The following is a 56,709-nucleotide window of genomic DNA, read 5'->3' as shown; positions in this document are numbered from 1 at the left end:
CCTTGGCTAGCGAGCCAAGGGGGCTTGTCGTCGCGGCGGGCCAGGGGCGGGCCGGTGCGCGTGCGGATGCCCGGATGCAGGCCGCTCCGCTTAAGTCGGATAATGGATCAGCGTGTAATAGACGATCTTCGCATCGGTCGCGTTCTCGTACGAATGGGGCTGGTCGGCGTTGAAGTGCAGCGCGTCGCCCGCCTTCAGCTCGTAGACGTCGTCCTGGACGGTCAGCCGCAGCACTCCCCGCACCATGAGAATATACTCTTCGACGCCCTCGTAGTGGGCTTCCGAGGCGTGCATGCAGCCCGGCTCCAGCTCGACGGTGTAGATCTCGAATTTCTTGCCCTGCTCGAACGGAATGAGCGGATAGGAGCGGTAGTTGCCGTCCTCCTCGGAGAACGGCTCGAGATCCGCGAACCGGATGTAGTTGACGCTTGCTTTCGTTTCTTCGATGAGCGAGGTGAAGGAGATATGCAGGCCGTTTACGATCTTCCAGATGATCGAGATCGTCGGGTTGGAGTCGCCGCGCTCGATCTGGCCGAGCATCGCCTTGCTGACGCCGGTCAAATCGGCGGTCTGGTCGAGGCTGAGCCCTCTCGCTTTGCGGATGGCTTGAAGGTTTTTACCGATTTTTTTATGGATTTGTTCCTGCTCCATAGGGCCTCCTCTTGATGGGTGCTGTTCCTCATTATAACGAAAAACGCGGCGGCGGACAGCCCGTTAGAAAAAAATGGTGTACATTATCGCATACGTATGTATAATATAGCATATACAAGATAGCGCACAAATGGATTATATCTTATACGCGGGTGGGATGGAGCTTGGCGGCGACGATGATGGGATTAGTGAAGGAAACGCGGGCGGCGGGCGCGGTCCTGCGGGAGGTGCCCGTTCCGGTCTGCGGTCCGGACGAGGTGCTCGTTCGGGTGATGGCGTCCTCGATTTGCGGGACGGACGTGCATATTTACAAATGGGACGCCTGGGCGGAAAGCGCCGTCGTGACGCCGAACGTGTTCGGCCACGAATTCGCCGGCATCGTCGAGCAGGTCGGCCGCGATGTGAAGGACGTCCGCGTCGGCGACCACGTGTCGGCGGAAGGGCATATCGTCTGCGGACGCTGCAAGGCGTGCCGGACCGGCAACGCGCATGTCTGCCCGAACACGGTCAGCTTCGGTATCTCGGCTCCCGGCTGCTTCGCGGATTACGCGCTGGTCAAGGCGTCCAACGTCATTCACAATCCCGCGGACATGCCGTTCGAGCTCGCCTGTCTGCAGGATCCGCTCGGCAACGCGGTGCAGACGGTGCTGTCCGGCGATATCGTCGGCAAGTCCGTCGCGATCGTCGGGATGGGGCCGATCGGGCTGATGGCCGTTGCCGTCGCGAAGGCGTGCGGGGCCGGATCCGTCATTGCGATCGACGTCAATCCATACCGGCTCGAGCTGGCGAAGCGGATGGGCGCGGAAGTCATCGTCAACAACCGGGACGCGTCGATGGTTGAGGCGATTATGGCCCATACCGGCGGCGAAGGCGCCGAGGTCGTGCTCGAAATGTCCGGCCATCCCGATGCGATCCGCGCGGGCTTCGAAGCGGCGGCGCCGGCGGCGCGCGTGTCGCTGCTCGGCATACCGTCGCGCGAGGTGTCGCTTGATTTGTCCCGCCATCTGATCTTCAAAGGGCTGCGCGTCGAAGGGATCACCGGGCGCCGCATGTACCAGACCTGGTACCAGCTCAAGGGGCTGCTCGAACGGAAGCGCATCGACTTAAGCCCGCTCATCACCCATCGTTTCGCGCTGCGGGATTACGAGGAAGCGTTCGGGCTGATGATGGCGGGGCAATGCGGCAAAATCGTGTTTTCGCAGGATGCGGCTGCATCCGAGCTGACGAATAAGGAGCGTGCCGATCGTGGCGAAGTGGGAAACGGCGTTAGGTGAAGAATTGCGGCAGTTGAAGCGGGAAGGGCGCTATCGCCCGCTGAACGTATGGACCGGGGGATCGGGCACGCGCATGGAGCTGAACGGGCGCTCGCTCCTTCAGATGTCGTCGAACAATTATCTCGGCTTGACGGATCATCCGGCGCTGATCCGGGCGGCCGTCGAAGCGACGGAGCGGTACGGCGCCGGCAGCGGCTCGGTGCGGACGATTACCGGCACGCTCGACATCCACGACCGGCTCGAGCGCGAGCTGGCGCGGTTCAAGGGGACGGAGGCGGCGCTCGTCTTCCAGTCCGGCTTCACGACGAACCAGGGCGTCCTGTCCTCGATTCTGGGACCGGACGACGTCGTGATCAGCGACGAGCTGAACCATGCCAGCATCATCGACGGCATCCGGCTGACGAAGGCGCACCGCAAGATATACGCCCATAAGGACATGGCGCAGCTGGAAGCGGCGCTTCAGGAAAGCGCGGGCCACGCCAAACGGGTCGTCGTGACGGACGGTGTGTTCAGCATGGACGGGGACATCGCGCCGCTGCCGGCCATCGTGGAGCTGGCGGAACGGTACGACGCGTTCGTGTACGTGGACGACGCCCATGCGAGCGGGGTGCTGGGCAAGAACGGCAAAGGCACGACGGACCATTTCGGCCTGCACGGCCGCGTCCATATCCAAGTCGGGACGCTGTCCAAGGCAGTCGGCGTCGTCGGCGGTTACGTGGCCTGCGATCAGCTGCTGAAGGATTACCTGATCCACAAGGCGCGTCCGTTTCTGTTCAGCACGTCGCAGACGCCGGCCGTCGCGGCTTCGTGCCTGGCGGCGATCGAGGTGCTCGAGCAGAGCGGGGAGCTGATCGCGAAGCTGTGGGAGAACGCGGCGTATTTCCGTTCGCGGGTGCAGGCGCTCGGCTTCGATACCGGCGCGAGCGAGACGCCGATCGTGCCGGTCATCGTGGGCAGCCCGGCCGAGACGATGCGCTTCTCCGATCTGCTGCTGGCGGAAGGCGTGTTCGCGCAGGGCATCGTCTATCCGACCGTCGCGATGGACAAAGGCCGCGTGCGGTTCATCGTGACCGCCCGCCACACGCGCGAGGAGCTGGACTACACGGTGGAGGCGCTGCGCAAGTGCCGCGACGCCATCTAAGCTGAACGGCGCCCGGCTTGAACGGATAATCGCATCGATATACGAGAAGGCCGGGTTCCTCGATGGGAACCCGGCCTTCTGCTGTCTGTGGATTAGTAGACGTTCGGCACGTCTACGATCGGATCGACATCCGCTTCGTAGTCGACGCCTTCGGTTTCGAAGCCGAACAGCTGGAAGAACTCCTTGCGGTAGCCTTCCAGGTCAGTCAGCTGCGCGATGCTGTCGGTGGTAACTTCGTCCCACAGCCGCGCGACCTCGTCCTGCACGTCCGCGCGCATCTCCCAATCGTCGATGCGGATGCGGCCTTCCTCGTCGACCGGCACTTCGCCGCCGGCATAGAGGCGCTCCGCGAATAGGCGGTACGTCTGTTCGATGCAGCCCTCGTGGATGCCTTTCTCCTTCATCACCTTATAGAGCGCGGAGATGTAGAGCGGCACGACGGGAATCGCGGAGCTGGACTGCGTGACCAGCGCTTTGCTGACCGTGACGAACGCACGGCCGCCGGTTGCGCCGAGCTGCCCGTGCAGGCGCTTCGCCGTCGCCTCGAGGTGGTCCTTCGCCTGGCCGATCGTGCCTTCGCGGTAGATCGGCTGCGTGATGCACGAGCCGATATACGAGTAGGCGAACGTCGTCGCGTTGTCGGCGAGGACGCCGCCCGCGCGCAGCGCGTCGATCCATAGCTGCCAGTCGTCGCCGCCCATGACGGCGACCGTCTCCTTCACTTCCTGCTCTGTGCCGGGCTCGAGCGTGACCATGCTCACTTCGCCGGTGTGGAAGTTGACCGTCTTGTTCGTGTACGTGCCGCCGAGCGGCTTCAGGACGGAGTTGTACGTCTCGCCCGTCTCGGGATCCGTCCGGCGCGCCGACGCGACGCTGTAGACGACGAGATCGACTTGGCCGAGCTCGCGGCGGATCGTCTCGACGGCCTTGGCTTTCGTCTCGGCCGAGAAGGCGTCGCCCGTCACGCTGAACGATTTCAGGCCGGCCGCCTGGGCCGCGCGTTCGAACGCGGCGGAGTTGTACCAGCCCGCGGAGGCGGTACGGCTTGGTTTGCCTTCGCTCGGCCGGTACACGCCGACCGTGTTCGCGTTCGCGCCGAACGCGGCCATAATGCGGGCGGCGAGCCCGTAGCCGGCGGACGCGCCGATGACGAGCACGTTGCGCGGGCCTTGGACGGCCGGGCGCGCCTGTATGTAGTCGATTTGTTCCTGCACCTGTGCGGCGCAGCCGATCGGATGCGCGGTCGTGCAGATGAAGCCGCGCGTTCTTGGTTTAATGATCATAGCGATTCATTCCATTCCTCTCATTGGGGGAATCGGGGTCTAGCCCCATTCGTTTCAATGTTACGATAGTACCCCGAATGAACGCAAGCCGCAACCGGAACGCGCAAAAAGCCCGCGATCTCGCGGGCTTGCGGATGTACCGGCGTACGATGCGCGTTCGCCGGTACCGGCGGCTAGCGGAACCGCCAGGCGTTACGGCCGTTCCAGCTGAAAGACGCCGCCGAGCGTGGCGTAGCTCGTGCCGGCCAGCCGGCTGACGGGCTTCAGCGCGGCGGGGTCGATATGGCCGCCCTCGTACACGTCATCGCGGAAGTGGTAGCGGACGATCCGGCCGATCAAGAGATCGCAGGCCGGCGACAGCTCCGTGCCGCCGAGCGGAACGATGCGCTCGAGGCGGCATTCCAGCCGCACGGCGGCCTCCGCGATCCCGGGGACGCGGACCGCTTCGCTCGGTACCGCCGTCAAGCCGGCGGCGGCGAGCTCGCTCTCCTCGGGACCGAGCGTCGCGGCGGTCCGGTTCATCGCCTCGACGTTCCGCTCGTCCGGGATGTGAACGACGAACTCGCCGAGCGCCGCCGCGTTGCGGGACGTGTCCTTCCTCTCGCCGCCGCGGCGGCCGACGGAGATCGAGACAAGCGGCGGATTCGCCGTCACGATGTTGAAGTAGCTGAACGGCGCGGCGTTGACGGTGCCGGACGGGGTCAGCGTCGTCACCCAGGCGATCGGCCGGGGGATGATGCTCCCGATCATTAACTTGTAATTGTCGTGTTCGCTCAGCGCGTCCGGATCGATGGTTATCATAGGTCGAAGCCTCCCGCCAGGATTAGGATGGAAACGCCGCCTCGAACCACGCGGCGGCCTGCCGCACTTCGGTTCCCGACAGCCGGTGCCCGTTGTTCTCCCAATGCACCGTCACGCCGGCACCGGCGCTCTTCAGCAGCCCCGTCAGTTCCTCCGTCTCGGAGGCGGAGCAGATCGGATCGTTCGTGCCGGCGCCGATGAAGACCGGCACGCCCGTCAGATCCGGGAGCGCCATGCCGCGCAGCGGCACCATCGGATGATGGAGCACCGCGCCCTTCAGGGCGTCGGCGTAGTGAAAGAGCAGGCTGCCCGCGATGTTGGCGCCGTTGGAGTAGCCGACCGCGACGACCGCGTCGCGGCGGAAGCCGTAGCGCTCGGCCGCTTCGTTCAGGAAATCGGCGAGCTCCTTCGTGCGGAAGCGCAGGTCTTCCTCGTCGAACACGCCTTCGGCGAGCCGGCGGAAGAAACGGGGCATGCCGTTCTCCGAGACGTTCCCCCGCACGCTCAGTACGGACGAGGAAGGGGAGAGCTGCTCCGCGAGCGGGAGCAGGTCATGCTCCGTGCCGCCCGTCCCGTGCAGCAGCAGCAGCACGGGCGCGTTCGGATCGGTGCCGGGTTGAAAGAGATGCCTCATCGTCCGTTCGCCTCCACTTCGCGCACTTGGATCGGGAACAGATTTTGCTCGATGAGACCGCGTTTCGGCTCGTACCACGAAGGCAGCATAAGCTTCTCGCCGAGCGATTCATACGGCTCGTCGCGCTCGAAGCCCGGCGCGTCGGTCGCGATTTCGAACAGGATGCCGCCGGCTTCGCGGTAATAGATCGCGTTGAAGTATTGGCGGTCGATGATGTCCGTCGCGTGGAAGCCGTTCGCGATGACGTGGTCGCGCCACTTCGCGTGGTCTTCGTAGCTTGCCGCGCGCCAAGCGATATGATGCACGGTGCCGGCGCCGGGATCGCCCCAAGGCATCGGCTCGGCGTTGATGTCGATGACGTTGCCGATATCGCCCCCTGCCCGGTAGCGGACGAGGCCGTTCTCTTCGGCGACCTGCGTGAGGCCCATCACGTTCGCGAGCGTATCCCGCGTGTGATCCGGACGGACGCTGTACAGAATCGCGCCGCCGAAGCCTTTGATTGCCTTGTCGGCCGGAATGCCGCCGAACGACCATTTGCTCGGCGCGCCTTCTTCGCGTTCGACGAGCTCAAGCTGCAGGCCGTCGCCGTCCTTGAATTGCAGGTACGTTTCCCCGAAGCGTGATGTCCGCTCGAAGGCGATGCCGAACCGGGTCAGGCGATCCGCCCAGAACGGCAGCGCTCCTGCCGGAACGGCGAAGGTCGTATAGCCGACCTGGCCGCCCCCGACCTTGCCGAGGCGCGCGCCTTCCGAAGGGAAGAACGTCATGACCGTGCCCGGTCCGCCGACTTCGTTGCCGAAATAGAGATGGTACACGTCCGGCGCGTCGAAGTTGATCGTTTTTTTCACGAGACGCAGGCCGAGAAGCCCGGCGTAAAAATCAACGTTGTCCTGCGGGTGGCGTACGAAAGACGTAATATGGTGAATACCGGCGGTTTGTTGATTCATGAGAAATCCCTCCTGAATGGATGTTCCCGGTCGTACCGGGGAATCGTTGAGTATGAACGTGATAGGGCCATTTAGATCATTAGGGGCTAAGGCGCTTAACCGATCGCGTATTCGCCAGCTCCGACGAGAGCGACGCCGATGACGACGACAAGGATGACGAGCGGATATTCATAGCCGTTGGCGGTGGACCATACGCCGTTCTTGCCGTGCACCTTCGCGATGGCGCCGAGCATGGTGAGGGCGATCAGCACTGCGCCGACGGTCGTCAGCAGGCCGGCCCCGAACAAGAGGCCCCCGGCCAGTTCCATCAGGCCGGATACAACCGCCATCGCGACGCCGGGCCGAATGCCGACGGATTCCATCCAGCCGCCCGTGCCTTTCGGTCCATAGCCCCCGAACCAGCCGAACAGCTTCTGCGCCCCGTGCCCGACGAACAGCAGTCCGATGACGACGCGAATCAACAACAATCCCAAATCCATCATGCGTATCATTCTCCTTTAATTATAATTTTAATTTAATAATCTTTAATTTAAGATATTGGAGCTAAAAAAAGGGGATAAGCGAGACAATAAATCAGCAAGCAAGCCGAACTTGACGGGCGCGATTCGTGCCTTGCGCGACCGGGCCGTGTTCTACATGACACCGCACCTCCAATTGGAATTCGATGAACGACATCTTTAAATCGATAATCTTAAATTTAAGATAATAATACCCGGCGTTCGGCCGTTTGTCAACACCGTCCGCAAAAGTTGTTTCCGGGCATGCGAAACGGCCGCCCCTCGGCCTGGAGGGGCGGCCGTTCTGATTCGCTAAAGCCGCGGCGGAAGCGCCCGCGGAGCCGCTTTATTTCTTCTGTACGACCGGCATCATCATGCCGTTGTCCATGCCCATCATGCTGACGCTGCCGTCCGACTCCGCGCCTTCGTACAAATACACTTCCGTCCCGAACGCGGGCTCCGCGTACGGCAGATGCGTGTTGCCGCGGGCCAGAATCTGGCGGTAATTGCCGGAATCGCCTTCATAGCCGTCGTGATCCCACGGCACCCAGGAGCGGGCGTTGCAGTAATGGCAGACGTACGAGCGGCGGAACCGGTCCGCGGTCTTGTTCGGGAATGACCGGTGGAACAGGTGGGAGTGGAAGAACAGCACGTCGCCAGGCTGGAGCGGCACGGAGATCGGCGGCGGGTACTTGGCGACCATGCGGGACAGCGTGTTCACCTCGTCGTCGAGATGGCTGACGTTGCTGACGCCGTTTAAGTCGGCGAAGGCGTCGAGCGCGTGCACGTTGCCGCCGCCGATCTCGGCCGGCGGATAGACCGGCTCGTGGTTGGAGCCCGGCACGACCCAGAGGCAGCCGTTCTCCTCGTCGGCCTGCTCGAGCGCGATCCAGGCGCCGATCAGCGTATCCGGATGCGTCTTGATGTAGCAGGAATCCTGGTGCCAGCCTTGGCCGCCGCGGCCCGGCGGGTTCAGGAACATCATCGACTGCAGGGCGTAGACGTCGGGCCCGATGAGCGCTTCCGTGACGTCGAGGATGCGGGGGTGCAGCATGCCGCGCTCCGCGGCGGGCTCGACGCGGGACAACATATGAATGCGGGTGGCCGCCTTGAATTCTTCCTTTAAGGGATCGCGCTCGCTCGGCTTGTACGACTGATCGGGCTTCTCCGATTTCAGCCGCGTTTGCTCCGCGAGCTCGTACAGCTCGGCGATGTCTTCTTTTGACAGCAGGCCTTTGACGATCAGATAGCCGTTGCGCTGATAGTGCACATAGTCTTCGACGCTGACGAGGCAGCGGTCTTCCCGGGCCCGGGACTTGGGCGTATAGTGGGTTGCCATATGAAATCAAGCCTCCATTGACGTGTCGTGATACTCTTATTTTCGCGGATCGGCGACAGCGGTTTCAATGGATGGAAGACGATAATCGATGTCTTTATTTGATCTCGGGATTGACGAGGATATGCCGGTTGGCGAAGGTGCGTCCCGGGTCCACGGCGATGGCGGCGTAGCGGAAGACCGGCTCCTTGCACCGTTCCATGTATTCGGTGGCGGTGATGCCGCGGATGCGCTTGTATATTTTTGAGAAATGATGCTCGTCCCCGAAGCCGCACTGGAAGGCGATCTGTTTCACCGTGCTCCCGCCCATCAGCATCAGCTCCTCGGCCAGATTGATGCGGCGTTCGAGCAGCATCCGCTTCGGCGAGATGCCGACGGCGGCGACGAACATGCGCGTGAAATGCTCGTGCGACCAGCCGGACTGCCGGGCGATCTGCTCGATCGTGATCGGCTCCGTCAGATGCTCCTCGATGTAGGCGATGCCCCGCGAGATCTGGACGGGGTAGCTCGCGGACGCGAATTCGGGCGTGTTCGCGGCATACGCGGCGAGCTCCTCCAGCGCGGCGGCCACGAGCGCGGAGAGGCGGCGCTTCCAATGATGCGCCTGGTAGCCGGCGGCGACGATGATCTGCTGCATGATGCCGGCGACGAGGCTGACGTGCCGGGCCGGCACGACGTGGAAGCCGGGCTGCAGCATGCCGGCGAACCGCTCGTCGCGGCCGCGCAGCGCGCCGTAGTCGAAGTGGACGAACAAGTGGCGGGTCGTCCGCTCGCGGTCGAACAGATAGCGGTGGCTTTCGCCGGGCCGCGTGAAGACGAAGCACGGATAGCCCAGCTCGTGCGGCGTGCCTTCCCATTCGTAGACGGTGCCCGTCGCCTCGGGAAAATAGACGAGCTCGTAGTCGTGGATGCCGCGAGGGCCGAGCGTGGTTCCTTTGCCGACGATAATGTCCCCGACGACGTGCACGTACGGCCAGCCGTTACGTTCCTCGTTCATGGCGGCTCCTCCTTTTCGCAATGCTGCCTGCGCGGGCGTCTTTGCCGCGCCGCTGCCTGAACCCATTATAGCCCGCGGATTGAAGGCGCTTCAATTTTGTCTTGATAATGCTGCGGGGGCGAGCTATAGTTAAGTCAGCAGGTTTAATATATTGAAGTTGGTTTATTATACAAAACCGACGTAAACGGGGTGACGGCATGCCGGAGGGACGCAAGTATTGGGTTCCCGCGCTGGAGAAAGCCGACAACGTGCTTGCGATGCTTGCGTCAGAGCCGTCCCGGCACAAGCTGATCGATTTGTCCAAGCGGCTCGGCATCAACAAGAGCTCGATGTTTTCGCTGCTGACGACGATGGAAGCGCTGCAGTGGGTGAAGCGGAGCGAGGGCGATACGTACGCGCTCGGCAGCGCGTTCGCCGCATACGGCTCCGCGTACGCGAAGAATTACGATCTGAACCGGTCGTTCCAGGCGGAGGCGGCGGCCGCGCGGGACCGGCTGCAGGAGACGATCCAGCTGGCCAGGCTGGAGGGCAATCAGGTGCTGTACCTGGGCAAGGCGGAAGCGGTCTCGCCGGTCCGGCTGCAGTCCGAGCCTGGCATGCTGCTGCCCGCGCACGCGACGGCGCTCGGCAAGGCGATGCTCGCACAGCTCGGCGAGGGCGAGCTGCTGCGGCTGTTCCCAGAGCCGGCGCTGCCGGCGCTGACGCCGCATACGTTCACGGACCGCGAGGCGCTGTTCCGGCAGCTCCGCGAGATCCGGGAGCGGGGCTGCGCCATCGACGACCAGGAGTCCGTCATGGGCTTCCGGTGCGTCGCCGCCGTCATTCCGGGCGGGGCCGGGCAGGCGCCGGCCGCGGTCAGCTGTTCCATGCTGCTGCATCAGTGGGAGACGAAAGCCGAAGACGCGCGAGCGGAGATCACGGCGCTGGCCCGCCGGCTGTCCGAAGCGCGTTCATAACGAGGAGGAGTAAGCGATGCGGTTGAAAGACAAAGTCATTCTCATAACGGGCTCGGGATCCGGCATCGGCAAGAGCACCGCGCTGCTGTTCGCGAGCGAAGGGGCGAAGGTGGTCGTCAACGATCTGTCCGAGCCGAACGGCACCGAGACGGTGCGCGAAATCGAAGCGGCGGGCGGGGAAGGGGTTTTCATCCGTGCGGACGTCACGAATCCGGCGGAGGTGTCCGCGATGGTCGACGCGATCATCGCCAAGTACGGCGTCATCGACGTCCTGTTCAACAACGCCGGCATCAGCGGCGTCGGCGTCCTGCACGAAATCGAGCCGGAGGCGTGGGACCGCGTCATCAACGTCAATATCCGCGGCGTCTTCCTGCCGAGCAAGTACGTCATTCCGCATATGATGGAACGCCGCAAGGGCTCCATTATCAACATGTCGTCGTGCATCGCGGAGGTGGGTCTCGCCCGCCGCGCGTCCTACGCCGCGACGAAGGGTGCCGTGCTGGCGCTGACGAAGTCGATGCAGGTCGATTACGCGCCGTACCGGATCCGCGTCAACGCGCTGCTGCCGGGCACGATCATGACGCCGTTCGTGGAGAACTACCTGAAGACGTCGTACGACAATCCGGAAGAAGCGGTCGCCGGCCTCAAGAAGCGCCAGCTGAGCGAAGAGCTCGGCCTGCCCGAGGACGTGGCGAAAGCCGCGTTGTTCCTTGCGTCCGACGAATCCACGTTCGTCATGGGCGCTCCGCTGTATGTGGACGGCGGCGTCGCAGCCGGCAAGAACGCCTAATGCGGCCAGCCGGAATCCCGGCTTCGATCGCCCAAGTGCATGATGCCATTATAAGGCTTACATTTATCCGGGAGGGATTATCGACATGAAATTGATCAGCATATCGAAGCAGGGACGCAGCGCGCTGGGCGTCGTCACGGATCGCGGCATTATCGACGTCGAGCTCGCGCTGGCGGCCGAGGGCTCGCGGGCGGGCGCGGATCTTCCGACCGACGTCATGGCGGTCATTAACGGCGGCGCCGGCGCGCTCTCCACGCTCCGCGGCTTCATCGAATCGCTGCCCGCGACGGGCGGCGACGCGTACGTCCGCAGCGAGGAGGAGATCGACTGGGGACCGTGCGTGACGGCGCCGAACAAGATCATCTGCGTCGGCCTCAACTACCGCAAGCACGCGGAGGAGACGAACGCGCCGATACCGCAGTTCCCGATTCTGTTCAATAAGTTCAACAACACGCTTACGGGCCATTTGAAGGACATCGCCGTACCCAAGGTAACGTCCAAGCTCGATTACGAGGCCGAGCTCGTCATCGTCATCGGCAAGGAAGCCAAATACGTCTCGATAGAAGACGCCCTCGGTCACGTCTTCGGCTACTGCGCGGTCAACGACCTGTCGGCCCGCGACCTGCAGATGCGCACGCAGCAATGGCTGCTCGGCAAGTCATGCGACGGCTTCAGCCCGCTCGGCCCGTACCTCGTGACGGCGGACGAAGTCGGCGACCCGAACGATCTGGCGGTCAAAGCCGTCGTGAACGGCGAAGTGCGCCAGAACTCGAACACATCCGACATGATCTTCCGCTGCGACGAGATCGTCAGCTATGTCTCGCAGCACATGACGCTCGTGCCGGGGGACATCATTCTGACCGGCACGCCGGAAGGCGTCGTGCTCGGACTGCCCGAAGCGGAGCAGGTGTACCTGAAGCCGGGCGACGAAGTGACGATCGAGATCGAGAAGCTGGGCAAGCTGACGAATCGCTTCGTAGCCGAGACGGTCTAGCCGAGGCTCGCTTGCCGACGCGCCCGCCCGCCGCTGCCGATGTTGGCCGGCGGCGGGCTTTTTCTTTAATTTGATCAGAACGAGGTGCCGATTATGAGCCGAATTATCGATGCCCATCAACATTATTGGGCACTGGACCGCGGCGATTACGGCTGGCTGACGCCGGAGGCGGGACCGGTGCTGTACCGGAATTACGGGCCGGCGGACCTGGAGCCGGAGCTGGCGCGCGCGGGCGTGAGCCAGACGATCCTCGTGCAGGCGGCGCAGACGCATGCGGAGACCGCCTACATGCTGGAGCTCGCGGAGCGGAGTCCGTCGATCGCGGGCGTCGTGGGCTGGCTGGATTTCCACGATTCGAACTGGCGGGACGTGCTGAGCATCTTTCGGGCGCACCCGAAGTTCGTCGGCATCCGCGTCATGCTGCAGGAGATGAAGGACGCCTCCGAGGCGCTCGAGCCGCACAGCCTGCGGGCGCTGCGGTACCTAGCCGAGATCGGGCTGCCCGTCGATCTGCTGATGCTGGAGCACCAGCTGCCGGAGACGATCGAGCTGCTGAAGCGGGTGCCGGAACTGCATGCCGTCATCGACCATATCGCGAAGCCGCGGATCGGCGCGGGCGTCTTTGAGCCATGGGCAGGCCGGATGCGGGCGATTGCCGAAGACCATCCCGGCGTGTACTGCAAACTGTCGGGCATGCTGACGGAAGCGGACCACGGGGCGTGGCGGCTGGAGCAGTTCACCGCGTACGTGCGGCATGTCGTCGAATGCTTCGGCGCGGAGCGCGTCCTCTTCGGCAGCGACTGGCCGGTGTGCCTGCTGGCCGGAAGCTACGCCGACGTGCGAAGCGTGCTCGCGTCGGCGCTCCCGGACGGCCTGACGGACGAGCAGCTGGCGGCTGTGTACGCCGGTAACGCCGCGGCGTTTTACCGATTGAAGGCGTAACCGGGCGCATGCGCCCGCTACCTGCCGGGGCGCGTTTCGGGGCCGCTGGCGATCCAGATGCGCAGGTGTGCCGGCCGGCCGATCTGTACCGGCACCACATGAAGCTTCCGCCGCGCGGCGGAAGCTTTTTTGCGCGCTACATAATCGGACGGATGAACGCGAACCCTGTTTACGGTTACGTCTCCAGACCGATGACAGGGGTCATTCCATTCCGTATAGTCGAACTTGACTATGCGATGCCGATATCGTTTCGAAGGAGCCCGGATCCGATGGCCAAACGAAGAGTGAACAACATGCTGGCGCTTGCCGTCCTATCGCTGCTTCACGAGAAACCGATGCATCCGTACGAGATCTCCGCGACGATGAGGCGGCGGGGCATCCCCGACGTAATCAAGCTGAACAACGGCTCGTTGTACTCCGTCGTGGAGGGGCTGCTGAAGCAAGGGTGGATCGTGCCGCTCGAGACGCAACGCGAAGGGCGGCATCCGGAACGGACGATCTACTCGCCGACCGGCGAGGGCAGGGCGGGCTTCCGCGACTGGCTTCGCGAGCTCGTGCGCGAGCCGGCGAGGGAGTATCCGCGCTTCCCGGCGGCTTTGGCGTTCGTCGGGCATATCCCGCCGCTCGAGACCTCCGAGCTCGTCGAACGGCGCATCGGCTTCATCCGTCAGCTGGCCGCTGAACGGCGCGCGGGGATTGAGCTCGCCAGGTCGCAGGGGCTTTCGCGCATATTCGTCGTGGAATCTGAATTCGTCGTCCACCAGCTGGAAGCCGAGCTGCAGTGGCTGCTGGCCTTCAAGGACGACATTCGCGGCGGGGTCCTGACCGAACAGCTGGATGGCGAGACGCGGTGGCACATGACGGTGCCTGAAGGCGAAGAGCTGCAGCTGGATTAAAACAAGACAAGGTGGAGGGAAAACGCACAATGAGCGCACAACGCAAAAACGTGGGCATCGTCGTCGCCGGCTTGCTGCTCGGCATTCTGATGGCGTCGATGGACAACACGATCGTCGCCACGGCGATGGGCACGATTGTCGGGGAGCTTGGCGGCCTCGACAAATTCATCTGGGTGACGTCGGCTTACATGGTCGCCGAGATGGCGGGCATGCCGATCTTCGGCAAGCTGTCCGACATGTACGGACGGAAGAAGTTTTTCATTTTCGGGCTATTGGTTTTCATGCTGGGGTCGATCCTGTGCGGGACCGCGGATTCGATCGTGCAGCTGAGCATTTACCGCGCGATTCAGGGCATCGGGGGCGGGGCGCTTGTGCCGATCGCCTTCACGATCATGTTCGACGCCGTGCCGCCGGAGAGCCGGGGCAAGCTCGGCGGCTTGTTCGGCGCCGTCTTCGGCATGTCGAGCATTTTCGGGCCGCTGCTCGGCGCCTACATTACCGATTACATCCAATGGGAGTGGGTATTCTACATTAATTTGCCGCTCGGCCTGATCGCCTTCGTCATGATCGCGTTCTTCTATAAAGAGTCCGTGCAGCACAGCAAGCAGCGCATCGACTGGGGCGGCGCGGTCACGCTCGTCGGCGGGGTCGTCTGCCTCATGTTCGCACTCGAGCTCGGCGGCAAGGAGTATGCGTGGGATTCCGCGGTGATTCTCGGTCTGTTCGCCGGCTTCGCGGTGCTGCTCGTCGCGTTCGTCTTCCTCGAGCGGACCGCGCAGGAGCCGATCATCAAGTTCAGCATGTTCCGCAACCGGCTCTACTGGAGCAGCAACGCGATCGCGATGTTCAGCGGGGCGGCGTTCGTCACGGCGTCGGTCTACATTCCGATCTACATCCAAGGCGTGTTCGGGGGCAAATCCACCGATTCCGGCCTCGTGCTGCTGCCCATGATGCTCGGCTCTGTCGTCACGGCTTCCTTCGGCGGGGCGCTCATGATGAAGACGACGTTCCGTTCGCTCATGATCCCGACGCTTGCGCTGCTGACGGTCGGCAACATTTTGCTGACGACGCTCGGCGTGGAATCGCACCGGTATACGGTCGTCATCTTCATGATTCTGATCGGTCTCGGTATCGGCGCTTCGTTCTCCGTGCTGAGCAACGCCGCCATCTTCTCCTTCTCGCCGCAGGAGCGCGGGACGGCCAGCGCGACGCTGAACTTCCTCCGGTCGCTCGGCATGACGATCGGGATCACGGTTTTCGGCATCATCCAAAGCCATGCGATGATGAACAAATTCGCGTCGCTCTTCACCCCCGAGGAGACCGGCCAATTGCCGCAGGGCGTGAATCTGAGCGATCCGCGCGCGATTCTGGCGCCCGAGCTGCGGAAGCACATTCCGGCGGACGTCCTTGATAAGATCACAGCCGGCTTGTCCGATTCCATCACTCACACGTTCGCGTGGGCGGTCATTCCTTCCGCGCTCGCGCTGCTCTTCGCCTTCTTCATGGGCCGCTCCAAGCTGAGCGAGATGGAGCACGCGGACTATACGCCGTCGTCGCATTAACCGTCCGAAGGCTCCGCACCCGATTTGGGACCTGCGAGCAGTGAGGAGTAAGCCTGGTGACCCAAGCGAAGTGCTTGGCACCGGGCTTTTTTTGTGCTTTTGGACCTGTGTTCGAGGTGACGGAAGCGGTACGGTTCCGGCTGCGAGGCGGTGGGGATCGGGAGCATTTCGGAGACGGAAATGGGCAAAATCGCTCGTTTTATAGCCAGATACCGGTACGGAAGTCCGTTGCGTCAATGGAACTTACGACTCTAATACGCGCGTCTTATCGCCTGATTTCGCAATTATTCAGATGACGCTGCTCTATCAGTCTAGTAATATGGCTATTTTTAACAATCTCTCCATAATAGATTGACGGCCGCTTAACAATTCTTGGTATTCGATTAACGGCCGTTTAACAATGCCTTCCTATAATCAGTCTTGTACATAAAGACGAAGGCCAAAACCTATTCCAGAAGGGTGATCCAGTCAATGTCTATGAAAAAAACGATTTTGATTTCCGCGCTTGCAGCCGCGATCAGCACGTCCGCCATCGGCGTCGCTTCCGCGGCAACGACGCAGGTGACCGCACCGGCATCGTTTAGCGTAACGGTGAACGACGCATCGATCATGATTCGCTCGATTCAAGTAAACGGCGCGACGCTGGTATCGCTGCGCGACCTCGGTACGGCCGCGGGCGCACGGTTCATCGTCAACGTGAAAGCCGGCGTAACGGCGTACGTCCAAGGCCGAGCGGTCGAGCTGCATGCCGGTTCGAAAACGGCAACGGTCGACGGCCAGCCGGTCGAGCTGGAGCAGGCGGTCGTGAACGTCAACGGATCTTACTATATTTCGGTCGAAGACTTCGTCAATCTCTTCAGCGTCGATGCCGAGCAAGACGACTCCGGCCAGTTCCACATCGACGCCGTTCAGAAGATTCACGCGGACAGCATCGTCTGGATCAACGCGAGCCAGCTCCTGGCCTCGTCGCTTACCGAAGAAGGCCGCACCGACTACATCGTCGACGCCGCGACGGGCGCGTTCAAGCAAGTGCTGAGCTCCGACACAGCCTCCGAGCTGACGGTTTCCCCGGACGGCACGAAAGCAGCTTACACGAATGAAGACGGCTCCGTGTATGTGATCGACCTGACGAGCGCGACGTTCGCGAGCAAGCAGGTGTCCGCGGACAGCAACATCAAGCCGGAGCTCGTCTGGTCGGCTGACGGCAGCGCGATCTACTTCCTGCAAGGCGACAAAGGCTCGGTCATCCAAAAGCTGAACGTTGCGGACGGCACGATTACGAAGGTGCTCGACGACAAAGTCGACTACAAAGCGGACCTGAGCGTCTCCAAAGACGGCACGAAGTTCTACTACACCGTGACGAAGCCGGGCGCCGTGACGGCTCCGGACAAGCCGGTCGATGAGGACGACGTGGCGATCGACACGACGGGCACGGAACCGCAAGTGTACTTCTTCGACGCATCCGTGAAGGACGCGGCACCGGTGAAGCTGACGACCTCGACGGACGACAAGATCTTCGTCGGCGCGGCGGAGGACGGCTACAAGGCATTCTACATCAGCATCGCGGACGGCCAGCCTTCTTCGCTGGTATCGGTCGCGAAGGACAAAACCGTCGCGAAAGTCATCGGCGACAAAGACGTGCTCGCGGCTACGATCGCGGGCGGCAATATCTACGCTCTGACGGACGCGGGCGAACGCACGGCGCTGAGCTCGGTTGACGCGGCATCCGGCACGGTGAAGGCAATCGGCAACCTGGAAGGCAACGTAACCGAGGTCGCAGCGGCTCCGAACGGTTCCGTGGCGGTCATCGTCGACGATCAAACGTTCACGGTTCAAGGCGGCAGCCTGAAGCGCATCACGAAATAATCCAAGCATCCCTATTCCGTTTCATATATCGAGAGGAGAATAACAACAATGAAAGCAAAATGGTTCCGCAATATCGGTCTCGCCGTCATGGCGGTATCCCTTGCGTTCGGCAGCGTATCCGCCGCAAGCGCGGCAAGCAAACTGAGCGGCAGCATCGTCATCAACGGCTCTTCGGCCCTGCTCCCGCTGACGCGCCAAGCGGCCAACGAGTTCAAGAAGCTGAATCCGAAGGTGAAAATCTCAGCCTCGTCGGCAGGTTCCGTAACGGGCCCGCAATCCGTGCGCAAAGGCATCGCCGACATCGGCGCCTGCGACTGGGACGCTTCGACCGACGTGCCGGGCTTCAGCAAATTCACGGGCCAAGTGGCCAATAAAGTCGCGGTTATTCCGTTCGCGGCCGTTACGAACAGCAGCGCGGGCGTAAGCAACCTGACGACGAGCCAGCTGCAGGGCATCTTCTCCGGCAAAATCACGAACTGGAAAGAAGTCGGCGGCAATGACGCGGACATCGTCGTGGTCAATCGCGCATTCGGTTCCGGCACGCGCGTCAACTTCCAGCTGAAAGCGCTGAACGGCACGGACTTCATGACGAAAGGCAAGTACTACAAGGAAGTCAAATCGAGCGGCGACATGAAAACGGCGGTCGAAACGACGCCGAACGCCATCGGCTACATCGACCTCGTGTACGTATCGGGCAGCAAGATGAAAGCCGTCAGCATCAACAACGTCGCTCCGACGGAAGCCAATGTCATCAACGGGTCGTACAAAGTATGGTCGTACGGCTACTACATGACGAAAGGCCAACCGACCGGCGCCGTCAAAGCGTTCATCGACTACGTGCAAAGCGCGAAGTTCCAAAACGGTTCCCTGAAAAAATTGAAATTCATCCCGCTGTCGGCCATGAAAAAATAACGCAGCACGACCTCGTCTTCACGGCTTGAATAAGAGGAACAAGCGAAGCCAGCTTCTGCACATTCGGCGCGAAGCTGGCTTCGCTGTATGACACGAGAGGAGAAGGGTTGGATATGAGTATGATGGAAGTGCCGAATTCCGGTACCGTTTACTCAGGGCATGAACTCGGCCGGAGCCTGGAAAGCTCGTCCGGCAAAGCGTTCGGCCGCAGGGCGCGGCTGTCGTTCTACAACCGCGCGTTCAAGATCGCGTGCATTGCGAGCGCGGTATTCGTCTGCTTGATTTTGTTTTCGATATTGTTTTTGATGGGCCGGACCGGCGTATTGACGTTCGCTGCCGTGCCGCTGAAAACCTTTTTCTTCTCCACGGATTGGGTGCCGGAGAACGAGCAGTACGGCGCGTTCGTCTTCATTTTCGGCACGGTTGCCCTTACGCTGCTGACCATGGTCATTTCGGTGCCGATCTCGGTCATCGTCGCCATCTTTCTATCGGAAATGACGCCCGCTTGGCTGAAAAACGCGCTGCGTCCCGTGCTTGACCTGCTCGTCGGCATTCCTTCCGTCGTCTATGGCTTCCTCGGCATGACGGTTCTGATTCCGATGCTGCGCTCGCTGACGGGCACCAACCTGGGCGATGGCATATTGGCTGCCGGTATCGTGCTGACGATCATGGTGCTGCCGACGATCAGCCGCATCACGGACGACTCCATCGTCGCCGTGCCGAAGAAGTACCGCGACGCGTCCTATGCGCTCGGCTCCACGCGGTTCCAAACGATCGTCCGCGTCGTGATTCCCGCCGCCAGAAGCGGCATTATGTATGCCGTCATTCTCGGCATGGCCCGCGCCATCGGCGAGACGATGGCCGTCGTCATGGTCATCGGCAACACGCCGCAGCTGGCCGACGCGCTGTTCAAGCCGACGTCCGTACTCACGAGCAACATCGTCATGCAAATTCCGAACGTGCCGTTCGATTCCACGTGGAACTACGCCTTGTACATGATGGGCTTCATCCTGCTCGTGATCTCCCTCATCATGATCGTGGCCGTGCGTCTGCTTCAAGGCAAAGGGGCGAAATCATGAGCGCAGAGAAATCCACGACGGCTGCAAGTCCGTTTTCCTCCCGCCGCGGCTTGAACCGGTTCAACGACAGGCTGTTCACGGGCATCGTCTGGGCCGTGGGCATCCTCACCGTACTGTTCATCATCGCGCTGCTGTTTACGATTCTCCAGAAGGGGCTGCCGAAGCTGAGTCTCGGCTTCCTGTATGGCGAACCGAGCGAGATTATGGAAGGCGGGGGCATCGGACCGGTGCTGTTCAACTCGTTTTACGTGCTGATCCTCTCGCTGATCATCTCCATTCCGCTCGGCATGGCTGCCGGCATTTATCTCGCGGAATTCGCCCCCGCGAATAAATTCATCGCGTTGATCCGCATTTGCGTCGAAGGCTTGGCCTCCGTGCCGTCGATTATTTTCGGCCTGTTCGGGATCGTTCTGTTCGTCGAGGCGCTCGATCTCGGTTTGACGATTCTCGGGGCGGCGGTCAGCCTCGCGTTCCTGAATTTGCCCGTGCTGACCCGGGTGACCGAGGAAGCGATCCGCGCGGTGCCGGCGGACATGAAGAACGCATCGTTCGCACTCGGCAGCACGCATCTGCAGACGATTCGCCGCGTCTTGATTCCGGTCGCGCTGAACGGCATCGTGACGGGAATCTGTCTCGTGGCGGGCCGCGCGTTCGGCGAGAGCGCCGTCATCATTCTGACCGGCGGCGTGACGTCGTCGGGCGTCATGTGGGACTTTAATCCCCTGTCACCGGGCGCGACGCTTGCCGTTCACCTGTGGTACGTCCAATCCGAGGCGATCGTGCCGGACGCGCAGCTGATCGCCGAGAAATCCGCGGCGGCGCTTGTGTTGATCGTCCTGCTGATCAACCTCGTGTTCCGCGTTCCGCTTTGGATGAACGCGCGCAAAATGCGCTAATAGCCAGCCGGCCTGCGTCTGCATGCCCGGAATTTTAACACTCGACTAACAATATCCGGCATATGCGATAATGCTTTAGTCCTATAGTGGAGCTAATATCAGATCGCTGGATGAGGGAGTGCTGTGCATGAGCGTTGCTGTGGTGGAATCGACAGGAATCGGGCCCGGAGGTGCGGCGAATCCGGCATGGAACGAGGCGAATCCCGATCCGCTGCTGCCGTTCGTCCGCAAGACGACGGTCGTCTCGACCGCGCAGTCGTGCGAAGACGTCATCCGCCGGTTCGCGGCGGCTCCGGACCAGGAATGCATCGTCGTCTGCGGCGCGGACGACCGCCCGGTGGGACTTGTCATGAAGAACCGGCTGACCATCATTCAGACGCACCGCTTCGGCCGGGAAATCTACTACGGCCGTTCGATCGCGAGGCTGATGGACACGCAGCCGCTGATCGTCGACCGGAACATCTCGACGCAGGAGCTGCTCGATCTCGCGCTCGGCCGCGACGACAAGACGCTGTACGACTGCGTTATCGTGACGGAGGCTCGGCGCTTCATGGGCATTCTTACGATGTCCGGTCTGCTGAAGATGTCCCGTATGCTGCAGCAGCGCTCGGTGCAGGCGCAAGTCGCAATCATGCAAGGCGCGCAGGTCATGATCCGGGACATCGACCGCTCGGTGCGCGAGGTCCAGGGCGCTTCAGTCAAGGGCGAATCGATGTCGCGCGAGATGCTGGATCTGACGCTGAAGGGCAAGAACGAGCTCGACCAAGTCTCCGCCGCCATTCACGGCATGTCGCAGCGGGCGAATCGGCGAGAGCATCAGATCGGCGAGCTGCAGGAGCGCGCCGGATCGATCGGCACGGTCTCGAAGTTGATCCGCGAGCTGGCTGACCGATGCAATCTGCTCGCGGTGAACGCGGCGATCGAGGCGGCGCGCGCGGGCGAGCACGGACTCGGGTTCGCGGCCGTGGTCAACGAGGTGCGGCTGCTGGCGGCGCAGACGAAGGCCTCGGCGGATGACATCAACCGGCTGATCGGCTCCATCCTGGAAGCGGTCAAGGAAACCGTTCGCCTCGTCGAGCTCGGCCGTACGGAAGCCGAGGCGAGCCAGACGTATGTCAAGGAAGCGGCCGGCGCGTTTCAGCGGCTGTTTCACGCCGCGTCGGGCAACAGCGGCAGCGCCGCCGAGATCGGACGGCTGTCGAATGAGGCGGCGGAGCAGGCGCGGCAGGTCTCGGATCGCATCGACCGGCTGATCGGGGACATGCGGGCCCGTTCGTAACAACGATTTGCAATAATTTTTACATGGCGTTAACAAAACGACTATCCGAGATTTACAATTCGCGGCTACGATTAACGGGAAGTCCGGCATCCGGCTGGACGCGTCCGCTTTCGGGCGGCGATCGCGCTTTAAGCCTTTGGTCTATCAGGACGAACGTCCACCACCGATACGGAGGAGAACGGTATGCAATCCATCGCTTCGCAAACCTTGATCGACATTCATAAATTGAACCTGTATTACGGGAACTTCCACGCGCTGAAGAACGTCACCATGGACATTCCGGAGAAAGCTATCACCGCCTTCATCGGTCCGTCCGGCTGCGGCAAGTCGACGCTGCTGCGGACCTTGAACCGCATGAACGACATGATTCCGAACACCCGCATCGAAGGCAAAGTCACGATCGGCGGCGCGGACATCTACTCCAGGGAAGTTGACGTGGAGACGCTCCGCAAAAAAGTCGGCATGGTGTTCCAGCAGCCGAACCCGTTCCCGAAATCCATCTACGACAACGTCGCGTACGGCCCGCGCCTGCACGGCATCCGGAGCAAGGCCAAGCTGGACGAGATCGTTGAGACGAGCCTGCGTTCCGCCGTGTTGTGGGACGAAGTGAAGGATCACCTGAAGCGCTCCGCGCTGAGTCTCTCGGGCGGCCAGCAGCAGCGCCTCTGCATCGCGCGCGCGATCGCAGTGAACCCCGACGTCCTGCTGATGGACGAAGCGACGTCGGCGCTCGACCCGATCTCCACGCTTAAGATCGAGGAGCTCGCGCAAGAGCTGAAAGACAAGTATACGATCGTCATGGTGACGCACAACATGCACCAAGCGGCCCGCGTCTCCAATCAAACCGTGTTCTTCCTGAACGGCGAAGTCGTCGAATTCTCCGATACGGAGAAGCTGTTCTCCAACCCGCGCGACCAGCGTACGGAAGATTACATCAGCGGCCGGTTCGGCTGATACTTTCAATCGGAGAGGACGAATAACGCCCTATGATGACGAAACGCAAAGAGTTCGATCACGGACTCGGGGAATTGAACGAGCTGATCGTGGAGATGGGCCGCCGCGTCGAAACGGCGATCGCCCAAGCGATGGCGGCGCTCGAAAAGGTCGATGCGGACGAAGCGAGACGCATCGTGCAGGAAGACAAGGAGCTGAATAAGCTCGAAGATAAGATTTCGGAGATCGGCTCGACGCTCATCGCGACGCAGCAGCCGGTCGCGAAAGACTTGCGCCGCATTCTCGTAGCGTTCAAAATCGCGAGCGATCTGGAGCGCATGGGCGATCTCGCTGTCGACGTGGCCAAGACGGTCATTCGCCTGGAAGGCCAGACGCTGATCAAGCCGCTCATCGATCTGCCGCGCATGTCGCAAATCGTGCAGATGATGACGTACGAGTCGATCCAGTCGTTCGTGCAGGAGAATGTGAACATGGCGTACAAAATGGCCAAGGACGACGATCTCGTCGACGCGCTGTACGCCCAAATCACGCGCGAGCTGTTCTCGCTCATGATGGAGGATCCGAAGACGATCTCCCAAGCGAACCTGCTTAGCTTCGTCGGCCGCTACATCGAGCGCTTCGCCGACCATGCGACGAATATCGGCGAATCCGTCGTCTACCTCGTAACGGGCGCAAGACCCGACCTGAATTCCTGATTTTAAAACGACAAGAGCCGTTTACGAAGCTGAAGTTAGCTTCCGTAAACGGCTCTTGCCTTATTCCAAGGCTGCCGCAGGCAGCCTTAACCAACTTCGGCGGCGAAGACCTGCCGCCACAAAGCAAGCCAGCCGCAGGCGCCGGCTTGCCATATCCAGACGGCGGAAACATGCCGCCCAAGAAGCAAGCCAGCCGCAGGCGCCGGCTTGCCATATCTAGGCGGCCGAAACATGCCGCCACAAGCAAGCCAGCCGCAGGCGCCGGATTGCCAGAAGCGCCACCGTACAGCGTGTCCCGCCAGGGACGAAAGCGGGGACTTGCACGCCGCAGCTCCCGAGCGTCTCTGCGGCGCGTCAAGTTCCCATGGTCCCGCAAGGGACACCAGGTAACTCGCGAGCTCCAACGTAAAGTGTGTCCCGCCAGGGACGAAAACGAGGCCCGGCACCCATGTACCCCGAGTGCGTTTCTCTGTGCCGCCGACGTTACGCCATCCGGGTGTCCAGAGGGCCGGGGCCCTTGGGGTCCCCCTGGCGAGGGGGATTTAGGGGGTCGCATAACGTACAGCGTGTCCCGCCAGGGACGAAAGCGGGGACTTGCACGCCGCAGCTCCCGAGCGTCTCTGCGGCGCGTCAAGTTCCCATGGTCCCGCAAGGGACACCAGGTAACTCGCGAGCTCCAACGTAAAGTGTGTCCCGCCAGGGACGAAAACGAGGCCCGGCACCCATGTACCCCGAGTGCGTTTCTCTGTGCCGCCGACGTTACGCCATCCGGGTGTCCAGAGGGCCGGGGCCCTTGGGGTCCCCCTGGCGAGGGGGATTTAGGGGGTCGCATAACGTACAGCGTGTCCCGCCAGGGACGAAAGCGGGGACTTGCACGCCGCAGCTCCCGAGCGTCTCTGCGGCGCGTCAAGTTCCCATGGTCCCGCAAGGGACACCAGGTAACTCGCGAGCGCCAACGTAAAGTGTGTCCCGCCAGGGACGAAAACGAGGCCCGGCACCCACATAGCCCGAGCGCGCTTCTCTGTGCCGCCGACGTTATCCCATCCAGGTGTCCAGAGGGCCGGGGCCCTTGGGGTCCCCCTGGTGAGGGGGATTTAGGGGGTCGCCTCTTTAGGGGGGGGGGGGGGGCGCCTCCTTAGGGGGTCGTCTTAGTTATCAACCCGACAACCCGCTGCAGCAGCGGCAGATTCCAATAATCCGCGCGCCAAGCGGCGGTCAGCTGCAAGGCCACCGGTCGTCCCGGCAGGGGCGCATGCTGCACGGAGCCGCCGGCCCGGAGCGCGGCCGACGCGGGAAGAACGGTCAGCGAGCCGCCGTTCTCCGCGGCGCCGAGCGCGAGATCGACCCGGTCGGTCGACCAGTCGAAGGCGAGCGACAGCTTCTCGTGCTGCTCCCAGACGCGAAGCGCCTCCTGCAAGGAGGCGTCGGCGAGCTCGACGAACCGGTAGCCCGCCAGCTTGTAGGGCGGGATGGAGGCGCTGCCCGCAAGCGGATGCTGCTCACCCATGAAAAGGAGGAGCCGCTCTTCCCCGAGATCCTCGTACGTCAGCTGGTGCATGGCCCCGCGCGCGGAAAAGCCGCTGCTCACGAGCAGGTCGATCGCGCCGGTCAACAGCTGCTCGAGCAGCATGTCGTGCGGAGCGGTTCGCAGCTGCACGCGCATCGGCGCGGCGTCCGACACCCGGACATGCCAGTCGCGGCCGAACAGCAGCGAAGAAGCCGCGTCGGTGCTGCCGATCACGAAGCCGTGCTTGCCGTGCTCGCGGAAGGTCTGGAAGCGCGACTCCGCTTCTTTATAGAGCTTGTTGATTTCGACGGCATAGCGGTAGAGCATCTTCCCAGGCTCCGTCAGGAGCACCTTGCCGGTTTTGATCTCGAAGAGCGGCGCACCCCATTCTTCCTCGAGCTTGCGCATATGGAAGCTGACGGTCGGCTGTTTGACGCCGATCTCGTCGGCGACGGCCGTCACTTTTTTCAGCTCGCCGAGCAGCACTAATATCCGCATTCTTAATATGCTCATGATTATTAAACTCCCCGTCATCACAGTTATACAATTAATTTATAATACTCTATATGATTATACAATCTATCTATGCAGTTTTAGCATTCCGTTAACACTAAGGAAATATCAAATTAATAAGAGAACCGTACAATAGCTCCTGTAAGAACAAATAACCGCAGACAAACGCGGAAGGAGAAAAAGAACGGAAATGAAAAAAGCATTATTCATTGTTGTCGCGCTTATGTTGACGATTGGGCTCGCTGCTTGCGGCTCTAACAAAGAGAACAACGGCGGCACAGCAAATACCGGCACGAACGCAGGGGGCAACAGCAGTTCGAACGCAGGCGGCGAGGCTTTGAGCGGTTCCATTCTGGCAGCAGGTTCCACAGCTCTTCAACCGCTCGTCGACCAAGTTTCGAAGAAATTCATGGAAGATTCCAAATACAGCGGCATCACGGTTCAAGTCCAAGGCGGCGGCAGCGGCACGGGCCTGACGCAAGTCCAAGGCGGACAAGCAACGATCGGCAACTCCGACATCTTCGCCGAAGAGAAATTCGTCGATGCGGACGCCGACAAAGCAAAAGAACTCGTTGACCACCAAGTGGCGGTTGTCGGCATGGCAGCTGTCGTAAACAAAAGCGTAACGGTCGACAACCTGACTAAGCAACAACTGGTCGACATCTTCACGGGTAAAGTCACGAACTGGAAAGAAGTTGGCGGCGAAGACGAGAAAATCACGATCATCAACCGCCCAAGCAGCTCCGGCACGCGTAAAACGTTCGAAAAATACGCACTGGGCACGGCTTCCCAAGACATCCCGGGCTCCATCCAAGAAGATGCTTCCGGCACGGTTAAAAAATACGTAACGGATACGCCTGGAGCGATCGGTTACCTGGCGCTCTCCTACCTGGACGACACGGTTAAAACGGTCAAATACGAAGGCGTCGAAGCAAACGAAGACAACATCGTGAACGGCACGTATCCGGTATGGGCATACGAGCACATGTACACGAAAGGCGAGCCTGATGCCGCAACGAAGGCGCTCCTCGACTACATGATGAGCGACGAAGTACAAAACGGCGACGTCGTCGAACTGGGCTACATCCCGGTTACGAAAATGCAAGTGAAGCGCGACGCTGCAGGCAACGTCACGAAATAAGAGCAACACTGGAATCGAATACCGCATTCAGTCATTAGAGGTGGAGCTATTCCGCCTCTAATTGACTTGTGTATTGACCATGTTCGTACTTGAAGGAGAGATGAAACGATGGAGCAGCCCGCTGTGAATGATCGGTCCCGCGTAAAACCAAGAACGGCGCGCACGATGGCCAAACCGCACGTCATGGAAGAATGGGTAGGGAAGGTCTTCACGACTCTTTGCATCATCGTGCTGGTCGTGACGATCGGCGCGATCGTATACTTCGTATCTTCCCGCGGCTTGGCTACGTTTATTACGGATGGTGTCAGCCTGGGCGGGCTGCTCAGCGGACTGAAATGGGATCCGGAAGGCGAGATTCCGCTGTACGGCGCCCTGCCGTTCATTTTCGGCTCGTTCAGCACGTCGCTGCTGGCCGCGGTCATCGCCGCGCCGCTCAGCTGCTGCGCCGCCGTGTTCATGACGCAAATCATGCCCGGTATCGGCAAGCGCGTCCTGCAGCCTGTCATTGAACTGCTCGCCGGCATCCCGTCCGTCGTATTCGGCTTCGTCGGCCTGAGCGTCGTCGTTCCGCTGCTGCGGAACGTCTTCCCCGGTCAAGGCATCGGGATCGCGGCAGGGGCCATCGTCTTGTCGTTCATGATTTTGCCGACGATCACGTCGATCGCGACCGACGCGCTGTCCAACCTGCAGCGCGGCCTGAAGGAAGGCTCATTTGCGCTCGGCGCCACCCGCTGGCAGACGATCTACCGCATCGTCATTCCGACGACGCTGCCATCGCTGCTCACGGGCGTCGTGCTCGGCATGTCCCGCGCGTTCGGCGAAGCGCTCGCCGTTCAGATGGTAATCGGCAACGCGCCGCATATCCCGCATTCCTTGTTCGAATCGGCTTCCACGCTGACCAGCGTCATCACGCTCGACATGGGCAACACGGTCATGGGCTCCACGCACAACAACGCGCTGTGGTCGCTGGCATTGATCTTGCTCGCCATGACGTTCATCTTCGTCTTTATCGTCCGCTTGCTGGAAAGGAGAAATAACCGATGAGCGCCAAAACCGCGGATCGCATCGCCACTGCCGTCATCATCGCCATATCCGCTCTGATCGTGCTGCTGCTGGCCGGCCTGCTCGGTTATATTCTCTTCCGGGGCGTGCCGCACATCAGCTACCACTTCCTGACAAGCGGCCCGCAGACGATCAAGGCGGGCGGCGGCATCGGCCCGCAGCTGTTCAATTCCTTGTTCCTGCTGGTGCTGACCCTGATCATCACGGTTCCGCTCGGCCTCGGCGCCGGCATTTACATGAGCGAATACGCCCGTCCCGGCAAGCTGACGGACACGATTCGGCTCATCGTCGAAGTGCTGTCGTCCTTCCCGTCGATCGTCGTGGGCCTGTTCGGCCTCCTCGTCATCGTGAACGTGTTCGGTCTGGGCTTCTCCTTGTTCTCCGGCGCCCTCGCGCTGACCGTCTTCAATCTGCCGCTGATGGTGCGGATTACCGAGCAGGCGTTCAAAGGCGTGCCGCGCGAGCAGAAGGAAGCGAGCCTCGCGCTCGGCCTCTCGCGCTGGAAGACGATCACGTCGGTCATGCTTCCCATCGCGATGCCGGCCATCGTCACAGGGACGATCCTGGCTTCGGGCCGCGTGTTCGGCGAAGCCGCCGCGCTGCTCTTCACCGCGGGCATGAGCTCGCCGCGTCTCGATTTCACGAACTGGAACCCGCTCAGCCCGTTCTCGCCGCTCAACCCGTTCCGTCCGGCCGAGACGCTCGCCGTGCACATCTGGAAAATCAACAGCGAAGGCCTGGCGCCGGACGCATCGCAAATCGCCGCGGGTGCTTCCGCCGTGCTGATCATCATGGTGCTGATCTTCAACTTCTCGGCACGCTGGTTCGGCCGGTACCTGCACCGCAAATTTACGGCCACCAAATAAGGGGAGAGTGATCAAGCATGCAGCAGGCAGGATTGTCGGCCAGCAACCTCAGCGTGTTTTACGGAGAGAAAGAGGCCATCAAGAGCGTGTCGCTTGAATTCGCGCCCCGCGAGGTGACCGCGCTTATCGGGCCGTCCGGATGCGGCAAGTCGACGTTTCTTCGCAGCCTGAACCGGATGAACGACACCATCAGCGGCGTACGCACGAAAGGTGAAATTTGGATCGACGGCGAAAACATCAACGACCCCGGCGTCGACGTCGTGCTGCTCCGCCAAAAGATCGGCATGGTCTGGCAGCGTCCGAACCCGTTCCATAAATCGATTTACGAGAACATCGCGTTCGGAGCGCGCTACCATGGCGTCCGCAAGAAGCGGGAGCTCGACGCGATCGTCGAGGAGTGCCTGCGGAAGGCCGCGTTGTGGGAAGAGACGAAGGACCGCCTGCACTCGTCGGCGCTCGCGCTGTCCGGCGGCCAGCAGCAGCGGCTGTGCATCGCCCGCTCGATCGCGGTCAAGCCGAAGGTCATTCTCATGGACGAGCCGGCGTCCGCGCTCGATCCCGTGTCGACGGCGAAGGTCGAGGAGCTCATCGCCGAGCTCAAGCAGGAGTACAGCATCATCATCGTGACGCACAACATGCATCAAGCCGCCCGCGTATCGGATAAAACCGCGTTTTTCTACATGGGCAAAGTCGTCGAGTACGACAAGACGGACAAGATCTTTACGAATCCTTCCGAGAAGGCGACGGACGATTACATTTCCGGCCGCTTCGGGTAAGAGGCGAACAGGGGGCGCTGCGCGTGATTAGACGGAAAGAGCTAGACGACGGCCTGGACCAGCTGAAGGCCATGCTCATCGAGATGGGAACCCGCGTGGAAAAAGTGCTCGGCGACGCGATGCGCGCGCTGGAGCAGCTCGATACGATCGCAGCCAGAAGAATCATCGCAGACGATATTAAGCTGAATCAAATTGAAGAAAACATCGATTTGCTCGGCGCGCGCATGATTGCCACCCAGCAGCCGGTCGCCAAGGATTTGCGCCGGATTCTCGTCGCGTTCAAGATGGCGGGCGACCTGGAGCGCATGGGCGATCTCGCCGTGGACATCGCCAAGGTCGTGGTGCGCCTGGACGGCCAGACGCTCGTCAAACCGCTGATCGACCTTCCGCAGATGGCCGGCATCGCGCAGCAGATGACCCGGGAGTCGATCCAGTCGTACGTGCAGGAAAACGTCAATTTGGCCTGCAAGATGGCACAGGACGACGACCAGGTCGACGCATTGTTCAGCCAGGTCATCCGCGACCTGTACGCCGTCATGATGGACAACCCGAAGACGATCTCGCAGGCCGGCCTCATCAGCTTCGTCGGCCGGTATATCGAGCGAATCGCCGATCACGCCACGAACATCGGCGAGAGCGTCGTCTATCTCGTGACCGGCAAGCGCCCCGATTTGAACGCCTAAACAACCCAGGATCCGTGTGTGAGAACTTCGCGCCGGGTCTTTTTTTCTATACGGCGAAGATGAAGCTTTCCTAATGTTCGCGTGAGGCGGATCCATTGGGAAAGCTTGTTTGCTTTATGCTATGATAGTGCCAAGGAAATCAAAGGGTGAGGAGTGCCTCTTCGGATGGATAAATGGGTATTGATCGACGGAAACAGCATCATCTACAGGGCGTTTTTCGCGATGCCGCCGCTGACGAACTCGGCCGGTCTGCACACGAACGCGGTGTACGGCTTCACGACGATGCTCCTGAAGCTGCTCGAGGAAGAGAAGCCTACGCATATGCTCGTCGCGTTCGACGCCGGCAAGACGACGTTCCGTCATGAGGGCTACGAGGACTACAAGGGCGGCCGCGAGAAGACGCCGCCGGAACTGTCGGAGCAGTTTCCGGTGCTCAAGGAGCTCTTGCGCTCCTTCGGCATCTCGCAGTACGAGCTGCCGGGCTACGAGGCGGACGACATTATCGGCACGCTCAGCCGGCTGGCGGACGAGCAGGGCGTGGAGACGGTCGTGGTGTCCGGCGACAAGGACATGCTCCAGCTGGCGTCCGACCATGTCACGATCGCGCTGACCCGCAAGGGCGTCAGCGAGGTCGAGCGCTACGATCCCGCCGAAATCGATGCCAAGTACGGCCTGAAGCCGCTGCAGATCATTGACTTGAAAGGGCTCATGGGCGATACGTCGGACAACATTCCCGGCATCCCCGGGGTCGGGGAGAAGACGGCGCTGAAGCTGCTGCATGAATTCGGCTCCGTCGAAGGCGTGCTCGAGAATACCGGCGGGCTGAAAGGCAAGATGAAGGAGAAGGTTGAGACGCACCGCGACAGCGCGGTCATGAGCAAGAAGCTGGCGACGATCTTCCGCGAGGTGCCGCTCGAGAAGCGGACGGACGAGCTCGTCTATGATGGCTACGACGCGCAGACGCTCGCGGATATGTTCCGTAAGCTGGAGTTCAAGTCGCTGCTCGAACGGCTGGCGCTGCCGGAAGCGGCCGGCGCCGACGCCGCGGCGGTCGCGGCCGCCGCGACGTACGACGTCGTAGCCGCGGCCGAACTGACGGCCGCCGAGCTGACGGCGCTGCTAGCGGCTTCGGAGAGCGTCTATATCGAAGCGATCGGCGATAATCCGCATCAGGCGCGGCTGATCGGCCTCGCAGCCGCCGCCGGCGACCGGGTCGCCGTGGCGACGTACGACGATCTGATGGACGAGCGGACCGCCGCGCCGCTGCGGGCCTGGCTGGCGGACGAGCAGGCGGCGAAGCGCGGCTACGACCTGCACAAGGCGGAGCTGGCGCTCGGCTGGCTCGGCATCCCGCTTCGCGGCATTCGGTTCGACGCGCTGCTCGCGGCTTACCTGCTCGATCCGACGGAATCGAGCCAGACGCTGGCCGCGCTGATCCAGCGTTTCGGCCTGGCCGCCATCCAGACGGACGAAGCCGTCTACGGCAAGGGCGCGCGGCTGCAGGTGCCGGAGGGCGAAGCGCTCGCGAACCATTTGGCGGCCAAGGCGGATGCGGTCCGCAGGCTCGTGCCGCTGCTGTCGGCGGAGCTCGGGAAGGGCAACATGACGAAGCTGAACGACGAGCTGGAGCTGCCGCTCGCCGTCGTGCTCGCCGGCATGGAGAAGCAGGGCATCCAGGTCAATCCGGCCGTGCTCGAGGAGCTCGGCGCGGAGCTGGAGCGGGGCATCGCGCAGTACATGAGCGACATCTATTCGCACGCGGGCATGGAGTTCAACATCCATTCGCCGAAGCAGCTCGGCGAGGTGCTCTTCGAGAAGCTCGGCTTGCCGGTCATCAAGAAGACCAAGACGGGTTATTCCACGGACGCCGAGGTGCTGGAGAAGCTGGAGCCGTATTCGGAGATCGTGAAGCTGATTCTCCATTACCGGCAGCTGACCAAGCTGCAGTCCACCTACGTGGAAGGGCTGCTGAAGGAGATCCGCCGCGATACCGGCAAGGTGCATACGTATTACCGCCAGACGATCGCGGCCACGGGGCGGCTGTCGAGCCAGTTCCCGAACCTGCAAAACATCCCGATCCGGCTGGAGGAGGGACGCCGCATCCGCAAGGCGTTCGTACCGTCGGAGCCAGGCTGGAGCATTCTCGCGGCGGACTACTCGCAGATCGAGCTGCGCGTGCTCGCGCATATCTCGGGCGACGAGCGCATGAAGCAGGCGTTCATCGAGGATGCGGACATCCATACGAAGACCGCGATGGACGTGTTCGGCGTGACGGCCGACAATGTGGACGCCAACATGCGCCGCCAGGCGAAAGCCGTCAACTTCGGCATCGTCTACGGAATCAGCGACTTCGGCTTGTCCAACAACCTCGGCATCTCCAGGAAGGACGCGGCGCGCTTCATCGAGCAGTATTTCGCCGTGTTCGAGGGCGTGCGGGCATATATGGACAATATCGTGGCGCAAGCACGCAAGGACGGCTACGTCACGACGCTGCTGGAGCGCCGGCGCTACCTGCCGGAGATCAAGGCTTCGAACTTCAACCTGCGCTCCTTCGCGGAACGGACGGCGATGAATACGCCGATCCAGGGCACAGCCGCCGATATCATCAAGCTGGCGATGGTCAAGATGGACGCCGAGCTCCGGTCGCGCAAGCTGCGCAGCCGCATGCTGCTGCAGGTGCATGACGAACTTGTCTTCGAAGTGCCGGCCGATGAGCTGGAGCTGATGAAGACGCTCGTGCCGGAGGTCATGGAGCGCGCGATCCAGCTGGACGTGCCGCTGCGGGCGGACGTGAGCTACGGCGACAATTGGTACGAGGCGAAGTAAGACTTTCCGCGAATCCTGTCGTATAATGGGGGGTAGACCATTTGGCAGGGGAGGACTCGGAATGCCGGAATTACCGGAGGTCGAAACCGTTCGGCGCACGTTGAACGAGCTTGTGGGAGGGAAACGGATCGGACGGGTAACCGTGACGCTTCCGCGGATTATACAGCGGCCGGCGGAGCCGGAGGCATTCGCCGCCGCGCTTGCCGGCCATACGATTCAAACGGTAGAGCGCCGGGGGAAATTTTTGCGTATTTTGCTGGACGGGCTCGTGCTCGTCTCGCATTTGCGCATGGAAGGGCGCTACGGCGTGTACCGGCAGCACGAGCCGGTCGAGCCGCACACGCACGTGCGGTTTCATTTCGACGACGGCACGGAGCTTCGCTACAAGGACGTGCGCCAATTCGGCACGATGCATCTGTTCGCGCCGGGCGAGGATCTGGCGAATGCTCCGCTGAACAAGCTCGGGCTTGAGCCGCTGGACGATGCGTTCACGCTGCAGGCGTTCAAGCGCGAGGTCGCGCACCGCACGACGAAAATCAAGCCGCTGCTGCTGAATCAGGCGTACATCGTCGGACTCGGCAATATCTACGTGGACGAAGCGCTGTTTACGGCGGGCATCCATCCGGAGCGGGCCGCGGACACGCTGAAGGCGCCGGAGTGGGCCCGGCTGTACGACGCGATCCGCGCCACGCTCGGCCGCGCGGTCGACGCCGGGGGCTCGTCGATCAAGTCGTACGTCAATGGCCAGGGCGAGATGGGCATGTTCCAGCACCAGCTGCTGGTCTACGGCCGCGAGGACGGCGCCTGCACCCGCTGCGGCGGCACGATCATCAAGACCGTCGTCGGCGGACGGGGCACGCATACTTGTCCCGCATGCCAGCCGCTGCCGGGCAAGCGCACGAAGGTGAAGACCAAGCCGCGGGCCAAATAAGGCACGAGCGGCATGATGCCGCATATGATGTACCATTCATGTTCTAGGCGGATGCACAGAACCTGCATTATCGTCTTCATGGGAGGGACATCTGGTGCTTATTCATGCGTTTTCCTTAGTGCTGCTCGCGTTCGCCGTCAGCCTGGACGGATTCGGCGTGGGCGTGACGTACGGATTAAGACGGATCCGCATACCGTTGCTGTCGATCTGCATCATCGCCTTCTGCTCGGGGCTGGTCGTCTGGCTGTCCATGCAGATCGGCTCGCTGCTCACGAATTACATGCCGCCGATGGTCGCGAAAGCGATCGGAGCCGGCCTGCTCATGCTGATCGGCGTATACGCGCTTATCCAATGGTGGCAGCGCCGGCGCGAGCATACCGGCGATCCGGAAGAACCGGCGCTCCCGCAAGCGGCCGAAGCGGGCGGGCTCACGGCCGGTGCCGGCGCGACGGCTTCGACGGTCGTGATCTTCGAATTGAAACGGCTCGGCATCGTCATTCAAATCCTGCGCACGCCGCATATCGCCGACGTCGACCGATCGGGTGTGATCTCGTCGTCGGAAGCCATCCTGCTGGGCTTCGCGTTGTCGCTCGACAGCTTCGGCGCCGGCCTCGGCGCGGCCCTCGTCGGCTTCAATCCGCTGCTCACGGCGCTCATCATCAGCACGGCCAGCGGGTTGTTCCTCCTGGCGGGCATGCGGCTCGGCTTCCGGTTCGCGGCGTGGCGCGGCATGCGCGCGCTGTCGGTGCTGCCGGGCATTATGCTGATTATCATGGGCTTTATCCGGCTCATGTAGAATACCCTGCGTCGACTCGCTCGCGGCCGGTGCGCGAGCGGCGCGATTACATACGAGGTGAATGCGTTGAAACTGGGACTGACCGGCGGAATCGCCTGCGGGAAGAGCACGGTATCCGCGATGCTCGTCTCCCGCGGCGCCAAGCTAGTGGATGCCGACCAGGCGGCCCGGGAAGTCGTGCTTCCCGGCGAGCCCGCCTTGGCGGCGATCGTCGCGGAATTCGGACAAGCCGTCCTGAACGCCGACGGCACGATGAACCGCTCGGAGGTCGGCAAGCTCGTGTTTAACGACCGCGAGCGGCTGAGTAAATTGGAAGCGATCTTGCATCCCGCCATCCGCAACCGGATGTGGACGCAGATTCGCGCGCACGAAGCGGAGGATCCTAAGCAGCTGATCATTGCGGACATTCCCCTGCTGTACGAGACGGGGCAGGCAGACTTGTACGACGCGGTCATGGTCGTCTATGCACCGCGCACCGCGCAGGCGGAGCGGCTGGTCGCCCGCAACGGACTGACGCGGGAAGAAGCGGAGCGGCGGATCGCGCTGCAGATGGATATCGAGGAGAAGCGCCGGCTGGCGGACTTCGTGATCGACAACAGCGGAACGCTGGACGACACGCGCCGCCAGGTCGACCTGTTCTGGCAGGAGCAGGGATTGCCATGAAGAAACGCCGGTTGCGCAAGCGCGTATTTCTCATCTTGGTTCTGGCATTGCTTGCGCTGCTGTTCATCCGCTCGGAATGGATGAGCCGCTGGCTGTATCCGGTGCATTTCCGTGAGGAGATCGCCGCGAGCGCGGATGCTTACGAGCTGGACGCCCATCTAGTGGCGGCGATCATCCGCGTGGAAACGAACTACAAACCGGAAGCCGTCTCGAAGAAGGGCGCGATCGGCATCATGCAGCTGATGCCCGACACCGCGAATTGGATCATCCAGAAGGGCGGTTTCAAGGATATGACGACCGAGAAGGTGTCGACAGAACCGGAAGCCGGCATCGAGATCGGGTCGTGGTATTTGAATGAATTGAACGCGCAGTTCAAGGGGAATATGGTAAAGGTAATCGCGGCTTACAACGCCGGACCGGGTACGGTCAACCGCTGGCTTTCGGACGGCACGTGGGACGGCCGGGCCGAGACGGTGGACGAGGTGCCGTACGGGGAAACAAGGCACTATATACAGCGCGTCATTTATTATTATAATAAGTACAAGACGCTCTACCCGGATCTTCGGGCGGAATAACAAAAAACTTTGGCCGGACGCCATCGACGGCGACCGGCCAAAGCTTGATGTTCAATCATCGATTAGACGCGACCTGCAAGAGATTGCTCCGCGATTTGAACCAGTTTACGAGTGATGCTGCCTCCGATGGAACCGGCATCTTTCGTGGTGATGTTGCCATAGTATCCGTCTTGTGGAAGAGAGATACCCAGCTCCTGAGCCACCTCGTATTTCATTTGGTCCAAAGCAGCGCTGGCTTGTGGAACTACGAGTTGATTGCTGCTTCCGTTATTGTTAGCCATTCGTTCGTTCACCTCCTTGCGGTTGGTAACTGTATTATGTGCGATAATGGCGGTTTCATTACAGGTAACGTTTGGGAAGTATCGCATCAGACAAGCAATCGAATTCGCATCGCGAGTAGACGGAGGACATAGACGATGAAATGCCCGTATTGCGACTACGCTGGAACGAAAGTGCTCGATTCCAGACCCGCTAACGAAAATAAATCGATACGCCGCCGCCGTGAATGCGAGAAATGCACGCGGCGGTTTACCACGTTCGAAATGGTGGAGGAGACCCCGCTGATCGTCATCAAGAAAGACGGCAGCCGGGAGGAATTCAGCCGCGACAAAATTTTGCGGGGCCTGATCCGCGCCTGCGAGAAGCGGCCCGTCTCCGTCGACCAGCTCGAGATCATCGTGTCCGAAGCGGAGAAGGAGCTGCGCACGACCGCGCAGGCGGAAGTCGAGAGCCGCGAGATCGGCGAGCTCGTCATGTCGCAGCTGTATCCCGTGGATGAAGTGGCGTACGTCCGGTTCGCATCGGTCTACCGCCAGTTCAAGGATATCGACATGTTCATGAAGGAGCTCAACAGCCTGCTCTCGAAGGACCCGCTGTCTTAGACGCGGCGACGTTTCGCAAAGCAACCTGCCGGCCGCAATTGCATGCGGTCAAGGCAGGTTTTTTTGCATCTTGAATCGGGAAAATGTCCTTCGAAAAAAATGAATATTTTTTTGTAGGAAAGACTTGTATAAACCGGATTGTCCATGCTATAATCTTTCTTGTCGCCACTTTAGTACGGGGCCTTAGCTCAGCTGGGAGAGCGCATCGCTGGCAGCGATGAGGTCAGGGGTTCGATCCCCCTAGGCTCCACCAATTAAACAAACACAACCACGTCCGAACGGACGTGGTTTTTTGTTTCATTGGCGGAGCCCCACAAGGGGGCGGACCCAGGGGTTCAGTCCGCGCGGACGAAGCGAGAGCGGAGGAGCACGGCGTCTGAATCTACCGCTAAAAACCTGCTTCGAATTATCTTCGTCAGCATACGATCAAGATTCAGACATCCCACGATGGATTGGCGAGCGAGGCAAGCCGAATCCCCCTAGGCTCCACCAATTAAACAAACACAACCACGTCCGAACGGACGTGGTTTTTTGTTTCATTGGCGGAGCCCCACAAGGGGGCGGACCCCGGGGTTCAGTCCGCGCGGACGAAGCGAGAGCGGAGGAGCACGGCGTCTGAATCTACCGGTTGTCATATATTACCGCCCGTGGATTCGCTGAATTTTTACAACGATTTAACAAATGGCTGTTATAATTCACTATTGAGATAGAGAGCGATTATATAGGAGTGAAACAATGTCTAAATTTTTATTCGCTGCGATGCCGATACAAGGACATGTCAGCCCAGGTCTCCCGATTGCGAAGCGGCTTGTAGAACTGGGACATGAGGTCCTCTGGTATAGTACGTCTAAATACCAAGCCAAAATCGAAGCCGCGGGTGCGCGTTTTGCCAAGGTACAGTCGGCTAAAGATTATGACGATAGCCGGCTTGATGATTCGTTCCCCGAAAGAAGCAAGTTTCAAGGCGTAAACCAAATGAAGTTCGATTTAAAGCATATCTTCTATGGAGAAATGCCTGCATATGCCGCAGATCTAAAGGCGTTATTAAAGGAGTTTCCCGCGGATGTGGTGGTCATGGATGCTGCCTTCACCGGGATGCTGCCGTTAAAGCTGACGGGCAAGGCGCCGAAGATGGCGGCCTACGGCGTGTTTCCGATGACGCTGAGCAGCCGGGATACGGCGCCTTTCGGTCTCGGGATTCCGCCGAGCGCAAGCGCAATGGGTCGCATTCGCAATAAATTGCTGAACGGATTGGTCGAGAAGGTCATGTTCGCGGATGTCCAGAAACATGCGAACCAAATATTGTCGTCGATGAACGTGCCTAAACTTCCGCACTTTGCCTTAACTGCTCCAGCATTGGCATCTGATTTGTTCTTGCAGGGAACGAGTCCGTCCTTCGAGTATCCTCGCAGCGATTTGCCGAGCACCGTTCGGTTCGTCGGCCCTTACTTGCCGGCCAAACCGACGGAATTCACGCCTCCCTCCTGGTGGGACGAGATGAAAGGCCGTACGGTGGTCCATGTGACCCAAGGCACGATCGCGAACGAGGATTTCCATCAATTGCTTATCCCGACCATTAAAGCCCTGGCCGACGAAGATGTACTGGTGGTCGCGACGACAGGCGGGAAGCCGGTAACGAACGTGGATATTCCGCTGCCGGACAATGTTCGCTTGGAGAATTTCATCTCGCATCATGAACTATTGCCGCATGTGGATGCCATCGTGACCAACGGCGGTTACGGCGGCGTACAGCAGGCGATTTATTACGGGGTCCCGATCGTCACGGCGGGCAAGACCGAAGATAAACCGGAAGTGTGCGCGCGCGTTGAATGGTCGGGAGCAGGGATCAATCTGAAAACCGACCGTCCGTCCAAAGAGAAAATTTTGCAGGCAGTGAAGCAAGTGCTGAACCAACCCCGATATAAGAAAAGGGTTGGCGAATTGTCGAAGGAATTCCAGTCCATGGATGCAATCGAAAATACAATCAAGGAATTAAGCAAGCTCGCCTTAAATCGGCGATAACTTTCGACAGTCATAAGAGAATTCCCGAGCGCCCTGGCGGCGCTCTTTTTTTATGATCCGCAGCTGGTGCCATTTTGCTTTTGGTTTGCCCGGCCGTAACCAGTGGGTCCATCCTTCAGAATAATAAATCCGCACCATGGGAAAACCAACGAAGAAATTCAAACTACCCGCAAGGAGTTGAATGAACGTTGAACAAGAAATGTCTCGTTACCTTTCTGCTGGTCGGCTGTTTGACCTTAATATTGAGCGCAGGAGTATTGAGCGCACATGGAACCGTGACGAACCAAAGCAATAACGGCAGCATGAGCAACCAATCGTACGACCGGCAAGGGATGAATACGGATCGCTACCATGCCGCATCGACGACCGGCGGCGACTTTCGTGCCAATGCCGTGAATGATGACAATGGCATGGACTGGGATTGGCTAGGCTGGTTGGGATTGCTCGGCCTGTTTGGCTTGAGAGGCCGCAGCCGTCATCACGAACCGGACCGCAGCTAGTTCCCTTCCTTAGATATTGAACGGCGTTAAGAGGATGCCCCGGCGATTACCCGCTGGGGTATTCCTATTATCATACGCGAGGCGCCGCGGCATTCGCGAGCGTATTGACAATCCCATAGTAATTCGATAGGATTTAATATAAAACTGACTGACTAATCAATCGGGTTAAGGGGGAAAAGGTGGTTGAACAACGAGCAGGATGTACTGGCTACCGGCGAGCGAAGAAGAACCTTCCTGGAGATTGCGCTGCGGCTCTTCGCGAAGCATGGGTACCATTCAACCAAAATTTCGGATATCGTGGCCGAAGCAGGCGTGGCGCAAGGAACGTTCTATTGGCATTTCAAAAGCAAAGAAGCCATCGCGCTCGAGATCGTCGCGGACGGACGCGCCCGGCTGTTAGAGGTGATCGCGCAAGGCTACCGCCGAGAACCGGGGACCGTAGCGGATATGGTACAAGCCTCGGAAGCGCTGCTCGTACGGCTGTTCCGATTTGCTGCGGACCATCGCTATTTCATGGAACTGCTGCTGCAAGGCGGAGCCAGCACCGAGCCGATTCGAAAGGCCTTAAGCGAAACCCGCGCTGCCTTGGAGCATGCCTTTCACCAGAACATCCAACGCGCGGTCGAGCTCGGCATGCTGCCTTCGGCGATCGATACCGAGATGCGCGCGGCGCTGCTCACGGGCTTGATCGAGGGCGTCATCTCGCGATGGCTGCCAGGTGTAGGCCTGTCGAACAACGGCATGGTCTCGAAGACGGCCGAACAGCTGGCGCACGAAACCGTTCAATTCGAGTTCTTCGGTTTGCTTGGCAGTTAAAGGAACGGCGGCGAGGGATGGTGGGTCGATCTGTTGGGCAATTTAAACAAAAACTATAGAGGAGAGAACCGTTCATGCTGTATCCGTCCAAAAAAACGCATTTTCTAGTGATATCCGCCGTCCTGCTGCTCGTATTGGCCATCGCGGGGTGCGGCTCCAAATCCGATCAGGCGCAGGAGCCGGCGACTCCGCCCGCATCCAACCAGTCCGGCAGCACGGCGCCGGCCGGCGATACCGACAATCTGCTGAACCAGATCAAGGCCGCCGGCGTGATGAAGGTCGGTCTGATGGGGACGTATGCGCCTTATAATTTCCTGAACGATAAGAAAGAAATCGACGGCTTCGACGCGGACATCGCCAAAGACGTCGCAAAGCGGCTGGGCGTGAAGGTCGAGTTCGCTCCGCAAGAATTCTCCGGCTTGATCCCGAGTCTGCAGGCCAACAAGATCGACGCGATCATCAGCCAAGTGACGATCACGGATGACCGCAAGAAGCAGATCGACTTCTCGCAGCCGTACATTACCAATGAAGTGAAAATCATCGTTCGCCAATCGAACGACTCCATTACGAAGCTGGAAGATTTCAAAGGCAAAAATATCGGGGTCGGCCTGGGCACGAATGATGAGACTTACCTGCGCAACGAAGTGCTGCCGAAGGTGGGGAAATTCACGATTAAGACCTACGACGACGTGATCACGTCGCTGCAGGATCTGAACGCCGGCCGGATTGATGCCACGATCAACAATCTCTACGCGCTGAAACCGATCGTGGACAAGAACGGCTTTAAAATCAAAGCGGTGGGGACGGCGATCAAGTCCGACCAGGCCGGCATCGCCGTTCGCAAAAATAACCCTGAATTTTTGGACGCGCTGAACAAGGCGCTTTCGGATATGCAGGCTGACGGCACGTATGCGACGATCTTCAAAAAATGGTTCGGCGAGGAGCCGCCGGCGAAGTAACCGGCATAATGAGCAAGGGCTGCGGCGGTTGCGCTACGGCCCTCTGCGCGACGAAGCAAGCGAATTGATAAAGGGGAACTTCATTCATGAGTCTTGTAGGGGACAACCTCTTCTTCTTGTTGAAAGGCGCCTATTTCACCTTGCTGATCACGGTCATATCCATGGCCTTCGGGCTTATCATCGGCATCGTGGTCGCGGTGGCCCGCCTGAAGGGGAATCGCCCGATCCGTTGGTTGGCGCGTTGTTATGTTTCCGTCATTCGAGGAACGCCTGCGTTGGTACAAATTCTCGTGGTGTATTACGGACTGGTGGATTACGGAATTACCCTTGGCCCGCTGACCGCGGCTTGCGTAGCATTAAGCATCAATGTCGGGGCGTATCTGTCCGAGACGTTTCGCGGGGCGATTCTTGCCGTCCCGAGGGGGCAGACCGAGGCGGCTTACGCATCCGGCATGTCGTCTTGGCAGACGCTGCGGCGCATCGTCTTTCCGCAGGCTGCGCGCGTGGCGATCGCGCCGATCGGCAACACCTTCATCGGGATGCTGAAAGAAACCGCGCTCGTCTCCGTAATCACGGTCACCGAATTGGTGCGATCCGCGCAGCTTCTGATAGCCCAGTATTTTGTCAATATGCCTTTTTACTTGGGCATCGGAGCGATGTATTGGATCATGAGCACCGTGTTTGCATGGATTCTCGGGATGGTCGAGAAGCGGTTGTCCAGAGCTTACTAAGATTGAGGTGTAATCCGTACCATGATACGAACGTCAGGACTATCCAAATCCTTTCACCATGTACAGGTATTGAATAACATCGATCTGCGGGTCGATGCCCGGGAGATCGTCGTATTGCTCGGACCGAGCGGTTCGGGCAAGAGCACGCTGCTTCGTTGTCTGAACGGACTGGAGGAGCTGAACGGCGGGTCTCTCGAAGTGAACGGCATTCGCGTGGACGCGGAGATGCCGGCAAGCAAGAAGCGAGCGGGCTTTCGCGACATTCGCCGGGACACGGGAATGGTCTTTCAGCAGTTTAATCTGTATCCGCATAAAACGGTGCTCGGCAACGTGATCGAATCCTTGCTCGTCGTCAAGAAGGTGCCGCGAACCGATGCGGAGCGCGCGGGCATGCGGCTGCTGGAGCGAGTCGGCTTGGCGGACAAGCGGGATCAGTATCCTGCGCGGCTGTCCGGAGGCCAGCAGCAGCGCGTCGCCATCGCCCGCGCGCTCGCCATGGAGCCGTCGGTGATGCTGTTCGACGAGCCGACCTCCGCGCTTGATCCGGAGCTGGTCGGCGAAGTGCTGGCCGTCATGCGCGAGTTGGCGCGGGACGGGATGACGATGGTGGTCGTGACGCATGAGATGAAGTTTGCCCGCCACGTTGCGAATCGGGTCCTCTTCATGGACGGCGGCACGATCGTCGAGGAGCAGACGCCGGACGTCTTCTTCGAGAACCCGCAGACGGAGCGGGCGCGGAAATTTTTGAACCAGTTGAATGAGCATTGATTCTGCCGCTGGGAACGATTCTAAATCTGATACGAAAGCAGGGAACGCCATGAAGGTAATGACGACGTGGAACGGGAAACGACTATTCACATCCGTTGGAGATTCCGGTTATCCGGTTGAAATGGATGCAACGCCTGCCTACGGCGGCGACGGCAAAGGGGCGACTCCGATGGAGCTGATTCTGGCTGGCCTCGCCGGCTGTATCGGTATCGATGTCACGATGATTTTGGATCAATTTCTCGGTTCGATCCGCAGCATCGAAATCGAGGCCGACGGCACCCGGAAGGAAACGACGCCTACAGGCTTCACCGCCATCGAACTGATCTTCCGCGTGGAGGGCGACATTCCGGATTATCGGGTATGGAAGGCGATTCAATTGGGCAAAGAAAAATATTGCGCCGTGTCGGATTCGTTGAGCGCCGACATCTCGTATCGGCTGATCCTGAACGGAGTGGAGACGCCGAAGCCTTAAAAATATGGAAAGCCCCGGCGATTGCTCGCCGGGGCTTTTGTCCTTTTCTCGGGGGCGGTCTACAGTCCGGTTAAACAGACCTTTCCGCTGGCAATGTTATGGAATCAGGAGGTAGTCGCAGCCGGGATTCCAAACGGAGTCCGTTTCTTAGAAAAAGACGCCCCGCAAGATGATGACTAACAGTATGAACAGTACAAGAACAATGCCGATTGCGCCGCCGCAGCCGAAACCGCCAACCGGTCCGCAACCCAGGCCGCCAACATTACCATATCCCATTGTGGTCAGCTCCTTTATTTGAGGTACACCGCATTATATGTCCGTAAAGGCTCGGTGCATGGGCTGCTGTCAGAAAGGGGCGAATGACAGGTAAGGACAATCATCGGGTAAGGACAATGGCCGGCGGGCGATGCAAGCCGGATCGGCTAGAGCGGAACAAACGCTCCATCCTAATGCAATAAACGGCAATCGGCCGCCGAGCGGCAAAAATCCGACCGATCGTTTGATTTTCTCGAAACGCTCGTGGTAAGTTTAAGGGGACATCATCCGAAAGGGGAGCGGGATGCGGGCTCATGAACGACACGACCGCCGATAAGCAGGCCGACGCCGGAGGGGGCTGGAGCGCGTCCCGGACATGGAAGCTGGCGTTCGGACTGAAGCTGTTGCTGAATTTAACGTTGGCCGGCATTTTTTACTTCGATCATTCGATCGCGCTGTTTTGGAGACTCAGTTTCATTTTTATTTCGATCGCGGCCTTCTTGTTCGCCAATTACGTCTATATGAACCAGAGCAGGCGGCGGAGCGGTCTGTTCCACCTGCTTATTCTCGATTTTCTGCTGTCCGCCACGTACGGCTATATCTATATCGCGGGGAATTTCCCGAATCATCTCTTCGTCGGCATCACGGCGCTGGCGATCTTGATGTTCGCGCAGAGCATTCGCGGCATCATCTGGACCTGCCTGCTGCTGCTGGCCGTGTACGTCGCGACGATGGGCAGCTTGGATTGGTACGTCTTCGGGACGTGGGACGAGATCGGCTATTTTACGACCGGGTCGTTCATCGTGTTCGCCGGCATCGTAAGCGTGCTGATTCATTTTTACCGGAGCGCGCGCGCGAACACCCTGAAGCTGTACGGGGAGCTGATGCGGTCGCATGCGCAATTGCAAGCGTACGCGCTCCAAACGGAGGAGTGGGGCGCCGCCAAGGAGCGGATCCGCATCGCGCGGGAGATTCACGATACGGTCGGTCATAAGCTGACGGCGCTGCTGGTTCAGATGCAGGCGGCGCGGAAGCTGAGCCGGATCGATCCGCAGCGCAGCGAGCAGACCTACGCGGAATGCGAGAGCTTGATCCGGGCGTCGCTGCAGGAAATCCGGCTCTCGGTCCGGGCGATACGCGACGAGCCGATCCGTTCGACTTCGCTGCAGGAGCGTCTCGCGGAGCTCGCGCGGGAATTCACCAAGTGGGCGGAGGTGCATACGACGCTGGAGGTGGAGGGAAGTCCCGTCGCGCTGCCGGGCGATCTGCAGCTGACCGCGTACCGCATCGCGCAGGAATCGCTCACGAACGCGCAGAAGCACGGCCATGCCCGGAACGCCGAGATCGTGCTCGCCTTTGCCGACGGCGGATTCTCGCTTCGCATCCGCAACGACGGCGAGGCGCCCGCCGAACTGAAGCCGGGCTTCGGGTTGATCAATATGCAGGAACGGGTACGGGAGTGGAACGGGGACGTGCAGGTAGGAGCGGCCCCGGGGATGGGCTTCGCGGTCGACGTCCGCTTCCCGTATGCCGCCGTTGGAACGGAGCGGAAGCCATTTGAAAATTCTTATCGTTGACGATCAGCGTCTCATGCGCGAAGGGCTCGCGACCATCATCGGCCTGGAAGAAGGCATGGAGGTGGTGGGCACGGCCGTGGACGGCAGAGACGCCTATAATCAAGCCGTCGAGCTGCGGCCGGACGTGGTGCTGATGGACATCCGGATGCCCGGCATGGACGGCGTGGCCGGAACCGAATTGATCCTGCGGCATATGCCGGAGACGAAGGTGCTGATCCTCACCACGTTCGATGACGCAGAGCTGATCCTGCAAGCGCTGGAGAAGGGGGTCCAAGGCTACCTGCTGAAGGATTTGCCCTCGGAGGCGATCGTGAGCGCGATCCATACGGTGTACAATGGCGGCACGGTGCTGCAGCCGGATATCACGGCGATGCTGCTTCGCGAAATGAAAAAAGCGGCGGAGCGCGATCCGGCTGCGGCGCGAACCTTGCCTCCGGAAGCGCCCGATGGTCTGGCGGCGCTGACCGACCGGGAGAAAGAAGTGCTCGCCTTGCTGGGTCAAGGATGTAGCAACAAGGAAATCGCGGAGGCGCTGACGATTACGGAAGGCACGGTGAAGAACCACGTTTCGAATTTGATCGCGAAGCTGGAGCTCCGCGACCGGACGCAGGCGGCCGTCTTCGCGGTCCGTCACTCCCTTTAAGCGGCATCAAGCATGACTTTTGGCATAGCGCATGAGATTCGTCATGCGCGGCGGCCGAAGGTGATGCTTTTTTTGCGTCCGATTCATGACGTTCAACAGATTTGGCGGTTCGGGATCCTTGGTAAGATCAAGTTGCAAGAACGGAGGCGAACGCGGCAGCGCCCTCCGGCGATACCGAATAAGCGAGGGAGAGTGGACGAAAATGACGGAGATGAAGATGGCGGAGAAAAAAGTCGGATTGGCGCGGAGAATCGCGGCGGTGTCGCTCCTGCTGACGCTGGTGGCCGGATCTTTCTTTGAACTTAATTGTTTCTTGAATTACTGAACGCGCACGCGAAGGTGAAGGATTCCGCGGAGGTGAGCTTATGAACGTGAAACGAATCGTGCTGCCCGTTGGGTTGATGGCCGTGGTGCTGTTTGCCGCATACGGTTCCTATCACAAACACGATACGGCGGAGGCGAATGGCATGAACGGTAAGCCAAATGGCATGAACGGCAAGACGAATGGATTCCTGGAACCGGCGACGGATGGCGGCAATCTCAAGACCGCCGTGTTCGCCGGAGGCTGCTTCTGGAGCGTGGAAGGCCCGTTCGAGAAGCTGGACGGCGTTGTCGGCGTCGTCACCGGCTACACGGGCGGACATACGACCGACCCGACCTATGAGCAAGTGTCCACCGGCAATACGGGCCATTTCGAGGCGGTGCAGGTCCGTTACGATCCGGCCCGCATCTCGTATAGCCAGCTGCTTCAAGCGTTCTGGCGCAATACGGACCCGACCGACGCCGAGGGGCAATTCGGCGACCGCGGCACGGAATATCGCTCGGTTATCTTCTATGACGGCCAGGAGCAGCAGACGGCGGCGGAAGCGTCGAAAGCGGCGCTCGCCGCGCAAGGCAAGTTCGAGAAGCCGCTCGTGACGAAGATCCTGCCGGTCGCCGAATTCTATGAAGCCGAGGACGTTCATCAGGATTTCTTCAGGACGCATCCGGCCGACTACGCCTACAACGACGCGGCATCCGGCCGGGAAGCGTTTCTGGACCGCGTCTGGGGGGAGGACAAGGAATTGAAGGCATTGGAAAGTCCGTATGCGAATTTCGACAAAGCGGAGAGGCTGAAATCGCTCACGAAGCTGCAGGTCGACGTGACGCAGCATGACCGGGACGAGCCGCCGTTCCAAAATGCGTATTGGAACAACGCCGAAGCGGGCATTTACGTGGACATCGTCTCCGGCGAGCCGCTGTTCAGCTCGAAGGATCAGTACGATGCCGGTACGGGCTGGGCGAGCTTCACCCGTCCGTTGGAGCCGGGCAGCGTGGTTTACCGGGAAGTCGGCGGATTCTTCTCGGACGAGATCCAAGTGAGAAGCCGCTACGCGGATTCCTTCCTCGGCCACGTCTTCGAAGACGGCCCCGAGCCGACGGGACTTCGCTACTGCACGAACTCCGCGTCGCTGCGCTTTATTCCGAAGGACGAGCTGGCGCAGAGCGGATACGGGAAGTATGCCAGGCTCTTTCAGTAGGACGAAGCGCGGGTGAGAAACGCGTTCAATCGATAAGTGAACAGGCGGCACCCCCCGGGTGCCGCCTGTTGGGATGCGATGCAAGCCTGCCGTCCGCATCGCAGTTCACTTTATGGGAATGGTCGTTCTCTTAAGTCTAAAAAAAATTACCACGGCAGCGTGCCGTCCAGGTACAGGAACGAGCCGTTCGGTCCGTCGGCTGGAAGCGTAGCCGCCCGGATGCTCGTGCGGCTGCCTTCCTCTTCGTTGAATTCCGCGTTGGCTCCGCCGATGCGGGTATTGACCCAGCCCGGGTGAACCGAGTTCACTTTGATGTTCGTGTTCTTCAGCGCTTCAGCCAAGTGAATCGTGAAGGCATTGAATGCGGCTTTCGCGGCGTTATACGCGAACGTCTTGATCGCGTAGATCGGCGATTCCGGATCGCCCTGCAGTGTCAGCGAGCCCAAAATGCTGGAGAGATTGACGATTCGGCCGGCATCCGATTTGCGGAGCAGCGGCAGGAGCAGCTGCGTCAGCTCGACCTGGGCGAAGAAGTTGATGTCGAACGAGTCGCGGAGCAGCTGCAGCGGCATCGTGCCCGTGCGGTTTACGATTTCCATCGAGATATGCTCCTGATCCAGCATGACGCCGGCGTTGTTCACGAGAATATCCAGCTTGCCGTAATTGTCCTCGAAGTAGCGGAACGCGGCTTTGTTATCTTCGAATACATTAACGTCGTGCCGGATGCTCTCGGCTTTATAGCCTTCGTCCTTCAATTGCTTGGCGGCATCGCGGCCGTTTTGCTCGTTCCGCGCGCCGATGATCACCGTGGCGCCGAGCTTGGCGAGTCCGCGGGCGGTTTCCAGGCCGATGCCGCGGTTGGCGCCGGTTACGAATGCGACTTTACCTTGAAGCTGTTGCGTTGTCATTGTCAATATCGTCTCCTTCTGAATGGTGCATCGAGTGATGGGCGGGTGAAGGCATGGTATGAACGCGGGCGGCAAGGCTGCACGGATCTAATGGGAATGATCATTCTCATTGGTTCGAAAAAAAAGGGTCTTACGGTTTCTGCAGTAAGCCCATGGATTGATCGACGATCCGGTACAGCTTCTCCCGGCTGACCGAGGTGCGCGACATGACCCGGATGCCGAGCAGCGCGTTATGCATCGATTCGGCCAGCTCCTTGGCGTCGACATTGGTTGTAAATTCGCCGTTTTGCTGTCCCCATTCGATAATGTCGGCCATCAGCCGTTCGCCGTTCTCGAAGCCGAACAGCGTCTTGGCGTCGGCCTCCGCGTCGCGGGCGGCCAGCTCCACCGCCGAACTGACGAGCAGGCAGCCTGATGGATAGCCGTCTTTGTCGTCGATGGCGTAGTGGAACACGAAGCGCACGGCCTCCTCGGCCGTCTTGGCTTTCCGGATGCCGCTCGCCAGGTCCGCGCCGGTGAACGCGCCATAACGGTCGAGCGCCTTCAGGAACAGCGTGCGCTTGTCGCCGAACGTATCGTACAAGCTTCTGCGGTGAACGCCCATATGCTCGACCAGGTCGGTCATGGACGTCTTCTCATAGCCTTGTTCCCAGAAGAGCCGCATGGCTTTGTCAAGGACAGCTTGTTCGTCATATTCTTTGGTTCTTGCCATGCCTGTTCACCTCCCGAACACATCTTAGCATTTCTAGAACGTTTGGTAAAGAATTTTTTTTTGACGGTCTGGCGCCTATTGTCGCCGGAGGATAATATCATTCGTCTTCGCGAACACTACGAGCAACGACGGTGTGCCGTTAGCGCCGAGATGGCTGAACTAAGCGCAGGGTGACGGATCCGGGTTAACCGGCACAACAAAAACCGCCGGCAGTAACCGGCGGTCTCTTCGGGATTGCCGGCAGCGAGACGCTGCCGAAAGGAGGGTTTGCGAATCAACTTGGATTGTAGATGTCCATGTCGTCCGTCGTGACGTAATCGATCGTCGTCGTGCCTTTGCCGTACATCGTTTCGCTGACGGAGAGAACTTCCAGCGTCGGAACGGCCCAGTCTTTCTTAGCGGATGGTTGAATCATGTCGTATACCTCCTATCCATGAATAGTGGCACTTTGCATACGGGGAAAGATACCTTTGACCCCATAGGAAAGCCCATAAATAACCATTCGGGGCTAATCCCGTTTTTGCGGGGGTGATTGGCAAATTGCGACAGCTTTTTTCGGCGTATTTACAGATCCATGCGAAAGGTGTACAATTGATTCACGAGTTGTATACAAGTATACTTGTACATCATAAATCGAGGTGAGCATAATGAAGCTAGGTATGATCGGTCTGGGCAAGATGGGCTTCAATCTGGCGCAAAATTTGCTGCGGCACGGCCACGAGGTTGTCGTGCAGGACGTGAATCCCGAGCCTGGTAAGCAATTGGCCGCGGAAGGCGCGATATATGCGGAGACGATCGCCGATGCGGTGTCGAAGCTGCAGGCGCCCCGCATCATCTGGCTGATGGTGCCGGCGGGTAAGATCGTCGATCAGGTGCTGGACGCCCTTGTGCCGCTGCTCGGCGCAGGGGACATCGTCATCGACGGCGGCAATTCGCATTACAAGGATTCCATCGCCCGCGGCGAGCGGCTCGCCGCTCAGAGTATTTTCTTCTTCGACGCGGGGACATCCGGCGGGACGGAAGGCGCGGCGCAAGGCGGCTGCTTCATGATCGGCGGGGACCGGCAGGCTTTCGCGGTCATCGAGCCGCTGTTCCAAGCGATGGCGGTGGACAAGGGCTACCTGTATGCGGGCAAGAGCGGCAGCGGCCATTTTCTGAAAATGGTTCACAACGGCATCGAATACGGCATGATGCAGGCGATCGCCGAAGGCTTCGAGCTGCTGTCGAAGAGCGATTTCGATTATAACTACGAGGACGTCGCCCGCGTCTGGTCGAACGGCTCGGTCATTCGCGGGTGGCTGATGGAGCTGGCCGAGAACGCCTTCTCCAAGGATCCGAAGCTCGAGGGCATCCGCGGCATCATGCACAGCTCCGGCGAAGGGAAATGGACGCTCGAAACGGCGCTTGATCTCGAGACGAGCACGCCGGTCATCGCGCTGTCCCTGCTGATGCGCTACCGCTCCTTGGAAGAGGACACGTTCCACGGCAAAGTGGTGGCGGCGCTGCGCAACGAATTCGGCGGCCATGCCGTCGTGCGGAGCGAATAACCCCGCGGGCTGTTCGCGCTTCAAGCGTCGATCCCGCCAATCCGGCAGCCGGATGGAGACGCGACTCCGTATAGTATCCTCCCGCGAATGTGTGGTAAAATCGTACCTGCCGATCTTAAAACGCGTTCGGAAATCGATACGTAGGAGAGTTGAAACGACTATGCGTTATCCATCCGCCTGGCTGCAAGGCGCATCCCGCGGGGACGCCATCGCGAGCGAACTGCGGCTGCAAATCGTCAGCGGCGCGATCGAGCCGGGAGCGGTCATCTCGGAGAACCGGATCGCCGCCGAATTCGGCGCGAGCCGGTCACCGGTCCGCGAAGCGCTGAAAACGCTGTCGAACGAAGGGCTCATCCGGCTCGAACGGATGGGCGCCGTCGTGCTCGGGCTCAGCATGAACGATCTCGAGGAGCTGTACGACGTCAGGTACCTGATCGAGAGCTTCGCGCAGCAGCGGCTGGCCGAAGGAGACCGCGAACCGCTGCTCGCCGAGCTCCGGCAGCTGATCGACAAGATGGGACTGGCTGTGAAGCATGGCGACTGCACCGAATTTGCCCAGCTCGATTTTCGCTTCCACGAAACGATGATCGCCGAAGCGAAGCATGCGCGAATCCAGCAGCTGTGGAACAGCATTCGCCACGTCGTGCTCGCCGTCATGCTGATCACGACGGACGAAGTGTTTACCGAAGGCGAAGCGAAGCTGCAGGCCGTCATCGGGAAGCACGCAGGGCTCGTGAAGGCGATCGAATCGCGGGACGCCGCGGTCATCGGGGCAGAGGTGCGGGCATACTTCGCCGATTCCAACCGGACGCTGCACAACAGCCTTCCGTAACCGGAGGGCTGATCGGCGTTTGGCGCTAACCGCATGCCTGATGTTGTCGACAAGTATGCAATATATGCGCCCGAGCTTGAAATTAACGAAACTGATTTGAAAGCGGTTGCCGCGTCACACGCTTCGGCGGGGCGACCGCAAGCATCCGGGCTTCGGCATGACGTTGTTTACGATTCCGCTCCCTGTTATGCTGATGTTAATCGGCCGCTGAGCGTGGACGTCTGACGGCAGCCGGGCGGCAATGGCCGCACTTTATCCGAAAGAAGGTTTATTCCCGTGAGTCAATCGATGTACATGATCGGCGTCGACATCGGCACGACCAGCACGAAAGCCGTGCTGTTCGAGACGAACGGCGCGATCGTCGCCAAGGCGGATGAGGGGTACCCGCTCTACACGCCGACATCCTCCGTGGCCGAGCAGGACCCGGACCAGATTTTCCGCGCCGTTCTTCATACGCTTAAGGGCGTCATGGCGCAGAGCAGGGCGAAGCCCGAGCAGGTCTTGTTCGTCGCGTTCAGCTCGGCGATGCACAGCGTCATCCTCGTCGACGGCGAAGGCAAGCCGCTCACGCGCAGCATCACCTGGGGCGACAACCGGAGCGCGGCATGGGCGGACAAACTGAAGCGCGAGCTGAACGGACACGGCGTATACCTGCGTACCGGCACGCCGATTCACCCGATGTCGCCGCTGCCCAAGCTGATGTGGCTCCGGCACGAGCAGGCGGAGCTGTTCCGGAAGGCCGCGAAGTTCATCTCGATCAAGGAATACGTCTTCGCGCGGCTGTTCGGCGAGTACGTCGTCGATTATTCCATCGCTTCAGCGACCGGGATGATGAATCTCGAGCGGCTCGATTGGGACGATGAGGCGCTTGAGCTCGCGGGCGTGACGCGGGAGCGGCTGTCGGCGATCGTGCCGACGACACACGCGATGCGGGGCATGAATGCCGCGTACGCCGAAGAGACGGGTCTCGGCGCATCGACGCCGTTCATCGTCGGTGCGAGCGACGGCGTCCTCTCCAATCTCGGGGTGAACGCGATCGAGCCCGGCGTCGTAGCGGCCACGATCGGCACGAGCGGCGCCATCCGCACGGTCGTCGACAAGCCCGTGACGGATCCGAAGGGCCGGATCTTCTGCTACGCGCTGACGGAGCAGCATTGGGTCATCGGCGGCGCCGTCAACAATGGCGGCATGATTCTCCGCTGGGCGCGGGACGAGTTCGCCGCCGCGGAAACCGAGACGGCGCGCCGGCTCGGCACGGATCCGTACGACCTGCTTATGCAGATCGCGGCGAGGGTGCGGCCCGGCGCGGACGGCCTGCTGTTCCATCCGTATTTTACCGGCGAGCGCGCCCCGCTCTGGAACGCGAACGCCCGCGGCTCCTTCTTCGGGCTTAACCTGCACCACCGCAAGGAGCATCTGATCCGCGCGGTGCTGGAAGGCGTTATTTTCAACTTGTACACGGTGCTGCTGGCGATGGAGGAGAACATCGGGCGGCCCAACAAGATATTGGCCACGGGCGGCTTCGCCCGCTCGGCGCTGTGGCGCCAAATCATGGCGGATATCTTCGACCAGGAAGTCGTCGTGCCCGAAAGCTTCGAGAGCTCCTGCCTCGGCGCTGTCGTGCTCGGGCTGTACGCGATCGGCAAGGCGGATTCGCTCGGCGTCGTCGCGGACATGGTCGGCGCCACGTACGAGCATAAGCCGGACGCGGAAACGGCGGCCGTCTATCACCGGCTGCTGCCGATCTATATCGGCGTCTCGCGCAAGCTCGAGGACGAATACGAAGCGATCGCGCAGTTCCAGCAAGCCCAGCAAGCCCTCATCCAACCCTAATCCGATCGCGTCCGGAGCCGCAGCCCGGCATCGCGGGAAGGCCCCCGAACGTTCAAGTTCAGGGGCCTTTTTGCCGTCGTTGTTCATATTCCGTTCATAGAACGACGATACCATCCTAATCATCCGCAAACGAATAGGAGGCATGAAGTGCCATGAAACAGAGATATGGAAACGAAAACGGGTACGGCGGCGAATGGGCTGTCGAAGCGCGCGGGCTCGTCAAGGCCTTCGGGACGAATCGCGCCGTGGACGGCGTGGACCTGAACGTGCACGCCGGCTCGGTCTACGGCGTGCTGGGGCCGAACGGCGCCGGCAAGACGACGACGATCCGCATGCTGGCGACGCTGCTTCGGCCGGACGCCGGCTCGGCGCGGGTATTCGGGTACGACGTCGTCAAGGAATCGCAGATCGTCCGCCAGCTGATCGGCGTGACCGGCCAGTATGCGTCGGTCGACGAGTCGCTGAGCGCGACCGAGAATCTGATCATCTTCTCCCGCCTGCTCGGGCTCGGACGCGCGGAGGCGCGGCGCAAGTCGGCCGAGCTGCTGGAGGAATTCGGCCTGACGGAGGCGGCGAAGCGCCCGCTCAAGAACTTCTCCGGCGGCATGCGGCGCCGGCTCGACCTGGCGGCCAGCCTGATCGCGCAGCCGCCGCTTATCTTCCTCGACGAACCGACGACCGGGCTCGATCCGCGCACGCGCGCCCAGATGTGGGAGACGATCCGCCGGCTCGTGAAGACGGGCTCGACCGTGCTGCTGACGACGCAGTACCTCGAGGAAGCGGATCAGCTCGCCGACCGGATCGCGGTCATCGACCGCGGCCGCGTCGTGGCCGAGGGGACCGCCGACGAGCTGAAAGCGTCGATCGGCACGACGTCGCTGCAGCTCACGGTGCGGAGCGCGCGCGATATCGAGGCCGCCCGCCGGCTCGTCGAAGCGGTGCTACGGACGCCGTCGGCCGTCTCGCCGGAAGCCGCGCGCATCACGGCGCCGATGGCGGATGCCGACCAGATCGCCGATGTGCTGGTCGCGCTCCGCGAGACGGGCATTCCGCTCGCCGAGGTCAGCGTGCAGAAGCCGACGCTCGACGAAGTGTTCCTGACGATCACGGGACACGGCGTACCGGCGGACGAGACGCCGGCGAACGGCGGCGGCCGCGGGCAGCGCAAGGAGGGGGCAAGCGCATGAGCCATCCGGCGATCAGGACGGGGGCGGGGCTGAAGCTTCGCAACCGCACCTCCTTCGGCCAGTCCGTCCGCCATTCGTTCACGATGGCGTACCGCGGCCTGCTGAAAATCCGGCGGACGCCGGAGCAGCTGTTCGACGTGACGCTGCAGCCGATTATTTTCACGCTGATGTTCACCTACATCTTCGGCGGCGCCATCTCGGGCGACGTCCAGAGCTACCTGCCGGTCATCATACCCGGCATTCTGGTGCAAACCGTGGTCACGACGTCGATCGTGACGGGCGTACAGCTGCGCGAGGACATGGACAAAGGCGTCTTCGACCGGTTCAAATCGCTGCCGATCGCGCGTATCGCCCCGCTAGCGGGCGCGCTGCTCGCGGATACGATCCGCTACACGATCGCGACCGTGCTGACGTTCGCCATGGGCTACGTCATGGGTTACCAGCCGGACGGCGGCCTCGGCAGCGTCGCCATCGCCGCGGCGCTCGTCATCTTTTGCTCGTGGGCGATCAGCTGGATATTCGCTTTCTTCGGCGTCATCGCGCGGACGGCTTCGAGCGTGCAGGGCATCTCGATGCTCGTGCTGTTCCCGCTGACGTTCCTGTCCAACGCGTTCGTGCCGACGAAGACGATGCCGCACTGGCTGCGCTGGTTCGCCGACATCAATCCGATCTCTCATCTCATCTCGGCCGTCCGCGACCTGACCAATGCCGGCACCGCCGGCTGGGACCTCGGCATCTCCCTGATCGGCGCCGCGGTCATCGTGGCGGTGTTCGCGCCGGTCACGGTGCGCGCCTACATGCGCCGGACGTGACCGCGGCCCGCGAGGCCCGCGAGGATCGGGGCTTCGCGCTGCCGCCGGTTCGGCAGGCGATCCATCATACAAACCGCTTCGTGCGCGAAGCGGTTTTTTGCTGCATACCGGCAGACAATGATTTCCTGGAAAGGAATATTGCGAGCCTTGTTGGCGCATCTTACAAATTACGGAATTCTCGATACATGCGAGGCAAGGAGACGAGAGCGGATGCGGTTTCGGACCCGATTGGGAAATAACGCGGCGAAGCGCGCGTTCGGCTCGTCGGCGGCGAGCCGGCTGCCCGACGCGGGCTTGCGGCTGCCGGAGCGGTTCGCGCCGGCGCTGCAGGATAATGTAAGGGAGCTGCAGGCGCTCTACGCGGATTGTCCGGACGTCGTGATCCGGCCGTTCGCCGTCGGCGGCGAAACGGAAGCGGCGCTCATCTATATCGAAGGTCTCTCCGACACCGAAGCGCTGAACGAGAATGTATTGACGCCGCTCATGACCGCCGGCAGCGCGCAAGCGCAGGACGTTCGGGCCTTGATCGAGCGGAAGCTCTCGGTATCCGGCGCGAAGCGCGTGCCAGGAATGGCGGAAGCCGTCGGCGCGATCGCGTCTCCTGCCCTATGTGAAGGACGGCGGCAAAGCGCTGAAATGGGGACTCATCGCCGTGATCTTGGCCATGTGCACGCTCTCGCTGTGCAACTTGTACACGCTGATGCTGTTCGGCAATATTACAGGCAGCTTCACCTATCCCGTCATTCAGGCGGCGCGCTTCATCAGCATCGCCGATTTCCTGGAGCACCTGGAATCGGTCGTGGTCGTCATCTGGGTGGCGGGCGTTTATTTGAAAATCGCGATCTTCTATTACGTGCTGGCTATCGGGATGGCGCATTGGCTCGGGCTGGACGATTATCGGCCGATCGTGTTCCCGATCGGCGTGCTGCTTTTGGCTTTCACGCTATGGTCGGGCCCGTCCATGCAGGATCTGGTGGGGTTCATCAGCAAGGCCACGCCGTTCTACAGCTGCACCGTCCACGTGCTTATTCCTGCACTGCTGGTCCTGGTCGGAAGCATCCGCAAGAAGGCGCCGGGCGATCCGCCGCGGCCGGACCCGCAGCCGGTACAGCCGAATTAGGAGGAGGACGAACCGCGTGGTGTTGAAATTCGCCGGCGTCGCGCTGCTGCTCGCGCTCGCCGCCCTGCACGAATGGCCGAAGCTGAAGCAAGGAAAACCGAAGGAGAGGCGGGCGTACGTGCTCGTATCCGCCTTCGCCGGATGCTTGCTGCTGCTGGTGCTGTGCTTCCCGGAACTGCCCGGCCCGAACAAATGGATCGTCTGGCTGTTCAAGCCCATGCGCTGGATGCTGGAACAGTAACGGCCTGCGCGAAGCGAAGGTATCCCGTGCCCGGCGTCGTATATAGGATACGTACGCCATGGCGGACTTGGACCGGGCGCCACGCTCCGGAAACGAATCGAAGGGACGGATACGATGCAGCCGCAAGTGAAATGGCTCGACTGGGCAAAACGAATTCAGGCGATCAGCCAAGCGGGACTGGCTTATTCCAAGGACGTATACGACTTGGAGCGGTTCGAGCAGCTCCGGGAATTGAGCATCGAAATCATGCATGCCTATACCGACGTCGAAGAGACGAAGATCCGCGAGCTGTTCGCGAGCGAGACCGGGTACCAGACGCCGAAGGTGGACGTCCGGGGCGTCATCTTCGACGGGGACCGCATCCTGCTCGTACGGGAGAAGCTGGACGGCGCATGGGCGCTGCCCGGCGGCTGGGCGGACATCGGTCTATCCGCGAAGGAGAACGTCGTCAAGGAAGTGAAGGAGGAGGCGGGGCTGGACGTCCGTCCGGCGAAGCTGCTCGCCGTGCTGGACAAGAAGTTCCACGACCATCCGCCGTCCCCGCATCACGTGTATAAAATGTTCATTCTGTGCGAGGCCGTCGGAGGCAGGCTAGAAGCGGGCATGGAGACGTCGGAGGTCGGCTACTTCGCCGAGGACGCGCTGCCGGAGC

58 protein-coding genes, 1 tRNA gene and 1 pseudogene (1 of these 60 only partly in view) are annotated in these 56,709 nt (G+C 60.8%); 47 read left to right on the top strand and 13 right to left on the bottom strand.

Annotated features, from left to right (window positions below; genetic code table 11):
• Positions 1–90 precede the first annotated feature (90 nt).
• Positions 91–651 carry a helix-turn-helix domain-containing protein gene (locus ACFPB1_RS08870; protein ID WP_379224156.1) on the bottom strand — a complete coding sequence of 187 codons (561 nt, stop codon included), beginning with the start codon at positions 649–651 and terminating at the stop codon, positions 91–93.
• Between the two features lie 164 nt (positions 652–815).
• Between ACFPB1_RS08870 and tdh the strand changes: the two genes are divergently transcribed.
• A complete protein-coding gene (gene tdh / locus ACFPB1_RS08865; RefSeq protein WP_379224154.1) occupies positions 816–1,925 on the top strand; it encodes an L-threonine 3-dehydrogenase in 1,110 nt (369 codons plus the stop codon).
• Entirely contained in the window at positions 1,897–3,066 is a 1,170-nt protein-coding gene (locus ACFPB1_RS08860) for a glycine C-acetyltransferase (protein WP_379224152.1), read from the top strand. The genes tdh and ACFPB1_RS08860 overlap by 29 nt, the downstream gene beginning before the upstream one ends.
• 92 nt (positions 3,067–3,158) lie before the next feature.
• On the opposite strand, the gene fabV is transcribed toward ACFPB1_RS08860, so the two are convergent.
• From fabV to ACFPB1_RS08825, 7 genes are all read right to left on the bottom strand, one after another.
• Positions 3,159–4,349, bottom strand: coding sequence for an enoyl-ACP reductase FabV (fabV, locus tag ACFPB1_RS08855; RefSeq protein WP_379224150.1), 1,191 nt, complete (start codon positions 4,347–4,349; stop codon positions 3,159–3,161).
• Between the two features lie 192 nt (positions 4,350–4,541).
• Positions 4,542–5,150 (bottom strand): flavin reductase family protein, encoded by a 609-nt coding sequence (locus tag ACFPB1_RS08850; RefSeq protein ID WP_379224147.1) that lies wholly within the window; start codon positions 5,148–5,150, stop codon positions 4,542–4,544.
• A gap of 22 nt (positions 5,151–5,172) precedes the next feature.
• Positions 5,173–5,784: an alpha/beta hydrolase gene (locus ACFPB1_RS08845; protein WP_379224145.1), complete on the bottom strand. Its 612-nt coding sequence runs from the start codon at positions 5,782–5,784 to the stop codon at positions 5,173–5,175.
• On the bottom strand, positions 5,781–6,731 hold the full coding sequence (locus ACFPB1_RS08840; protein WP_379224143.1) for a ring-cleaving dioxygenase: 951 nt from the start codon (positions 6,729–6,731) through the stop codon (positions 5,781–5,783). Before ACFPB1_RS08840 ends, ACFPB1_RS08845 begins: the two co-directional genes overlap by 4 nt.
• A gap of 95 nt (positions 6,732–6,826) precedes the next feature.
• A complete protein-coding gene (locus ACFPB1_RS08835) occupies positions 6,827–7,213 on the bottom strand; it encodes a DoxX family protein (RefSeq protein WP_379224141.1) in 387 nt (128 codons plus the stop codon).
• Positions 7,214–7,574: 361 nt separating this feature from the next.
• The gene (locus ACFPB1_RS08830; RefSeq protein WP_379224139.1) at positions 7,575–8,567 is read right to left on the bottom strand and encodes a phytanoyl-CoA dioxygenase family protein; all 993 of its coding nucleotides are present in this window, start codon (positions 8,565–8,567) and stop codon (positions 7,575–7,577) included.
• Between the two features lie 94 nt (positions 8,568–8,661).
• Positions 8,662–9,561 (bottom strand): AraC family transcriptional regulator, encoded by a 900-nt coding sequence (locus ACFPB1_RS08825; protein ID WP_379224137.1) that lies wholly within the window; start codon positions 9,559–9,561, stop codon positions 8,662–8,664.
• Between the two features lie 197 nt (positions 9,562–9,758).
• Between ACFPB1_RS08825 and ACFPB1_RS08820 the strand changes: the two genes are divergently transcribed.
• From ACFPB1_RS08820 to phoU (ACFPB1_RS08760), 13 genes are all read left to right on the top strand, one after another.
• Complete coding sequence (locus tag ACFPB1_RS08820) at positions 9,759–10,517, top strand: IclR family transcriptional regulator (protein ID WP_379224135.1); 759 nt, start codon at positions 9,759–9,761, stop codon at positions 10,515–10,517.
• Positions 10,518–10,533: 16 nt separating this feature from the next.
• Positions 10,534–11,307 (top strand): SDR family NAD(P)-dependent oxidoreductase, encoded by a 774-nt coding sequence (locus ACFPB1_RS08815; protein WP_379224132.1) that lies wholly within the window; start codon positions 10,534–10,536, stop codon positions 11,305–11,307.
• 85 nt (positions 11,308–11,392) lie between these two features.
• Complete coding sequence (locus ACFPB1_RS08810; protein WP_379224130.1) at positions 11,393–12,301, top strand: fumarylacetoacetate hydrolase family protein; 909 nt, start codon at positions 11,393–11,395, stop codon at positions 12,299–12,301.
• Positions 12,302–12,394: 93 nt separating this feature from the next.
• Positions 12,395–13,243, top strand: a complete 849-nt coding sequence (locus ACFPB1_RS08805) for an amidohydrolase family protein (protein ID WP_379224128.1) — start codon at positions 12,395–12,397, stop codon at positions 13,241–13,243.
• Between the two features lie 269 nt (positions 13,244–13,512).
• Positions 13,513–14,139 (top strand): PadR family transcriptional regulator, encoded by a 627-nt coding sequence (locus ACFPB1_RS08800; protein ID WP_379224126.1) that lies wholly within the window; start codon positions 13,513–13,515, stop codon positions 14,137–14,139.
• A 29-nt stretch (positions 14,140–14,168) separates the two neighbouring features.
• The gene (locus ACFPB1_RS08795) at positions 14,169–15,701 is read left to right on the top strand and encodes an MDR family MFS transporter (RefSeq protein ID WP_379224124.1); all 1,533 of its coding nucleotides are present in this window, start codon (positions 14,169–14,171) and stop codon (positions 15,699–15,701) included.
• Positions 15,702–16,172: 471 nt separating this feature from the next.
• A complete protein-coding gene (locus ACFPB1_RS08790) occupies positions 16,173–17,567 on the top strand; it encodes a stalk domain-containing protein (protein ID WP_379224122.1) in 1,395 nt (464 codons plus the stop codon).
• A gap of 48 nt (positions 17,568–17,615) precedes the next feature.
• Positions 17,616–18,479: a phosphate ABC transporter substrate-binding protein gene (locus ACFPB1_RS08785; protein ID WP_379224120.1), complete on the top strand. Its 864-nt coding sequence runs from the start codon at positions 17,616–17,618 to the stop codon at positions 18,477–18,479.
• 119 nt (positions 18,480–18,598) lie between these two features.
• Entirely contained in the window at positions 18,599–19,558 is a 960-nt protein-coding gene (pstC, locus tag ACFPB1_RS08780; protein ID WP_379224252.1) for a phosphate ABC transporter permease subunit PstC, read from the top strand.
• Positions 19,555–20,454 (top strand): phosphate ABC transporter permease PstA, encoded by a 900-nt coding sequence (gene pstA, locus ACFPB1_RS08775; protein ID WP_379224118.1) that lies wholly within the window; start codon positions 19,555–19,557, stop codon positions 20,452–20,454. The genes pstC (ACFPB1_RS08780) and pstA (ACFPB1_RS08775) overlap by 4 nt, the downstream gene beginning before the upstream one ends.
• A gap of 127 nt (positions 20,455–20,581) precedes the next feature.
• A complete protein-coding gene (locus tag ACFPB1_RS08770) occupies positions 20,582–21,733 on the top strand; it encodes a methyl-accepting chemotaxis protein (RefSeq protein WP_379224116.1) in 1,152 nt (383 codons plus the stop codon).
• Positions 21,734–21,916: 183 nt separating this feature from the next.
• Positions 21,917–22,687, top strand: a complete 771-nt coding sequence (gene pstB / locus ACFPB1_RS08765; protein ID WP_379224114.1) for a phosphate ABC transporter ATP-binding protein PstB — start codon at positions 21,917–21,919, stop codon at positions 22,685–22,687.
• A gap of 35 nt (positions 22,688–22,722) precedes the next feature.
• A complete protein-coding gene (phoU, locus tag ACFPB1_RS08760; protein ID WP_379224250.1) occupies positions 22,723–23,382 on the top strand; it encodes a phosphate signaling complex protein PhoU in 660 nt (219 codons plus the stop codon).
• Positions 23,383–24,517: 1,135 nt separating this feature from the next.
• On the opposite strand, the gene ACFPB1_RS08755 is transcribed toward phoU (ACFPB1_RS08760), so the two are convergent.
• Positions 24,518–25,402 carry a LysR family transcriptional regulator gene (locus ACFPB1_RS08755; RefSeq protein ID WP_379224112.1) on the bottom strand — a complete coding sequence of 295 codons (885 nt, stop codon included), beginning with the start codon at positions 25,400–25,402 and terminating at the stop codon, positions 24,518–24,520.
• A 190-nt stretch (positions 25,403–25,592) separates the two neighbouring features.
• On the opposite strand from ACFPB1_RS08755, the gene ACFPB1_RS08750 reads away from it, so the two are divergent.
• The 10 genes from ACFPB1_RS08750 to ACFPB1_RS08705 all read left to right on the top strand — a co-directional run bounded on the left by ACFPB1_RS08750 (position 25,593) and on the right by ACFPB1_RS08705 (position 35,721).
• Entirely contained in the window at positions 25,593–26,543 is a 951-nt protein-coding gene (locus ACFPB1_RS08750; RefSeq protein ID WP_379224110.1) for a phosphate ABC transporter substrate-binding protein PstS family protein, read from the top strand.
• A 165-nt stretch (positions 26,544–26,708) separates the two neighbouring features.
• On the top strand, positions 26,709–27,587 hold the full coding sequence (gene pstC / locus ACFPB1_RS08745) for a phosphate ABC transporter permease subunit PstC (RefSeq protein ID WP_379224248.1): 879 nt from the start codon (positions 26,709–26,711) through the stop codon (positions 27,585–27,587).
• A complete protein-coding gene (gene pstA, locus ACFPB1_RS08740) occupies positions 27,584–28,471 on the top strand; it encodes a phosphate ABC transporter permease PstA (RefSeq protein WP_379224108.1) in 888 nt (295 codons plus the stop codon). Before pstC (ACFPB1_RS08745) ends, pstA (ACFPB1_RS08740) begins: the two co-directional genes overlap by 4 nt.
• Before the next feature lie 17 nt (positions 28,472–28,488).
• The gene (gene pstB / locus ACFPB1_RS08735; RefSeq protein ID WP_379224105.1) at positions 28,489–29,247 is read left to right on the top strand and encodes a phosphate ABC transporter ATP-binding protein PstB; all 759 of its coding nucleotides are present in this window, start codon (positions 28,489–28,491) and stop codon (positions 29,245–29,247) included.
• A 23-nt stretch (positions 29,248–29,270) separates the two neighbouring features.
• Complete coding sequence (gene phoU, locus ACFPB1_RS08730; RefSeq protein WP_379224103.1) at positions 29,271–29,930, top strand: phosphate signaling complex protein PhoU; 660 nt, start codon at positions 29,271–29,273, stop codon at positions 29,928–29,930.
• A 165-nt stretch (positions 29,931–30,095) separates the two neighbouring features.
• A complete protein-coding gene (gene polA, locus ACFPB1_RS08725) occupies positions 30,096–32,756 on the top strand; it encodes a DNA polymerase I (RefSeq protein WP_379224101.1) in 2,661 nt (886 codons plus the stop codon).
• A gap of 61 nt (positions 32,757–32,817) precedes the next feature.
• On the top strand, positions 32,818–33,687 hold the full coding sequence (gene mutM, locus ACFPB1_RS08720; RefSeq protein WP_379224099.1) for a DNA-formamidopyrimidine glycosylase: 870 nt from the start codon (positions 32,818–32,820) through the stop codon (positions 33,685–33,687).
• 94 nt (positions 33,688–33,781) lie between these two features.
• Entirely contained in the window at positions 33,782–34,483 is a 702-nt protein-coding gene (gene ytaF, locus ACFPB1_RS08715; RefSeq protein ID WP_379224097.1) for a sporulation membrane protein YtaF, read from the top strand.
• Between the two features lie 66 nt (positions 34,484–34,549).
• On the top strand, positions 34,550–35,146 hold the full coding sequence (gene coaE, locus ACFPB1_RS08710; protein WP_379224094.1) for a dephospho-CoA kinase: 597 nt from the start codon (positions 34,550–34,552) through the stop codon (positions 35,144–35,146).
• Entirely contained in the window at positions 35,143–35,721 is a 579-nt protein-coding gene (locus ACFPB1_RS08705; RefSeq protein WP_379224092.1) for a lytic transglycosylase domain-containing protein, read from the top strand. Before coaE ends, ACFPB1_RS08705 begins: the two co-directional genes overlap by 4 nt.
• Positions 35,722–35,783: 62 nt before the next feature.
• Here ACFPB1_RS08705 and ACFPB1_RS08700 read toward each other — a convergent pair whose 3' ends face one another.
• The gene (locus ACFPB1_RS08700; RefSeq protein ID WP_379224090.1) at positions 35,784–36,002 is read right to left on the bottom strand and encodes a small, acid-soluble spore protein, alpha/beta type; all 219 of its coding nucleotides are present in this window, start codon (positions 36,000–36,002) and stop codon (positions 35,784–35,786) included.
• Positions 36,003–36,137: 135 nt separating this feature from the next.
• On the opposite strand from ACFPB1_RS08700, the gene nrdR reads away from it, so the two are divergent.
• The 13 genes from nrdR to msrA all read left to right on the top strand — a co-directional run bounded on the left by nrdR (position 36,138) and on the right by msrA (position 46,865).
• Positions 36,138–36,602 (top strand): transcriptional regulator NrdR, encoded by a 465-nt coding sequence (gene nrdR, locus ACFPB1_RS08695; RefSeq protein ID WP_090641931.1) that lies wholly within the window; start codon positions 36,138–36,140, stop codon positions 36,600–36,602.
• 177 nt (positions 36,603–36,779) lie between these two features.
• Positions 36,780–36,855: transfer RNA gene (locus ACFPB1_RS08690), tRNA-Ala, on the top strand.
• Positions 36,856–37,337: 482 nt separating this feature from the next.
• The gene (locus ACFPB1_RS08685) at positions 37,338–38,624 is read left to right on the top strand and encodes a glycosyltransferase (RefSeq protein WP_379224087.1); all 1,287 of its coding nucleotides are present in this window, start codon (positions 37,338–37,340) and stop codon (positions 38,622–38,624) included.
• Positions 38,625–38,812: 188 nt separating this feature from the next.
• Positions 38,813–39,124, top strand: coding sequence for a WGxxGxxG family protein (locus tag ACFPB1_RS08680; RefSeq protein ID WP_379224085.1), 312 nt, complete (start codon positions 38,813–38,815; stop codon positions 39,122–39,124).
• Positions 39,125–39,307: 183 nt separating this feature from the next.
• Entirely contained in the window at positions 39,308–39,940 is a 633-nt protein-coding gene (locus ACFPB1_RS08675) for a TetR/AcrR family transcriptional regulator (protein ID WP_379224083.1), read from the top strand.
• 74 nt (positions 39,941–40,014) lie between these two features.
• A complete protein-coding gene (locus ACFPB1_RS08670; RefSeq protein WP_379224081.1) occupies positions 40,015–40,899 on the top strand; it encodes a substrate-binding periplasmic protein in 885 nt (294 codons plus the stop codon).
• 86 nt (positions 40,900–40,985) lie between these two features.
• Positions 40,986–41,630 (top strand): amino acid ABC transporter permease, encoded by a 645-nt coding sequence (locus ACFPB1_RS08665; RefSeq protein ID WP_379224079.1) that lies wholly within the window; start codon positions 40,986–40,988, stop codon positions 41,628–41,630.
• 21 nt (positions 41,631–41,651) lie between these two features.
• A complete protein-coding gene (locus tag ACFPB1_RS08660; RefSeq protein WP_379224077.1) occupies positions 41,652–42,398 on the top strand; it encodes an amino acid ABC transporter ATP-binding protein in 747 nt (248 codons plus the stop codon).
• A 49-nt stretch (positions 42,399–42,447) separates the two neighbouring features.
• The gene (locus tag ACFPB1_RS08655; RefSeq protein ID WP_379224075.1) at positions 42,448–42,870 is read left to right on the top strand and encodes an OsmC family protein; all 423 of its coding nucleotides are present in this window, start codon (positions 42,448–42,450) and stop codon (positions 42,868–42,870) included.
• Between the two features lie 569 nt (positions 42,871–43,439).
• Positions 43,440–44,702, top strand: coding sequence for a sensor histidine kinase (locus ACFPB1_RS08650; protein ID WP_379224073.1), 1,263 nt, complete (start codon positions 43,440–43,442; stop codon positions 44,700–44,702).
• Complete coding sequence (locus ACFPB1_RS08645; RefSeq protein WP_379224071.1) at positions 44,653–45,345, top strand: response regulator; 693 nt, start codon at positions 44,653–44,655, stop codon at positions 45,343–45,345. The genes ACFPB1_RS08650 and ACFPB1_RS08645 overlap by 50 nt, the downstream gene beginning before the upstream one ends.
• Before the next feature lie 202 nt (positions 45,346–45,547).
• Positions 45,548–45,670: a hypothetical protein gene (locus tag ACFPB1_RS08640; RefSeq protein ID WP_379224069.1), complete on the top strand. Its 123-nt coding sequence runs from the start codon at positions 45,548–45,550 to the stop codon at positions 45,668–45,670.
• A gap of 40 nt (positions 45,671–45,710) precedes the next feature.
• Positions 45,711–46,865: a peptide-methionine (S)-S-oxide reductase MsrA gene (msrA, locus tag ACFPB1_RS08635; protein ID WP_379224067.1), complete on the top strand. Its 1,155-nt coding sequence runs from the start codon at positions 45,711–45,713 to the stop codon at positions 46,863–46,865.
• A 146-nt stretch (positions 46,866–47,011) separates the two neighbouring features.
• Here msrA and ACFPB1_RS08630 read toward each other — a convergent pair whose 3' ends face one another.
• The 3 genes from ACFPB1_RS08630 to ACFPB1_RS08620 form a co-directional block, all read right to left on the bottom strand.
• A complete protein-coding gene (locus tag ACFPB1_RS08630) occupies positions 47,012–47,773 on the bottom strand; it encodes an SDR family NAD(P)-dependent oxidoreductase (protein WP_379224065.1) in 762 nt (253 codons plus the stop codon).
• Between the two features lie 130 nt (positions 47,774–47,903).
• On the bottom strand, positions 47,904–48,485 hold the full coding sequence (locus tag ACFPB1_RS08625; RefSeq protein ID WP_379224063.1) for a TetR/AcrR family transcriptional regulator: 582 nt from the start codon (positions 48,483–48,485) through the stop codon (positions 47,904–47,906).
• Positions 48,486–48,759: 274 nt separating this feature from the next.
• Positions 48,760–48,900, bottom strand: a complete 141-nt coding sequence (locus ACFPB1_RS08620; protein WP_379224061.1) for a paeninodin family lasso peptide — start codon at positions 48,898–48,900, stop codon at positions 48,760–48,762.
• Between the two features lie 232 nt (positions 48,901–49,132).
• Between ACFPB1_RS08620 and gnd the strand changes: the two genes are divergently transcribed.
• The 9 genes and pseudogenes from gnd to ACFPB1_RS08575 all read left to right on the top strand — a co-directional run.
• Entirely contained in the window at positions 49,133–50,032 is a 900-nt protein-coding gene (gene gnd / locus ACFPB1_RS08615; RefSeq protein ID WP_379224059.1) for a phosphogluconate dehydrogenase (NAD(+)-dependent, decarboxylating), read from the top strand.
• Positions 50,033–50,192: 160 nt separating this feature from the next.
• Entirely contained in the window at positions 50,193–50,864 is a 672-nt protein-coding gene (locus tag ACFPB1_RS08610) for a GntR family transcriptional regulator (protein WP_379224056.1), read from the top strand.
• 276 nt (positions 50,865–51,140) lie between these two features.
• Positions 51,141–52,697 carry a gluconokinase gene (gntK, locus tag ACFPB1_RS08605; RefSeq protein ID WP_379224054.1) on the top strand — a complete coding sequence of 519 codons (1,557 nt, stop codon included), beginning with the start codon at positions 51,141–51,143 and terminating at the stop codon, positions 52,695–52,697.
• A 152-nt stretch (positions 52,698–52,849) separates the two neighbouring features.
• The gene (locus tag ACFPB1_RS08600) at positions 52,850–53,884 is read left to right on the top strand and encodes an ATP-binding cassette domain-containing protein (RefSeq protein WP_379224052.1); all 1,035 of its coding nucleotides are present in this window, start codon (positions 52,850–52,852) and stop codon (positions 53,882–53,884) included.
• Complete coding sequence (locus tag ACFPB1_RS08595; RefSeq protein WP_379224050.1) at positions 53,881–54,696, top strand: ABC transporter permease; 816 nt, start codon at positions 53,881–53,883, stop codon at positions 54,694–54,696. Before ACFPB1_RS08600 ends, ACFPB1_RS08595 begins: the two co-directional genes overlap by 4 nt.
• A 117-nt stretch (positions 54,697–54,813) precedes the next feature.
• Positions 54,814–55,284: pseudogene (locus ACFPB1_RS08590) on the top strand (spore germination protein); the annotation flags it as partial.
• A gap of 22 nt (positions 55,285–55,306) precedes the next feature.
• Positions 55,307–55,816, top strand: coding sequence for a GerAB/ArcD/ProY family transporter (locus ACFPB1_RS08585; protein WP_379224048.1), 510 nt, complete (start codon positions 55,307–55,309; stop codon positions 55,814–55,816).
• A gap of 16 nt (positions 55,817–55,832) precedes the next feature.
• A complete protein-coding gene (locus tag ACFPB1_RS08580) occupies positions 55,833–56,057 on the top strand; it encodes a hypothetical protein (protein WP_379224046.1) in 225 nt (74 codons plus the stop codon).
• Positions 56,058–56,171: 114 nt separating this feature from the next.
• Positions 56,172–56,709, top strand: partial view of an NUDIX hydrolase gene (locus ACFPB1_RS08575; protein WP_379224044.1) — the 5' portion only. Its footprint extends 86 nt past the window's final position; only the first 538 of its 624 coding nucleotides appear in the window; its start codon is at positions 56,172–56,174; its stop codon lies off the right edge, out of view.

This window comes from Paenibacillus sp. GCM10023250, from assembly GCF_042653205.1.
Lineage (GTDB): Bacteria > Bacillota > Bacilli > Paenibacillales > Paenibacillaceae > Paenibacillus_Z.
This window is presented reverse-complemented; position numbering and strand designations above follow the sequence as displayed.

Bases quoted from the DNA above. Each gene is read 5' to 3' on its own strand.
- ACFPB1_RS08870 (WP_379224156.1), bottom strand. From the start codon at position 651: ATGGAGCAGGAACAAATCCATAAAAAAATCGGTAAAAACCTTCAAGCC.
- fabV (WP_379224150.1), bottom strand. From the start codon at position 4,349: ATGATCATTAAACCAAGAACGCGCGGCTTCATCTGCACGACCGCGCAT.
- ACFPB1_RS08850 (WP_379224147.1), bottom strand. From the start codon at position 5,150: ATGATAACCATCGATCCGGACGCGCTGAGCGAACACGACAATTACAAG.
- ACFPB1_RS08845 (WP_379224145.1), bottom strand. From the start codon at position 5,784: ATGAGGCATCTCTTTCAACCCGGCACCGATCCGAACGCGCCCGTGCTG.
- ACFPB1_RS08840 (WP_379224143.1), bottom strand. From the start codon at position 6,731: ATGAATCAACAAACCGCCGGTATTCACCATATTACGTCTTTCGTACGC.
- ACFPB1_RS08835 (WP_379224141.1), bottom strand. From the start codon at position 7,213: ATGATGGATTTGGGATTGTTGTTGATTCGCGTCGTCATCGGACTGCTG.
- ACFPB1_RS08830 (WP_379224139.1), bottom strand. From the start codon at position 8,567: ATGGCAACCCACTATACGCCCAAGTCCCGGGCCCGGGAAGACCGCTGC.
- ACFPB1_RS08825 (WP_379224137.1), bottom strand. From the start codon at position 9,561: ATGAACGAGGAACGTAACGGCTGGCCGTACGTGCACGTCGTCGGGGAC.
- ACFPB1_RS08820 (WP_379224135.1), top strand. From the start codon at position 9,759: ATGCCGGAGGGACGCAAGTATTGGGTTCCCGCGCTGGAGAAAGCCGAC.
- ACFPB1_RS08815 (WP_379224132.1), top strand. From the start codon at position 10,534: ATGCGGTTGAAAGACAAAGTCATTCTCATAACGGGCTCGGGATCCGGC.
- ACFPB1_RS08810 (WP_379224130.1), top strand. From the start codon at position 11,393: ATGAAATTGATCAGCATATCGAAGCAGGGACGCAGCGCGCTGGGCGTC.
- ACFPB1_RS08805 (WP_379224128.1), top strand. From the start codon at position 12,395: ATGAGCCGAATTATCGATGCCCATCAACATTATTGGGCACTGGACCGC.
- ACFPB1_RS08800 (WP_379224126.1), top strand. From the start codon at position 13,513: ATGGCCAAACGAAGAGTGAACAACATGCTGGCGCTTGCCGTCCTATCG.
- ACFPB1_RS08795 (WP_379224124.1), top strand. From the start codon at position 14,169: ATGAGCGCACAACGCAAAAACGTGGGCATCGTCGTCGCCGGCTTGCTG.
- ACFPB1_RS08790 (WP_379224122.1), top strand. From the start codon at position 16,173: ATGTCTATGAAAAAAACGATTTTGATTTCCGCGCTTGCAGCCGCGATC.
- ACFPB1_RS08785 (WP_379224120.1), top strand. From the start codon at position 17,616: ATGAAAGCAAAATGGTTCCGCAATATCGGTCTCGCCGTCATGGCGGTA.
- pstC (WP_379224252.1), top strand. From the start codon at position 18,599: ATGATGGAAGTGCCGAATTCCGGTACCGTTTACTCAGGGCATGAACTC.
- pstA (WP_379224118.1), top strand. From the start codon at position 19,555: ATGAGCGCAGAGAAATCCACGACGGCTGCAAGTCCGTTTTCCTCCCGC.
- ACFPB1_RS08770 (WP_379224116.1), top strand. From the start codon at position 20,582: ATGAGCGTTGCTGTGGTGGAATCGACAGGAATCGGGCCCGGAGGTGCG.
- pstB (WP_379224114.1), top strand. From the start codon at position 21,917: ATGCAATCCATCGCTTCGCAAACCTTGATCGACATTCATAAATTGAAC.
- phoU (WP_379224250.1), top strand. From the start codon at position 22,723: ATGACGAAACGCAAAGAGTTCGATCACGGACTCGGGGAATTGAACGAG.
- ACFPB1_RS08755 (WP_379224112.1), bottom strand. From the start codon at position 25,402: ATGAGCATATTAAGAATGCGGATATTAGTGCTGCTCGGCGAGCTGAAA.
- ACFPB1_RS08750 (WP_379224110.1), top strand. From the start codon at position 25,593: ATGAAAAAAGCATTATTCATTGTTGTCGCGCTTATGTTGACGATTGGG.
- pstC (WP_379224248.1), top strand. From the start codon at position 26,709: ATGGCCAAACCGCACGTCATGGAAGAATGGGTAGGGAAGGTCTTCACG.
- pstA (WP_379224108.1), top strand. From the start codon at position 27,584: ATGAGCGCCAAAACCGCGGATCGCATCGCCACTGCCGTCATCATCGCC.
- pstB (WP_379224105.1), top strand. From the start codon at position 28,489: ATGCAGCAGGCAGGATTGTCGGCCAGCAACCTCAGCGTGTTTTACGGA.
- polA (WP_379224101.1), top strand. From the start codon at position 30,096: ATGGATAAATGGGTATTGATCGACGGAAACAGCATCATCTACAGGGCG.
- mutM (WP_379224099.1), top strand. From the start codon at position 32,818: ATGCCGGAATTACCGGAGGTCGAAACCGTTCGGCGCACGTTGAACGAG.
- ACFPB1_RS08705 (WP_379224092.1), top strand. From the start codon at position 35,143: ATGAAGAAACGCCGGTTGCGCAAGCGCGTATTTCTCATCTTGGTTCTG.
- ACFPB1_RS08700 (WP_379224090.1), bottom strand. From the start codon at position 36,002: ATGGCTAACAATAACGGAAGCAGCAATCAACTCGTAGTTCCACAAGCC.
- nrdR (WP_090641931.1), top strand. From the start codon at position 36,138: ATGAAATGCCCGTATTGCGACTACGCTGGAACGAAAGTGCTCGATTCC.
- ACFPB1_RS08685 (WP_379224087.1), top strand. From the start codon at position 37,338: ATGTCTAAATTTTTATTCGCTGCGATGCCGATACAAGGACATGTCAGC.
- ACFPB1_RS08670 (WP_379224081.1), top strand. From the start codon at position 40,015: ATGCTGTATCCGTCCAAAAAAACGCATTTTCTAGTGATATCCGCCGTC.
- ACFPB1_RS08665 (WP_379224079.1), top strand. From the start codon at position 40,986: ATGAGTCTTGTAGGGGACAACCTCTTCTTCTTGTTGAAAGGCGCCTAT.
- ACFPB1_RS08660 (WP_379224077.1), top strand. From the start codon at position 41,652: ATGATACGAACGTCAGGACTATCCAAATCCTTTCACCATGTACAGGTA.
- ACFPB1_RS08655 (WP_379224075.1), top strand. From the start codon at position 42,448: ATGAAGGTAATGACGACGTGGAACGGGAAACGACTATTCACATCCGTT.
- ACFPB1_RS08650 (WP_379224073.1), top strand. From the start codon at position 43,440: ATGAACGACACGACCGCCGATAAGCAGGCCGACGCCGGAGGGGGCTGG.
- ACFPB1_RS08645 (WP_379224071.1), top strand. From the start codon at position 44,653: ATGCCGCCGTTGGAACGGAGCGGAAGCCATTTGAAAATTCTTATCGTT.
- ACFPB1_RS08640 (WP_379224069.1), top strand. From the start codon at position 45,548: ATGACGGAGATGAAGATGGCGGAGAAAAAAGTCGGATTGGCGCGGAGA.
- msrA (WP_379224067.1), top strand. From the start codon at position 45,711: ATGAACGTGAAACGAATCGTGCTGCCCGTTGGGTTGATGGCCGTGGTG.
- ACFPB1_RS08630 (WP_379224065.1), bottom strand. From the start codon at position 47,773: ATGACAACGCAACAGCTTCAAGGTAAAGTCGCATTCGTAACCGGCGCC.
- ACFPB1_RS08625 (WP_379224063.1), bottom strand. From the start codon at position 48,485: ATGGCAAGAACCAAAGAATATGACGAACAAGCTGTCCTTGACAAAGCC.
- ACFPB1_RS08620 (WP_379224061.1), bottom strand. From the start codon at position 48,900: ATGATTCAACCATCCGCTAAGAAAGACTGGGCCGTTCCGACGCTGGAA.
- gnd (WP_379224059.1), top strand. From the start codon at position 49,133: ATGAAGCTAGGTATGATCGGTCTGGGCAAGATGGGCTTCAATCTGGCG.
- ACFPB1_RS08610 (WP_379224056.1), top strand. From the start codon at position 50,193: ATGCGTTATCCATCCGCCTGGCTGCAAGGCGCATCCCGCGGGGACGCC.
- ACFPB1_RS08600 (WP_379224052.1), top strand. From the start codon at position 52,850: ATGAAACAGAGATATGGAAACGAAAACGGGTACGGCGGCGAATGGGCT.
- ACFPB1_RS08595 (WP_379224050.1), top strand. From the start codon at position 53,881: ATGAGCCATCCGGCGATCAGGACGGGGGCGGGGCTGAAGCTTCGCAAC.